The sequence below is a fragment of the Gulosibacter sediminis genome (assembly GCF_030011715.1).
GTDB lineage: Bacteria > Actinomycetota > Actinomycetes > Actinomycetales > Microbacteriaceae > Gulosibacter > Gulosibacter sediminis.
Genome location: NZ_JASCYH010000008.1, coordinates 1 through 56,071 on the forward strand (window position 1 = coordinate 1; position 56,071 = coordinate 56,071).

At 68.4% G+C, this 56,071-nt stretch carries 54 protein-coding genes, 1 tRNA gene and 1 pseudogene (1 of these 56 cut by a window edge); 16 read left to right on the plus strand and 40 right to left on the minus strand.

Annotated elements, in window-relative coordinates:
* From ribD to ribH, 4 genes are all read left to right on the plus strand, one after another.
* Positions 1-945, plus strand: a 945-nt coding sequence (ribD, locus tag QM019_RS04335) for a bifunctional diaminohydroxyphosphoribosylaminopyrimidine deaminase/5-amino-6-(5-phosphoribosylamino)uracil reductase RibD (protein ID WP_282851998.1), incomplete at its 5' end; no start/stop codon positions are given.
* A gap of 1 nt (position 946) precedes the next feature.
* Positions 947-1,558 carry a riboflavin synthase gene (locus tag QM019_RS04340; protein ID WP_282851999.1) on the plus strand — a complete coding sequence of 204 codons (612 nt, stop codon included), beginning with the start codon at positions 947-949 and terminating at the stop codon, positions 1,556-1,558.
* Positions 1,555-2,187 carry a 3,4-dihydroxy-2-butanone-4-phosphate synthase gene (ribB, locus tag QM019_RS04345; RefSeq protein ID WP_345961015.1) on the plus strand — a complete coding sequence of 211 codons (633 nt, stop codon included), beginning with the start codon at positions 1,555-1,557 and terminating at the stop codon, positions 2,185-2,187. Before QM019_RS04340 ends, ribB begins: the two co-directional genes overlap by 4 nt.
* On the plus strand, positions 2,184-2,678 hold the full coding sequence (gene ribH / locus QM019_RS04350) for a 6,7-dimethyl-8-ribityllumazine synthase (RefSeq protein WP_282852000.1): 495 nt from the start codon (positions 2,184-2,186) through the stop codon (positions 2,676-2,678). Before ribB ends, ribH begins: the two co-directional genes overlap by 4 nt.
* A 333-nt stretch (positions 2,679-3,011) precedes the next feature.
* Here ribH and QM019_RS04355 read toward each other — a convergent pair whose 3' ends face one another.
* Together QM019_RS04355 and QM019_RS04360 are read right to left on the minus strand one after the other, a co-directional pair.
* Positions 3,012-4,352, minus strand: coding sequence for an APC family permease (locus QM019_RS04355; RefSeq protein WP_282852001.1), 1,341 nt, complete (start codon positions 4,350-4,352; stop codon positions 3,012-3,014).
* Entirely contained in the window at positions 4,349-5,272 is a 924-nt protein-coding gene (locus QM019_RS04360) for a carbon-nitrogen hydrolase family protein (protein ID WP_282852002.1), read from the minus strand. The genes QM019_RS04355 and QM019_RS04360 overlap by 4 nt, the downstream gene beginning before the upstream one ends.
* A gap of 164 nt (positions 5,273-5,436) precedes the next feature.
* Here QM019_RS04360 and QM019_RS04365 point away from each other — a divergent pair, with 164 nt between their 5' ends.
* On the plus strand, positions 5,437-6,156 hold the full coding sequence (locus QM019_RS04365) for a FadR/GntR family transcriptional regulator (protein ID WP_282852003.1): 720 nt from the start codon (positions 5,437-5,439) through the stop codon (positions 6,154-6,156).
* Between the two features lie 4 nt (positions 6,157-6,160).
* Here QM019_RS04365 and QM019_RS04370 read toward each other — a convergent pair whose 3' ends face one another.
* Genes QM019_RS04370 through smc form a run of 3 tightly spaced genes read right to left on the minus strand, consistent with a single transcriptional unit; the run spans position 6,161 to position 10,570 of the window.
* Positions 6,161-6,472 (minus strand): hypothetical protein, encoded by a 312-nt coding sequence (locus QM019_RS04370; protein ID WP_193128450.1) that lies wholly within the window; start codon positions 6,470-6,472, stop codon positions 6,161-6,163.
* A gap of 35 nt (positions 6,473-6,507) precedes the next feature.
* Complete coding sequence (locus tag QM019_RS04375) at positions 6,508-6,999, minus strand: GyrI-like domain-containing protein (RefSeq protein ID WP_282852004.1); 492 nt, start codon at positions 6,997-6,999, stop codon at positions 6,508-6,510.
* 34 nt (positions 7,000-7,033) lie between these two features.
* Complete coding sequence (smc, locus tag QM019_RS04380; protein ID WP_282852005.1) at positions 7,034-10,570, minus strand: chromosome segregation protein SMC; 3,537 nt, start codon at positions 10,568-10,570, stop codon at positions 7,034-7,036.
* 78 nt (positions 10,571-10,648) lie between these two features.
* Here smc and QM019_RS04385 point away from each other — a divergent pair, with 78 nt between their 5' ends.
* Complete coding sequence (locus tag QM019_RS04385; RefSeq protein ID WP_282852006.1) at positions 10,649-10,828, plus strand: hypothetical protein; 180 nt, start codon at positions 10,649-10,651, stop codon at positions 10,826-10,828.
* Between the two features lie 11 nt (positions 10,829-10,839).
* Positions 10,840-11,505 (plus strand): amidohydrolase family protein, encoded by a 666-nt coding sequence (locus tag QM019_RS04390; RefSeq protein ID WP_282852007.1) that lies wholly within the window; start codon positions 10,840-10,842, stop codon positions 11,503-11,505.
* Positions 11,506-11,646: 141 nt separating this feature from the next.
* Here QM019_RS04390 and QM019_RS04395 read toward each other — a convergent pair whose 3' ends face one another.
* From QM019_RS04395 to QM019_RS04465, 15 genes and pseudogenes are all read right to left on the minus strand, one after another.
* Positions 11,647-14,334, minus strand: a complete 2,688-nt coding sequence (locus tag QM019_RS04395) for an excinuclease ABC subunit UvrA (RefSeq protein WP_282852008.1) — start codon at positions 14,332-14,334, stop codon at positions 11,647-11,649.
* A 104-nt stretch (positions 14,335-14,438) separates the two neighbouring features.
* A complete protein-coding gene (locus QM019_RS12900; RefSeq protein WP_282852009.1) occupies positions 14,439-15,425 on the minus strand; it encodes a DsbA family protein in 987 nt (328 codons plus the stop codon).
* Positions 15,328-16,128 (minus strand): annotated as a pseudogene (locus QM019_RS12905) (Na+/H+ antiporter NhaA); the annotation flags it as partial. The pseudogene QM019_RS12905 and the gene QM019_RS12900, both read right to left, overlap by 98 nt.
* Positions 16,129-16,580: 452 nt before the next feature.
* Positions 16,581-16,727, minus strand: coding sequence for a hypothetical protein (locus tag QM019_RS12910; RefSeq protein ID WP_282852010.1), 147 nt, complete (start codon positions 16,725-16,727; stop codon positions 16,581-16,583).
* A gap of 136 nt (positions 16,728-16,863) precedes the next feature.
* Positions 16,864-17,421: a type 1 glutamine amidotransferase domain-containing protein gene (locus tag QM019_RS04415; protein WP_282826331.1), complete on the minus strand. Its 558-nt coding sequence runs from the start codon at positions 17,419-17,421 to the stop codon at positions 16,864-16,866.
* Positions 17,422-17,846: 425 nt separating this feature from the next.
* Positions 17,847-18,707, minus strand: coding sequence for a bifunctional DNA-formamidopyrimidine glycosylase/DNA-(apurinic or apyrimidinic site) lyase (mutM, locus tag QM019_RS04420; RefSeq protein ID WP_282852011.1), 861 nt, complete (start codon positions 18,705-18,707; stop codon positions 17,847-17,849).
* A gap of 10 nt (positions 18,708-18,717) precedes the next feature.
* Entirely contained in the window at positions 18,718-19,458 is a 741-nt protein-coding gene (rnc, locus tag QM019_RS04425; RefSeq protein WP_282852012.1) for a ribonuclease III, read from the minus strand.
* Positions 19,459-19,481: 23 nt separating this feature from the next.
* The gene (gene rpmF, locus QM019_RS04430; protein ID WP_282852013.1) at positions 19,482-19,685 is read right to left on the minus strand and encodes a 50S ribosomal protein L32; all 204 of its coding nucleotides are present in this window, start codon (positions 19,683-19,685) and stop codon (positions 19,482-19,484) included.
* 198 nt (positions 19,686-19,883) lie between these two features.
* The gene (locus QM019_RS04435; RefSeq protein ID WP_282826325.1) at positions 19,884-20,447 is read right to left on the minus strand and encodes a YceD family protein; all 564 of its coding nucleotides are present in this window, start codon (positions 20,445-20,447) and stop codon (positions 19,884-19,886) included.
* Positions 20,448-20,470: 23 nt separating this feature from the next.
* Positions 20,471-20,974 (minus strand): pantetheine-phosphate adenylyltransferase, encoded by a 504-nt coding sequence (coaD, locus tag QM019_RS04440; protein WP_125107859.1) that lies wholly within the window; start codon positions 20,972-20,974, stop codon positions 20,471-20,473.
* A gap of 62 nt (positions 20,975-21,036) precedes the next feature.
* Complete coding sequence (locus QM019_RS04445; protein WP_282852014.1) at positions 21,037-21,750, minus strand: copper resistance CopC family protein; 714 nt, start codon at positions 21,748-21,750, stop codon at positions 21,037-21,039.
* A 34-nt stretch (positions 21,751-21,784) separates the two neighbouring features.
* Positions 21,785-23,914 (minus strand): ATP-dependent DNA helicase RecG, encoded by a 2,130-nt coding sequence (locus QM019_RS04450; RefSeq protein ID WP_282852052.1) that lies wholly within the window; start codon positions 23,912-23,914, stop codon positions 21,785-21,787.
* A gap of 26 nt (positions 23,915-23,940) precedes the next feature.
* Entirely contained in the window at positions 23,941-26,379 is a 2,439-nt protein-coding gene (locus tag QM019_RS04455; RefSeq protein ID WP_282852015.1) for a transglutaminase TgpA family protein, read from the minus strand.
* Positions 26,376-27,638, minus strand: coding sequence for a DUF58 domain-containing protein (locus QM019_RS04460; protein ID WP_282852016.1), 1,263 nt, complete (start codon positions 27,636-27,638; stop codon positions 26,376-26,378). Before QM019_RS04460 ends, QM019_RS04455 begins: the two co-directional genes overlap by 4 nt.
* 6 nt (positions 27,639-27,644) lie before the next feature.
* Complete coding sequence (locus QM019_RS04465; protein ID WP_125107855.1) at positions 27,645-28,613, minus strand: AAA family ATPase; 969 nt, start codon at positions 28,611-28,613, stop codon at positions 27,645-27,647.
* Positions 28,614-28,684: 71 nt separating this feature from the next.
* On the opposite strand from QM019_RS04465, the gene rsmD reads away from it, so the two are divergent.
* A complete protein-coding gene (rsmD, locus tag QM019_RS04470) occupies positions 28,685-29,248 on the plus strand; it encodes a 16S rRNA (guanine(966)-N(2))-methyltransferase RsmD (protein WP_282852017.1) in 564 nt (187 codons plus the stop codon).
* Here the strand turns inward: rsmD and thiL are convergent.
* The gene (gene thiL / locus QM019_RS04475) at positions 29,224-30,246 is read right to left on the minus strand and encodes a thiamine-phosphate kinase (protein ID WP_282852018.1); all 1,023 of its coding nucleotides are present in this window, start codon (positions 30,244-30,246) and stop codon (positions 29,224-29,226) included. The two genes, rsmD and thiL, sit on opposite strands and share 25 nt — an antisense overlap.
* 58 nt (positions 30,247-30,304) lie before the next feature.
* Here thiL and QM019_RS04480 point away from each other — a divergent pair, with 58 nt between their 5' ends.
* Positions 30,305-30,793, plus strand: a complete 489-nt coding sequence (locus QM019_RS04480; protein WP_125107852.1) for a DUF3515 domain-containing protein — start codon at positions 30,305-30,307, stop codon at positions 30,791-30,793.
* A gap of 35 nt (positions 30,794-30,828) precedes the next feature.
* On the opposite strand, the gene QM019_RS04485 is transcribed toward QM019_RS04480, so the two are convergent.
* From QM019_RS04485 to QM019_RS04520, 8 genes are all read right to left on the minus strand, one after another.
* Positions 30,829-31,938: a D-alanine--D-alanine ligase family protein gene (locus QM019_RS04485; protein ID WP_282852019.1), complete on the minus strand. Its 1,110-nt coding sequence runs from the start codon at positions 31,936-31,938 to the stop codon at positions 30,829-30,831.
* Positions 31,935-33,020: an NAD(P)H-dependent glycerol-3-phosphate dehydrogenase gene (locus tag QM019_RS04490; RefSeq protein ID WP_125107850.1), complete on the minus strand. Its 1,086-nt coding sequence runs from the start codon at positions 33,018-33,020 to the stop codon at positions 31,935-31,937. The genes QM019_RS04485 and QM019_RS04490 overlap by 4 nt, the downstream gene beginning before the upstream one ends.
* Positions 33,017-33,832 carry a lysophospholipid acyltransferase family protein gene (locus tag QM019_RS04495; protein WP_282852020.1) on the minus strand — a complete coding sequence of 272 codons (816 nt, stop codon included), beginning with the start codon at positions 33,830-33,832 and terminating at the stop codon, positions 33,017-33,019. The genes QM019_RS04490 and QM019_RS04495 overlap by 4 nt, the downstream gene beginning before the upstream one ends.
* Before the next feature lie 3 nt (positions 33,833-33,835).
* Positions 33,836-35,212, minus strand: coding sequence for a UDP-N-acetylglucosamine 1-carboxyvinyltransferase (murA, locus tag QM019_RS04500; protein WP_282852021.1), 1,377 nt, complete (start codon positions 35,210-35,212; stop codon positions 33,836-33,838).
* Positions 35,209-35,862, minus strand: a complete 654-nt coding sequence (gene leuD / locus QM019_RS04505) for a 3-isopropylmalate dehydratase small subunit (protein ID WP_193128310.1) — start codon at positions 35,860-35,862, stop codon at positions 35,209-35,211. The genes murA and leuD overlap by 4 nt, the downstream gene beginning before the upstream one ends.
* Positions 35,862-37,322, minus strand: coding sequence for a 3-isopropylmalate dehydratase large subunit (gene leuC, locus QM019_RS04510; protein WP_125107847.1), 1,461 nt, complete (start codon positions 37,320-37,322; stop codon positions 35,862-35,864). Before leuC ends, leuD begins: the two co-directional genes overlap by 1 nt.
* A gap of 177 nt (positions 37,323-37,499) precedes the next feature.
* Positions 37,500-38,354 (minus strand): PP2C family protein-serine/threonine phosphatase, encoded by an 855-nt coding sequence (locus QM019_RS04515; RefSeq protein WP_282826305.1) that lies wholly within the window; start codon positions 38,352-38,354, stop codon positions 37,500-37,502.
* A gap of 102 nt (positions 38,355-38,456) precedes the next feature.
* Positions 38,457-38,532 (minus strand) — tRNA-Glu (locus QM019_RS04520).
* A 127-nt stretch (positions 38,533-38,659) separates the two neighbouring features.
* On the opposite strand from QM019_RS04520, the gene QM019_RS04525 reads away from it, so the two are divergent.
* Positions 38,660-39,313, plus strand: coding sequence for an MBL fold metallo-hydrolase (locus QM019_RS04525; RefSeq protein WP_282852022.1), 654 nt, complete (start codon positions 38,660-38,662; stop codon positions 39,311-39,313).
* 129 nt (positions 39,314-39,442) lie between these two features.
* On the opposite strand, the gene QM019_RS04530 is transcribed toward QM019_RS04525, so the two are convergent.
* Positions 39,443-40,243, minus strand: coding sequence for an aldo/keto reductase (locus tag QM019_RS04530; RefSeq protein ID WP_282852023.1), 801 nt, complete (start codon positions 40,241-40,243; stop codon positions 39,443-39,445).
* Positions 40,244-40,323: 80 nt separating this feature from the next.
* Positions 40,324-41,154, minus strand: a complete 831-nt coding sequence (locus QM019_RS04535) for a siderophore-interacting protein (protein WP_282852024.1) — start codon at positions 41,152-41,154, stop codon at positions 40,324-40,326.
* A gap of 127 nt (positions 41,155-41,281) precedes the next feature.
* On the opposite strand from QM019_RS04535, the gene QM019_RS04540 reads away from it, so the two are divergent.
* Positions 41,282-42,163 carry an alcohol dehydrogenase catalytic domain-containing protein gene (locus QM019_RS04540; RefSeq protein ID WP_282852025.1) on the plus strand — a complete coding sequence of 294 codons (882 nt, stop codon included), beginning with the start codon at positions 41,282-41,284 and terminating at the stop codon, positions 42,161-42,163.
* Positions 42,164-42,171: 8 nt separating this feature from the next.
* Here the strand turns inward: QM019_RS04540 and treS are convergent, their stop codons facing one another.
* Positions 42,172-44,418: a maltose alpha-D-glucosyltransferase gene (gene treS, locus QM019_RS04545; RefSeq protein ID WP_282852026.1), complete on the minus strand. Its 2,247-nt coding sequence runs from the start codon at positions 44,416-44,418 to the stop codon at positions 42,172-42,174.
* A 61-nt stretch (positions 44,419-44,479) separates the two neighbouring features.
* On the minus strand, positions 44,480-45,424 hold the full coding sequence (locus tag QM019_RS04550) for a ribokinase (protein WP_282852027.1): 945 nt from the start codon (positions 45,422-45,424) through the stop codon (positions 44,480-44,482).
* Positions 45,425-45,578: 154 nt separating this feature from the next.
* Between QM019_RS04550 and QM019_RS04555 the strand changes: the two genes are divergently transcribed.
* Entirely contained in the window at positions 45,579-46,544 is a 966-nt protein-coding gene (locus QM019_RS04555) for an MsnO8 family LLM class oxidoreductase (RefSeq protein ID WP_282852028.1), read from the plus strand.
* 3 nt (positions 46,545-46,547) lie between these two features.
* Here the strand turns inward: QM019_RS04555 and QM019_RS04560 are convergent, their stop codons facing one another.
* Entirely contained in the window at positions 46,548-46,715 is a 168-nt protein-coding gene (locus tag QM019_RS04560) for a hypothetical protein (RefSeq protein ID WP_282852029.1), read from the minus strand.
* 120 nt (positions 46,716-46,835) lie between these two features.
* Between QM019_RS04560 and QM019_RS04565 the strand changes: the two genes are divergently transcribed.
* Positions 46,836-48,038: an MFS transporter gene (locus QM019_RS04565; protein WP_282852030.1), complete on the plus strand. Its 1,203-nt coding sequence runs from the start codon at positions 46,836-46,838 to the stop codon at positions 48,036-48,038.
* A gap of 4 nt (positions 48,039-48,042) precedes the next feature.
* Here QM019_RS04565 and QM019_RS04570 read toward each other — a convergent pair whose 3' ends face one another.
* The 4 genes from QM019_RS04570 to QM019_RS04585 all read right to left on the minus strand — a co-directional run bounded on the left by QM019_RS04570 (position 48,043) and on the right by QM019_RS04585 (position 52,454).
* Positions 48,043-48,945 (minus strand): TIGR01777 family oxidoreductase, encoded by a 903-nt coding sequence (locus QM019_RS04570; RefSeq protein WP_282852031.1) that lies wholly within the window; start codon positions 48,943-48,945, stop codon positions 48,043-48,045.
* Positions 48,942-51,128, minus strand: coding sequence for an MMPL family transporter (locus QM019_RS04575; RefSeq protein ID WP_282852032.1), 2,187 nt, complete (start codon positions 51,126-51,128; stop codon positions 48,942-48,944). The genes QM019_RS04570 and QM019_RS04575 overlap by 4 nt, the downstream gene beginning before the upstream one ends.
* Before the next feature lie 119 nt (positions 51,129-51,247).
* Entirely contained in the window at positions 51,248-51,805 is a 558-nt protein-coding gene (locus QM019_RS04580; RefSeq protein ID WP_282852033.1) for an NADPH-dependent FMN reductase, read from the minus strand.
* Positions 51,806-51,932: 127 nt separating this feature from the next.
* Positions 51,933-52,454 carry a TetR/AcrR family transcriptional regulator gene (locus tag QM019_RS04585; RefSeq protein WP_282852034.1) on the minus strand — a complete coding sequence of 174 codons (522 nt, stop codon included), beginning with the start codon at positions 52,452-52,454 and terminating at the stop codon, positions 51,933-51,935.
* A 34-nt stretch (positions 52,455-52,488) separates the two neighbouring features.
* Here QM019_RS04585 and QM019_RS04590 point away from each other — a divergent pair, with 34 nt between their 5' ends.
* Positions 52,489-53,328, plus strand: coding sequence for a hypothetical protein (locus QM019_RS04590; RefSeq protein ID WP_282852035.1), 840 nt, complete (start codon positions 52,489-52,491; stop codon positions 53,326-53,328).
* A gap of 50 nt (positions 53,329-53,378) precedes the next feature.
* Here the strand turns inward: QM019_RS04590 and QM019_RS04595 are convergent, their stop codons facing one another.
* Entirely contained in the window at positions 53,379-54,194 is an 816-nt protein-coding gene (locus QM019_RS04595; RefSeq protein ID WP_282852036.1) for a DUF1206 domain-containing protein, read from the minus strand.
* Positions 54,195-54,322: 128 nt separating this feature from the next.
* Between QM019_RS04595 and QM019_RS04600 the strand changes: the two genes are divergently transcribed.
* Both QM019_RS04600 and QM019_RS04605 read left to right on the plus strand, forming a co-directional pair.
* On the plus strand, positions 54,323-55,366 hold the full coding sequence (locus QM019_RS04600) for a YeiH family protein (RefSeq protein ID WP_282852037.1): 1,044 nt from the start codon (positions 54,323-54,325) through the stop codon (positions 55,364-55,366).
* Between the two features lie 16 nt (positions 55,367-55,382).
* The gene (locus QM019_RS04605; RefSeq protein ID WP_282852038.1) at positions 55,383-55,940 is read left to right on the plus strand and encodes a 4'-phosphopantetheinyl transferase family protein; all 558 of its coding nucleotides are present in this window, start codon (positions 55,383-55,385) and stop codon (positions 55,938-55,940) included.
* On the opposite strand, the gene QM019_RS04610 is transcribed toward QM019_RS04605, so the two are convergent.
* Positions 55,927-56,071: the 3' portion of a M1 family metallopeptidase gene (locus QM019_RS04610; protein WP_282852039.1), read on the minus strand. Its footprint extends 1,220 nt past the window's final position; only the last 145 of its 1,365 coding nucleotides appear in the window; its start codon lies off the right edge, out of view; the stop codon is at positions 55,927-55,929. The genes QM019_RS04605 and QM019_RS04610 overlap by 14 nt on opposite strands.

Below are 56,071 nucleotides of genomic sequence, written 5' to 3' on the forward strand. Positions count from 1 at the left end.
GCGTCGGCGCCGCGCGAGGTGCTCGGCGAGGGCTGGCATCGCGGCGCGGGCACGGCCCACGCCGAGGTCGCGGCGCTCGCGGATGCGCGGGCTCGCGGCATCGACGTGCGCGGCGCGACCGCCGTGGTCACCCTCGAACCCTGCAATCACACCGGCCGCACCGGGCCGTGTGTCGACGCGCTGCTCGACGCAGGCGTCGCCGAGGTCATCTATGCCGTCGACGATCCGAACCCCGCCGCGGCCGGTGGCGCCGTGCGCCTGCAGGCCGCCGGCGTCACCGTGCACTCGGGTCTCGAGGAGGCGGCGGCCGGCGAGCTCATCCGCGCCTGGGCCACGCCCGCCCGGCTCGGGCGCCCCTTCGTCACGCTCAAGCTCGCGCTGACGCTCGACGGCAAGATCGCCGCGGCCGACGGTACGAGCCAGTGGATCACCTCCCCCACCGCCCGGGCCCACGCGCACGGCGTCCGCGCCCGGGTCGACGCGATCGCTGTCGGCACCGGCACCGCCCTCGCCGACGACCCGGCGCTCACCGCCCGCACGCCCGATGGCGCGCTGCTGCCCGAGCAGCCGCTGCGAGTCGTGCTCGGCAACCGTGAGCTGCCCGCCTCCGCCCAGCTCCGCGACGACCGCGCGCCGCTGCTGCAGCTGCGCACCGACGACGTCACCGCCGCCCTCAGCGAGTTGGCCGCGCGGAACATCCATCACGTGCTCGTCGAGGGCGGCGCGACCGTCGCCGCCGCGCTGCTGCGCGCCGACGTCGTCGACGAGCTCCACGTCTACCTCGCGCCGCTGCTCCTCGGCGAGGGCACGGCCGCCGTCGCACCCTTCGGCGTCGGCACGCTCGCCGAGGCCCGCCGCTGGCGCTTCGACGCACCCGAGCCCCTCGCCCCCGATGTCTTCCTGCGCGCCCGCCGCACCACCAACCCCACCCCAGAAGGAGCCTGAAGTGTTTACCGGACTCATCGAAGCGCGCGGCGAAGTGCTGCGCCTCGAGCATGAGCCGGGGCAGGCGGATGCTCGCCTCGAGATCCGCGCACCCCGCGTCACCGACGACGCTGCGCCCGGCGACTCGATCGCCGTGAACGGCGTCTGCCTCACCGTCGTCACGATCGCCGACGACGGCTTCACCGCCGATGTGCTGCCCGAGACCCTGCGCCGCACCTCGCTCGGCGAGCTCGCGCCGGGTTCGCCCGTGAACCTCGAGCGTGCGCTCGCCACATCGGCCCGCCTCGGGGGCCACATCGTGCAGGGCCACGTCGACGGCGTGGCGACCCTGGCCTCGCGCACCGCGGGCGAGCGCTGGGACGACCTCGTGTTCGAGGCGCCCCGCGAGCTGCTGCGCTACGTCGCCGAGAAGGGCTCGGTCGCGGTCGACGGCATCTCGCTCACCGTCACCGGTGTCACGGCGCGCGGCTTTGGCGTGTCGATCATTCCGACGACCTCGCGCGAGACGACGCTCGGCGCCCTCGAGGTCGGCACCAGCGTGAACCTCGAGGTCGACGTGCTCGCGAAATACGTCGAGCGCATGCTGCAGTGGCGTGAGGAGGAGGCACGATGAGCACCCCCGACTCCCCCGCCATCGGCCCGGCGCTCAACGCGCTCCGCGCGGGCCTCCCCGTACTCGTCGCCGACGCGGCCGACCGCGAGAACGAAGTGGACGCGATCTTTGCCGCCGATCGCGCGAGCGCAAAGTGGGTCGCCTGGGTCGTGCGCCATTCTTCCGGCTACCTCTGCGCGCCGCTGCCCGCCGCTCGCGCCGACGCCCTCGAACTGCCGCTCATGGTCGAGCAGACCCAGGACTCGCTGCGCACCGCCTACGCCGTCTCGGTCGATGCCGCCGTCGGCGTCACCACGGGCATCTCGGCCGCCGACCGCGCGACGACGCTTCGCGCGCTCGCGAACCCTGACGCGAAGCCGGGCGACCTCATCCGCCCCGGTCACGTGCTGCCGCTGCGCGCCGTGCCCGGCGGCGTGCTCGCCCGCGCCGGCCACACCGAGGCCGCCGTCGACCTCATGCGCCTCGCGGGCACCGGAGACGTCGGCGCGATCGCCGAGCTCGTGCACGACTCCGGCGAGGTCATGCGCTACCCCGAGGCCGCCGCGCTCGCCGAACGCGAGGGCCTGCCCCTCATCACCATTGCTGAGTTGCGGGCCTACCGCCGCTCCCACGAAAGGACCGTTGCATGAGCCGCGAAGGCGCCCCCACCATTGACCTCTCGAGCTTCGGCTCGCAGGCGGGCGCGCTGCGCGTCGCCATCGTCGTCGCGAGCTGGCACCGCGACATTACCGACGCGATGCTCGCGGACGCGGTCGCCGTCGTCGAGGCGGCCGGCGGCACCGCCGAGGTGATCCGCGTGCCCGGCACCTTCGAGCTCACCGTCGCGGCGATGCGCATTGCCCGAAGCCCGCAGGCGCCTGACGCGATCGTCACCCTCGGTGTGGTCGTGCGCGGCGGTACCCCGCACTTCGACTACGTCTGCCAGGCGGCGACGGATGGGCTCGGTCGCGTCGCGCTCGACACCGGCATTCCCGTCGGCTTCGGCGTCCTCACCTGCGACACCGTCGAGCAGGCGCTTGAGCGCTCGGGGCTACCTGGTTCACTCGAGCGCAAGGGTGCCGAGGCGGCGCAGGCCGCGATCGCGACCGTCGCGGCACTCGCCGAGTACCCGCGAGGCTGAGCCCAGCGAGCCGGATGATGCCGTCCAGCAGGCGGGCATCCAACGCTTCTCCGCGATCCTCTGGGCGCTGCCCCCGGTCAGTGCCGGATTCCGGCGGAGTCGCCCGCCGAGTGGCGCTCACCGGCGCAGGCGCATCCTCAAGGCCGTGAAGCAGGCCGACCTCGGCGCCCGCAAGATGCTCCGCAAGGCCGGCGTCTAGGTGGTTGCCTGGCACGTCGTGAACGTCTGGGTCCGGCGAAGGCATTTCCGCTCCCCGAGGCCGTCAGCGCCACTTCCACTCAGCCGCATCGCTGACAGCGCCACTGTCATTCGCGCCGCGGCGCGGCGCTCGCGCTATCCGGCGAACGCCTCGCCCTCGACGTGCGGCGGCTGCCGGCGGAAGCCACCCGTGAGCGACGCAAGAATGACGATGCCGATCACGAGCCAGACGGCACCAATGATGAGCGCGTTCGAGTCGAGCTGCGTAAGCAGCCCGATGATGACGATCGCGCCGATCGAGGGCGCGACGTAGTCGAGCAGCACGTTGACGCGCTTGCCCTCGCGCCGCGCCTTCACGGCGAGCACGACGACCGAGATGTTCACCATCGCGAAGGCGATGAACGCGCCGAAGTTCACGAACGAGGTCGACGTGGCGACGTCGAGGAACATCGCGATGAGGCCCACGACGCCGACGACGACGATCGAGCCCCACGGGGTCTGGAAGCCGCGGTGCAGCACGCCGAAGATGCGCTTCGGCAGCACGCCGTCGCGGCCCATCGCGTAAAGCAGGCGCGAGCCCGAGGCCTGCGCGGCGAGGCCCGAGGTGAACTGGGCGATGATGAGACCCGCGACGAAGACTGCCGAGAACACGTTGCCGCCGATCGTCTGCGCGATCTCGAACGCGGCCGATGACTCGTCGGTGAAGCTACCGCCGGGGTGCACGAGCTGCGTGAAGTAGGTGACGACGATGAAGATGCCGCCGCCGATGAGCGCGATGAGCAGGATCGCGCGCGGCATGACCTTCTGCGGGTTTTTCGTCTCTTCGGTCAGCGTCGTGACCGCGTCGAAGCCGAGGAACGAGTAGGCCGCGACCGCCGCCGCCGCGATGACGTTCGAGAATTGGGCGTCCTCGCCCACGAACGGCGAGGAGCTCACGAGCGCGCCCGCACCATCCGTGCCGACGACGCTCGCGATGCTGAGCACGACGAAGATCGCGATGACGAGGAACTGGAACGCCATGAGCACGAAGTTCACGCGGTCGGCCACCTTGATGCCGATGATGTTCAGCGCGGTCGTGATGAGAATGAACGCGACGATCCACACCCAGCTCGGCACGCCCGGCACCGCGGTCGAGAGGTACGAGGCGCCGATGAGCCAGATCACCATCGGCAAGAACAGGTAGTCGAGCAGCACGGCCCAGCCAACGAGGAACCCGGCGCGGCCGTCGATCGAGCGGCCGACGTAGGTATAGGCCGAGCCGGCAACCGGGAAGCGGGCGGCGAGGCGGCCGTAGCTCGCGGCGGTAAAGAGCATCGCGATGAGCGCGATGAGGTAGGCCGACGCGCTCGCCCCGGCGCTCGCGCTGGCGATGACGCCGAAAATGCCGAGCACGATCATCGGGGTGAGGTAGGCGAGCCCGAACAGCACGAGCGAGCGCAGGCCGAGCGTGCGGTTGAGGTGGGTGGTATCGGTCATTGCTGGTCCATTCGAGCGATGAGGTGGATGTGGTTGAGCGGCCGGATGCGCGGCCATGCGCCGGCGCCGGGTCGCCAAGTCGAGGGGTCGAGCCGGCCGTGGTAGAGCGGCAGCGGCACCGCTGCGTCGTCGTCGGCGAACTGGCGCCAGGGCACGACCGAGCCCTCGGTGCCATCGCGGCGCACGCGCGCGACCGCGTCGAGGTCGAGCTCGACGACGAGCAGTTCGGGCGCCTCGCCGGCGCTCGCGATTGGGGTGCCCTCGGGGTCGACGACGATGCTGCGGCCACGGCCAATCGGCCCGGCCGTGTTCACGCTCACGGTGAAGTTCTGGTTCACAATGGCGTTCGCCTGCGCGAGCACGAGCTCCTGCTTGCGGTCGGGCGTCGTCGTCTTGACGATGTTGAGCACGACCTCGGCGCCCATCCAGGCGAGGTGCCGGGTGACTTCGGGCCACCAGGCGTCGTAGCAAATCGAGATGCCGACGCGGCCGAGGCGGGGAAGGTCGACGACCTCGAAGCGCTCGCCCGAGGCGTACGGCTCGGAGGGGCGCCAGGGAAACACCTTGCGGTAGCGACCGGCGATCTCGCCGCTCGGGGCGAGCAACACGGCCGTATTAAATGGGTCGCCGTCGGCGCGCTCGACGAGCGAGCCGGGCAGCAGCCAGATGCCGAGCTCCCGCGCGAGGGCCTGCAGCGGCGCGACGAACTCGTCGACGTCGACGGCGCCCTCGCGCAGGCGCGCGTTCTGCGCATCGGGGTCGGCATTGTCAGCGCCGAACAGGTGGAGCTCAGGGTAGACGACGAGGTCGGGTCGATGCTCGGCGACGAGCTCGCGAACCTCCCGCTCGAACGCGTCGAGCGGGGTGCCGATCGGATGCGGTGCGGCCTGCACCGCGGCGATGCGGATGTGACGTGGCACGGTCCCTCCTTCGGGCGCCGCACGGTGACTCGAGTGCCAGCCGCGCGAATTGATCATACTGATCACTTATACGAGTCAGTATGCACCCCACCCGCCGCGAGCGCAATTGCGTGCGCGCCCACGCGATTGCCGCCGCGCTTGGCTGGCATCGCTACGCTGAGGCCATGCCCCGTCCGACCCCCGCCGCGCCAGAGCCGGCGCCCGCCGTAGCGAGCCTGCGCCCGGTGAGCGCGCTCGAGTCGGTGCGCGCGCGCATCCTCGTGGCGCTGCGGCTCGGCACGCTGCGGCCGGGCGACCGCATCCGCTCAGCCCACGTCGTCGCCGCGGGGCTCGACGCGAGCGAGATCACCACCCGGCGCGCGCTCGAATCCCTCGTCGCCGACGGCACGCTCGTGCGCCGACGCGGCGCGGGCGGCGGCACCTTCGTCGCTGAATCCCCGACGATCCCGGCGGATGCGGCGGTCGAGGCACTCTTCGCCGCCGGCTCAACCGCGCGCGAACTCGTCGACAGCCGCGTGCTCATGGAGTCGGCGCTCGCCGGTTTCGCGGCGCAGGCGGCCGACGACGCGGCGATCGCAAGCATCCGCGACGCCGTCGACCGCGGCGAGGCCGCCGCCGACTGGGCCGAGTTCCACGCGGCCGACCGCGCATTCCATCACGCCGTCGCCCACGCCTCCGGTGTCGAACGCCTCGACACCTACTTCGCGGCGCTCGAGTCGCTCTACGCGTACTTCATTCCCTACCCGATCGAGCACCTGCACGCGTCGAACGACGCGCACCGGCGCATCCTCGGGGCCATCGTCGCGGGCGACCGCGCGCTCGCGGCCGATGTGGCCCGCGCGCATGTCGCCGCGCTGTACAACGAGATGTTCTTCGCGCTCTAGGCGCCTAGATGTCGTCCTCGCCGGGCATGCCGCCTTCGTCTTCCCAGTTCTCAACACGGGTAGAGCTCGTCACGCCGAACTTGCGACGCACGCCGTAGCCGCCGTGCTCGTCGTCAGGGAAGAACTCGACGCCATACCGCTCAAGCGCGCGGCGCAGCGACAGGTTCTCGTCGGCGGTGACCGACACCTCGCTGAGCTCGAACTGGCGAAGCTGCTCGACGGTAAGGCCGGTAGCCGAGGCGATGGTCTCGCGCGACACCTGGGCGAGGGCTCGGCCCGCCCGGGCGAGGTCAGGTGGTAGCTGCTGCGTGCTCATGAGTGCTCCTTCGCGTGCGGGTGATGTGGGATAGGTCAGTCGATGACGGCGACGAGCTCGGTGCGAAGTGCCTGCGGGTCGGAGCCGGGGCCTGGGGTGACGTGGTACGACTCCCAGTATGGCTTGCGGGGTGTGCGGCCCTCCGCCCGCAGTTCGGCAAGGAACCCTTGCCAGACGTCAGCGAGCTCGGAGTACGGGCCGACGTGCATCGCCTGCGCGAGCTCGCCGCCCGGCAGCTCCCCCGGCACGATTGTCAGGCCGTTGAATTCGAGCGGCGACTCGAGCTGCGCGAGCAGTGGCATGCCCGCCTCGACGGTGACGTTGCCGACGAGCTCGGTGTCGTAGCGGCTGAACGCGAAGCCATCGGGCGCGATCGCCGCAGCGTCGACGGCGGCGCGCAGCACAGTGAAGGCATCGTCGAGAAAGGCGATCATTTGCTCGACGGGCACGCCCTCGCCGCGCACCACGGCCGTGTGCTGCGGCTTGCGGTGAACGAACTCGGGGGTCAGCTTGGGGGCGTCAGACATGGCGACTCCTGTGTCGAGAACATGTCGTCTCATCTTACGTCTCGGCGAGTTCGCGAACCCTCTGACCAACCACCGTCGAGATGCCGTCGCGGTGCATCGAGACGCCGTAGAGCGCGTCGGCGATCTCCATCGTGCGCTTCTGGTGCGTGATGACGATGAGCTGGCTCGACTCGCGCAGGCTCTCGAACACCTCGAGCAGGCGGCCGAGGTTCGCGTCGTCGAGGGCGGCCTCAACCTCATCCATGATGTAGAACGGGCTCGGCCGCGCCTTGAAGATGGCGACGAGTAGGGCGACCGCCGCGAGCGAGCGCTCGCCACCCGAGAGCAGCGAGAGCTTGTCGATCTTCTTGCCCGCCGGCTTCACCGCAACCTCGATGCCGGTCGTGAGCAGGTCGTCGGGGTTCGTGAGCGAGATGTCGCCGCTGCCGCCCGGGAACAGCACGGGGAACACCTCGTGGAATGCCGTGCGGGTGTCTTCGAACGCGGCCGCGAACACCTCGCGCATGCGCACGTCGATGTCGTCGACGATCTTGAGCAGGTCGGCGCGCGTGCGCACGAGGTCTTCGAGCTGTTCACCGAGGTAGGTGTGGCGCTGCTCGAGCGCCGCGAACTCCTCGAGGGCGAGCGGGTTGATGCGCCCGAGCTGCGACATTTCGCGCTCGGCGCGGGCGAGCCGCTGCTTCTGGCGGTCGCGGTCGTAGGGCTCCTGCTCGTCGTCGCCGTTCGGCACCGGCTGATCGGGGCCGTATTCGGCGACGAGCACCGCCTCGGCGAGCGACAGCTCGCTCGCCGCGCGCTCAAGCAGGTTCGAGAGTTGCAGCTTGCGCTCATAGATCTGCAGTTCGAGCGCGTGCACGTCCTCGGTGATTTGGTTGAGTCGCGCGCGCAGCTTCGCCTCCTGCTCGCGCAGTTGGACGAGCTCGCGATCCTGCTCGGCGCGCTCGCGCTCGCGCTCGACGAGCTCTGCGCGGGCCTGCTCGAGCGAGGCATCGACCTGCCGCTCGAGGGCGGGGATGCGCGCGTGCACCGCCGCGGTGCGCTCGAGTTCGGCTCGTCGCAGCACCGTCTCGCGCGCCGCCTTCTCGGCGGCCTCGCGCTCGGCGTCGCGCTGCTTGACGAGTTCGGCGGCGCGGAGCTGCTCGCTGCGCAGGCGCTCGCGGAGTGTCTCGAGGCCGAGCCGCGCCTCGACCTCGGCTTCGCGGGCCGACTCGACCGCATCCGCGAGCTCGTGTCGCTTCGACGCGTCGAAGACGGGCCGCGGCTGCGACTCGTGGGTTTCGAGCTCGCGCTTCGCCGCCTCGACCTTCGCGACCGCCTCGTCGACGTGCTGGCTCGCGAGTTGGTGCGACTTCTCGGCGCGGGCGAGCTCGGCGGTGGCCGATTCGACGCGCGCCTTCGCCCTGTTCAGCGCCTCACGGCGGGCCGCAAGCTCGGCGTCGAAGCCGCGGAGCTTCGCGAGGGCCGACGCGGCGATGTCCGTCGCCGATTTCAAGGTCGCGCGGTGCTCAGCAAGCTGGAGGGAGGCAGTGTCGATCGCCTGCTGCACGCGCTCGAGGCTCGCGGCCGCGCGGTCGCGCTCGGCGACGAGCTCGAGGCGGCTCGCGCCCGAGTCGGCGTCGCCGCCAGGAGCGATGAGCGTGGAGGCATCGATCGCGGCACCCGCGCGGCTCACGAGTCGCGTGCCGGCGGGCAGTTCGGCGAGGAGGCCGGCCGCGGTGGCCGCGTCGGGCAGCTCGTCGACGATGAGCGTGCGGGTGAGCAGCCGGGCGATGGTCGCGTCACCCGAGACGGATGCGGTGGCCGGGCGCAGCACGAGACCCGCGTCGGCGCCGAGTCGCGCGGCGACTTCCGCGAGATCGCCTTCGGCCGGTGGCTCAGCGAGTTCGGCGACGAGGTGGACACTGCCGAACGCCTTCGCCGCCGCCGCGAGGTCGAGCGCGGCGCCGCCGCTGTCGGCGACGATCGCATCCGCAAAGGCCCCGAGCGCGGCGGTGATCGCGCGCTCGTCGCCCGGCTCGACGCGCAGCAGGTCACTGACGCGGCCGCGCACACCGTCGGGATTGCTCGCGAGCAGGGCCTGGGCGCCGTCGTTCACCTCGGCCGCGAGCGCGAGGGCCTTGCGGCGTGCGTCGAGCGCATCCCGCTCGCGCTCAAGACCGTGCACCTCGTCGCGCAATTCGTCGACGGAGGTCTGCGCCGCGGTGACCCGCTGCTGGGCGGTCGCGTAGTCGGCGTCGAGCCCGCTCGAGTCGGCCTCGCCGGCCTCGGCCTGTGATTCAACCTCGGTGAGCTCGCGTTCGGCGGCGGCAAGTCGGTCCGCCGCCGAGCGGCGCGAGTTCTCGCCGCGGAGCACCTCCCCGCGCACGGCGGCAAGCCGGCCAGCCGCCGCATCCGCTTTGCCTTGCAGCGCGGTCGTGCGAAGCTCGTGCTGCGAGAGCAGCGCCGACTGGGCCGCGAGTTCGCGGTCGAGCGCATCGAGGTCGGCGCGCGCCCGCGCCGTCGTCTGTTGCGCCGCGTGCCAGGCCGACTCGGCTTCGGCTGCGCGCTCCTCGAGCGACTCGGCCTCGGTGCGCGCATCGGCCACTGCCTGCTGCGAGACCGAGACCGTGAGCGCCGGCTCGTCGAGGCGGGCCTGCAGCATCGATTCGCGCTGGCCGACGAGCATGAGGAAGTTACGGAGGCGCTCACGCACGCTCTCGAGGTCGAAGGCGACGCGGCGGGCCCGGTCGACGGCGTCGCCGCGCTGCGCCTCCTGGAGGTTCTGGATGCCCAGCACCGCCCGGTCAAGCTGCTCTTTGAGCACCATGCGCTCGGTCGTGCGCTCCTGCTCGGTGCTGCCGGCGTCGCGGAGTTGCTCGCGCAGCGTGACGGCGTCGTCAGCCATGATGCGGGCCTTCGCGTCGCGCACGACCGCGGCGATGCCCTGGGCGCGGCGGGCAACCTCGGCCTGCTTGCCGAGCGGTTTGAGCTGGCGGCGCACCTCGGCGACGAGATCGCGCAGTCGCTGGAGGTTCTGCTCCATGCCCTCGAGCTTGCGCACCGTCTTTTCCTTGCGTCGGCGGTGCTTGAGCACGCCCGCCGCCTCCTCGATGAAGCCGCGGCGGTCTTCGGGAGTCGCGCGCAGCACGGTGTCGAGTCGACCCTGGCCGACGATGACGTGCATCTCTCGGCCGAGACCCGAGTCACTGAGCAGCTCCTGTACGTCGAGCAGGCGCACGCCCTCGCCGTTGATCGCATACTCGCTGCCGCCGGTGCGGAACAGGGTGCGTTGAATCGTCACTTCGCTGTACTCGATCGGCAGCGCGCCGTCGGCGTTGTCGATCGTCAGCGTCACCTCGGCGCGGCCGAGGGGGCCGCGGGTGGCGGTGCCGGCGAAGATCACATCCTCCATCTTGCCGCCACGCAGCGACTTCGCGCCCTGCTCACCCATGACCCAGGCGAGCGCGTCAACGACGTTCGATTTGCCCGAGCCGTTCGGCCCGACGACACAGGTGACGCCGGGTTCAAATTCAAGGGTGGTGGGCTTCGCGAACGACTTGAAGCCCTTGAGGGTGAGGCGCTTCAGGTGCATGCGGCGGCTTTCGATCGGGGCGTGGTGGCCCTTAGTTTAGGTGGCAGCAGGCTGCCAGATGCGCTTAGGCTCGGGGGTATGCGCAATTCCCGTCGACTGTTTGCGGCCTCTGCCGCCCTCGTCGGCGTGCTGATATTGTCGGGCTGCATCTTCACGCCCTTCTTCTCGGAGATTTTCTACGAAGGTCCCACTTCGACCCCCGACCACACCGACCCCAACGATTTCGGTTTCACGGAACCCCCCACCCCCACCCCGTAGTTGGGGGTTGAGTGGTCGCCGACTACCAGCGGCGCATCGAGGGCCTCGGCATCGCCGGCGGCGCGGTCGTGTCGGGGTCGTTTCAGGCGTTCGACCAGGGTTATCTCATCGACGCGCTCGCCGCCCTCGGCCCCACCTACGTCGGCGTCACCCAGATCCCAAGCGACACGAGCGACGAGCGCATCCGAGAGCTCAACGCGGCCGGCGTGCGCGCCGTGCGCTTTAACGTCGCGCGCGGCGGCTCGGCCGACCTCGATGAACTCGAGCTGCTCGCCCGCCGCGTGTACGACCTTGCCGGCTGGCACGCCGAGCTCTACATCGACGCCCGCACGATCGACGACGAGCTCTCGCGCCGCATCGCCTCGCTGCCCGCGGCGAGTATCGACCACCTCGGAATGCACGGGGACGGCCTCGCGAACCTCCTGCGCCTCGTCGAGCAGGGCGTCAAAGTGAAGGCGACCGGCTTCGGCCGAGTCGAGCTCGACCCGGCCGCGACGATCAAGGCAATCATGTCGGTCGACCCGACCGCCCTCATGGTCGGCACCGATCTGCCCTCGACCCGCGCGCACCGCCCGTTCGAGAACGGCGACTTCAACACGGTCGCGGATGCACTCTCACCCGAGCAGCTCGACGCCGTGTTTTGGGGCAACGCGGCGCTGTTCTATCTGGGCCGCTGATCGCTTGACGCACTGATTGGTGCGAGCCAGACGCGATGCGCCCATCAATCTGTGGGCGGTGAACGACGCCGCGTTGACGCCTGAGTGTCGCTAGCTGTGATCACACGCTCAGCTGCCTCAGGAAACGACTGTTTCCACCCCCTACACGGCAGCAGCCTCTTCGAGCGCAGTTGCCAGATACGGTGCCGACGCGCTCTTGGATGATGTCGCGACCTCTGCTGGAGTGCCGGTCGCGACGACGTGTCCACCGTTGTCCCCAGCACCGGGCCCGAGATCGATGACGTGATCGGCCTGTGCGATGACTCGCATGTCGAGCTCGACTATGACCACGGTATTCCCCGCGTCGACGAGCGTTTGTAAGTGCGTAAGGAGTTGGTCTGCGTCGGCGCAGTGCAATCCGGAAGTCGGTTCATCGAGCACGTAGAGTGTGTCGCCGCTTTGGGCGCGCTGCAGCTCGCTGGCAAGCTTGACTCGCTGGGCCTCACCACCGGACAGCTCAGTTGCGGGTTGCCCCAGACGCAGGTAACCGAGTCCAACGTCGACCAGCGCGGTGAGTGAGCGCATGATGTCAAACTCTCCCTCGAAGAATTCGTGCGCCTCCGCGACGCTCATTGCGAGGATCTCCGCGATATTGCGTCCGTGCCACAGGATCTCGAGTGTGCTCGACTGGTAGCGGGTGCCGTGACAGTCAGGGCACTCTGTGTAAACGGAGGGGAGGAAGAGCAGCTCGACCATGACCGATCCCTCTCCCTCACAAGTCGGGCACCGGCCACCAGCGACGTTGAATGAGAATCTTCCGGGCTTGTAGCCGCGTGCACGAGCTTCCGGGGTCTCAGCGAATCGACGTCGCACGTGGTCGAACAGACCTGTGTACGTTGCGACGTTCGACCGAGGTGTTCGTCCGATCGGCTTCTGGTCGATGCTTACTACGCGGCGGATTTCACTGAGGTCTCCCGAGAGAGAACCCTTGAGCTCTTCAGGCTCATCAGAAAGCAGCATTTCATCGCCGTCGAGCACTGGCTCGTCAGTCTTGATGGGGCGTCCGAGATGCTCGCTGACCAAAGTGGGGACAACTTGGCTGACGAGGCTGGATTTGCCCGACCCCGACACACCTGTGACTGCGGTGAATGCGTGTAACGGGATCTCGACTGAGATGTTCCGCAGGTTGTTGCGTCCGATATTCTCAAAACGCAACCATCCTTGTGGCTTCCTTGGCTGATGAGGAGGGAGCCCGCTGCCGCCGAAGAGATAACCTCGAGTGACGGATTCCTCGACTTCGGCCAGACCTTCGGTGGGCCCGCTATAGATGACACGACCTCCACGTTCACCTGCGGCCGGCCCGATGTCGACAAGCCAATCCGCGTGGCGCATCACGTCGACGGAGTGCTCGACGATGAAGAGGCTGTTGCCGCTTTCCTTGAGCCCGTCGAGGATGTCCAACAGTGCACTGACATCTTGCGGGTGGAGCCCGGCAGAGGGTTCGTCCAGCACGTACACGACGCCGAAGAGTTCGGAAGTGAGCTGGGTTGCCAAACGCAGACGCTGAAGTTCTCCACCTGAGAGCGTCGGCGTCGTGCGATCCAAGGACAGGTAGCCCAGACCGAGCTCAATGATCGGACGAATGCGATCGATGAGTCCAGACCCTAAGCGGACGGTTGCCGCAAGTTTTTCGACCGATTGGTTCGGAGTTCGGCGGACATCAGGGGCCGTGGAATGGGCCGACCCTCCGGCTGCCACGCGCTGTTCATCCGCTTCGCGACGCAGGGCCTCGTCGAGGGCCTCACCCGATGAGGAAACCTCATCACGGGCATCAGTAGTTGCGTCTGCGGCCTCAGCGACTGCGGCTTCGATCAACGACATGAGCTCACGCAAGGGCATCTGTGAAAAGTCGGCGATGTCGAGCCCCTCGAATGTCACCGAAAGCGCCTCAGGCTTCAACCGTTTGCCATGGCATGCGGGGCACGGGGCCACTGTGAGGAACTCCGAGACACGGCGTTTCATCGAGCTGCTCTTCGTGTTCGCGAATGTGTCAAGCACATAGCGTCGCACCCCTACGAAGGTTCCCGAGTAGGTGGGCTCGACGCCCGCGGCTATGGCTTCACGTGCTTCAGCGAGGGTGAGTCGTGAGTGAACCGGGACGTAGGGCGTTTCGTCCGTGTACAGGATCCAGTCGCGGTCCTTCTTGGCGAGGTCTTTCCACGGAATGTCGACGTCGTAGCCAAGCGCAACGAGGACGTCCCTCAGCTGGTGACCGTGCCAAGCCGTGGGATATGCGGCGATTGCGCGTTCTCGGATAGTCAGTGTCGGATCGGGGACCATCTTTTCCTCCGGCACGTCATAGACGCGTCCGATCCCGTGGCATTCCGGGCATGCGCCCTGGACCGTGTTGGTCGAGAAGTCCTCCGCATAGAGCATCGGCTGCCCATCTGGGTACTGACCCGCGCGGGAATACAGCATGCGGACCAAGCTGGAGAGCGTCGTGATGCTTCCGACCGTTGACCGAGTGCTGCTCCCGCCGCGTTGTTGTTGCAGTGCCACCGCGGGCGGCATTCCGGTAATGGAATCGACGTCGGGGACTCCCGCCTGGTCGATGAGGCGCCTCGCATACGGTGCCACCGACTCTAAGTAGCGTCGCTGGGACTCCGCATATAGGGTGCCGAACGCCAGCGAGGACTTACCTGAGCCAGAGACACCGGTGAAGACCACCATGGCGTCACGCGGTACCGACAAGTCGATGTCTTTGAGGTTGTGTTCGCGGGCGCCTCGCACTCGAACGTCCGGTTGGATGAAGGCGGAGTTTTCACGAGTCGGTGTGGAGGGCCTGTTCATGAGCGAACGCTATCAACGAGTAGGTTCTGCAACCTGGCCAATCAACAGCAGTGCCGAACGGCCGGCAGGTCACGACAGATTTTCCGCGCCCGACGCCGACGCTCTCAACCCTTTCCGCTGGATGTCTCCCGGGTTCGTGTGCCGCGCCTGCTTGATTCGAGCGCCGCAGTTAACGTCCGGGCGTCATAGTCGCCCAATAGGCGGCGGCCTTCGATGAAAAAGGTTGGGGTGGGGTGAGCTCCGCTGGCCTCGGCACTTTCAAGATCACGCTCGATTCGAGCTGCGACAGCGTCGCTGTCGATGTCTTGTATGAAGCGATCGACGTCCAGCCCCAGCTCGCCCGCATAGCCGATGAGGTCCTCGCGCTCGAGCGCGTCCGGGTGTGTGAATACGAGGTCGAGCCATCGCCAGAACTCGCCTTGGATCGCAGCTGCTTCAGATGCTTTTGCCGCTAGGGGCCCGTGTGGGTGGTGAGGAAGATGTCGCACGACGTAGCGAAGATCGTCACCGAACTGCGCGCTGAGGTCTTCCCAGGAGCCAGTGGCGTGGGCACAGTATTCGCACTCAAAGTCGACATATTCGACCAGCGTCAGATTGGCGTCCTCCGGTCCGCGGATGTGATCAACTTCGGGATCGACCGGAGGGTCAAGCACCATGGGCAGATCTGCGGTCTCCTCGCCCCACCATTTAGCGGCGATCCTGAAAATCGACCAGCCCAGGGCGACGGCGAGCACCATTGACACCAGCACTCCAAGAGTCGCCTGTCGCCCTAAATCAGTTGTCGAGCCGAAGGCAAGACCGATGACGAGCAGGGAGACGGTGAACCCGATGCCGGAGAGCGCTGCACCGCCGAAGACGCTGCCCATTCCCACCCCTTCTGGTGGTCGCCCCAGACCCATCCTGACCGCAAGCAGCGTGGCAACGCCAATTCCGAGAAGCTTGCCGAGTACGAGGCCAAGAATGACTCCCCAGGTCACGGGTGAGCCGAGGGAATCAGCGAGCAGCCCACCTCTGAGGTCGACACCGGCATTGGCGAGAGCGAAGATCGGCACGACAAGCAATGCGGTGGGGCGGCGAAGAACTTCGTGCATTCTCTCGTTTACCGAGATCCCCCCGGGCCAGGCCGCGGGAGACACCACGCGCCGACGCGGCGCTGGGCGACTGCCAGAAGTCACGGAAAAGCTGGCGTGCAGCGACTACCTCGTGTCGCTGCGTGGGGTAGGCGGGAATCAGCAGGCCGGCTATCATGCCCGCGAGCGACGCATGCACCCCAGAAGCGACAGTGGCGAACCACAAAACAATCACAATGAGCACATACGGTGCCGCATTCCATTGTCGTGAGCGGCCAAGTACCCACAAGCCGACGAGGCAGGCGAGAGCGATCAACAAGGGAACAAGCTCGATCTGATCGCTATAGACAACGCCAATGATCGTTACTGCCAAGAAGTCATCGACCACTGTCAGGGTGAGGAGGAAGACACGCAACTGCCCCGAGAGTCGGGGGCCTACTACTGCGAGAGCGCCAAGCATGAACGCTGTATCGGTTCCGACGACAGCGCCCCATCCACCAAGTCCGCTCCCGCCGGACAAGCTGACAACAAGCACGTACACGAGCGCCGGAAGAGCGACACCTGCGACGCCGGCGATCACAGCGAGTTGAGCACGACTGCGATCACGCAAGGACCCGTGCGCGAACTCCTGTCGCACCTCTGGTCCGACGACGAAGAAGAAAATCACCATGAGGCCGTCGTTGATCCAATGATGCAGATCCATATGCATGCTGACGGGACCGACATCGAAACCGACTTCTTGGTGCCAAAGCTCGAAATAGCTTTCAGATAACGGCGAGTTCGCTCACACCAGCGCCAGTACAGTGACGAGCGCCAGAAACATCGCGGATCCGGACTCTGTTCGTAGGCTGCTCGCGAGTCGACCGAGAACTGGCCGAGCGGCCGTCGTGTTTTGCATGCACGAAGCCTAGTCAACCTTTGTCCACCGATGTAGGTCGCCGTTGACGGTGAGCGAGATCGTCCAGCGCTGCGTTAGGTGAGGCCGCAACCTGTTTTTCTGGCGTCTGGCGCCTGGCCGACGGTGGGGTGATCCAGCAGGGTCACTCGGTGAGACCACGCGACTTCAAGGTTGGTGCCGCGGGACGAGCGCCAGGGATCACCGAACGCGGGAACGTATGAACCCTGGCGTTGCCTCCCTGCGAGCTGACTACACCTCGAGTCGCTTACCCCGGGCAACTAGTACGCGAGCACATCGATGCTCTGGATGCTCGGTTCCGTGCTGAACAGCTCTCCTCCGTGTGCGGCGAGAGCCTGGCCCACGCCGCCCGACAGATGTGCCTGGCGGGCTTCGTTGTCGACCACGTCGAGGATTCCGAAGGTCAACTCATCGATCTATTGAGCAAACCAGGCCCGCGTGCTTTGTTCCTGTTCGACGATGGAGCGCGCGCCGCGCAGAAATTCCGCGACGTCTTCTTCCTTGCCGCGCTTGGCCATGAGTACTACCGACAGCGCACCCTAATTATGCTCGCTCACCCTCCTGACCGAGCAGTTCCACGAACGCGGAGGAGAAGGCGGGGAGGTCGTCGGGTGAGCGGCTCGTGATCAGATTCCCGTCGCGCGCCACCTCTTCATCGACGACGTTGGCGCCGGCATTGCGCAGGTCGGTGCGGATGCTCGGGTAGGAGGTCAGCGTTCGGCCCTTTGCGACGCCCGCCTCGATCAGCGTCCACGGTCCGTGACAGATCGAGGCGACCGGCTTACCGGTACCCATGAAATCGCGGACGAAGGCGACCGCGTCGGTGTCCATCCGCAGCTGGTCAGGGTTGACCGTTCCGCCGGGAAGCAGCAGGCCATCGTAGTCGTTGACTGACGCCGACTTCACCAGTGCATCGACGGAAAACGTTCCGGCCGCATCCAGGTCGTTGTTGCGGGCCTGGATCTCTCCCTCATGCAGTGACAACAACTCGGTCGTGGCACCGGCATCTTGAAGCGCCTGTCTCGGCTGTTCCAGTTCCACGCGCTCCACGCCGTCGGCGGCCAGGATCGCGATCCGCTTGCCATTCAATTCGTCTGCCATGTTCTGCTCCGTTCTGTGAGAGGTGGCGGTCTGCCCGTGCGGCAGGCTACCGGCTGTCCCTGGTTCGTGCAGGGAGGGGATGAAAGTGTCAGTGGCTACCGGGCCAGGCCCGCGTGGGTCTGGCGAGGAACCTAACCCAACAGTCTCCGTTCGCGCCGTGAAGTACTGCTCGGCGTTTGGGGCCCGCACAGGGGCAGGTGGTACCTGACCCTTGAATCCGTGCAGGCCGGAGTCGAAGGCACTCGCCCATTGTCTGGTCATCTCGGTGGCGTGATAGCGGGAAGTGCAGACTTCGTCGAGAGCGCCTTCGCCCGCTGCCGCGCGGGCAACGCCGCGACCCAGTCATCACCGCCCATCATCCTTCGGAGACCAGGCGTGAGGTCTGCCGGCGGGTCAAAGTCCTTCGTCAGCCGCAGCCGCTCAAACTAGCGCCCTCGTTGGCAGCGCGGGCAGAAGTAGCTCGAGCGATTCATGAATTTCTCGCGCACGATCGCAGTGCCGCAGCGGTCGCACGGTTCGCCCTGCCGGCCGTACACGTGCAGTGACCGAGAGAAGTACCCCGATTCACCGTTGACATTCACGTACAGCGCGTCGAACGACGTGCCGCCCTCGGCCAGCGCATCCTGAAACACCTGCTCGACGTGGCCGAGCAACGCGCGCAGCTTCGCCACCGAAATCGAACGGCCGGGCCGGCCCCAGTAGAGCCGCGCGCGCCAGAGCGCCTCATCGGCGTAGATGTTGCCGACACCCGACACGAGTTGCTGATCGAGAATGAGCGCCTTGATGTTTCGACCGGATGCGCGTAGTCGCTGGACGACCGCATCGACATCGAACGCGGGGTCGAGCGGATCGCGCGCAATGTGACCGACCTGCGAGGGCAGCAGCTCACCGTCATCGGAGGGCAATAGCCGGTCGACAGCGAGCGAACCGAACAACCGTTGGTCACTGAAGCGTAGTTCGAGCGCTCCACCGCCACGCTCGATGCGCATCCGCACGCGCAGCTGGCGCTCGTCGAGCGAGCCGACGGGCCGCACAAGCAACTGGCCGCTCATACCCAGGTGCGCCATAAGCGCGAAGTCGGCATCGAACGGAATCCAGAGAAACTTGCCGCGCCGCTGCGGCTCGCCGAGCACAGCGCCCTCAATACGGTCGACAAAATCGAGCGCATCACCGGCGTGCCGCTTCAGCGCGCGCCCGTCACGCACCTCCACCGCGCGCACCGTAGCGCCGAACACCGCGGGCTGCAGCCCACGACGCACGACCTCGACTTCAGGGAGCTCGGGCATGGCCGACCGACTAGGCCTGCGGCCGCTCGGTGCCGCTCAGCTCGTACCAGGCCTCGAGTGCCGCGGCCATTTCGGCCTGCTTTTTACTTGGCCCCATGCCGGTGGCCGAGACAAGCTGCTGCCGACCGCGGTGCACCGTGACGGTCGCTTCGTAGCTGCGGTCGTGGTCGGGGCCGGTGCCCTCGACGAGGTACTCGGGGTTCTCGGCCTTGTTCGCGGTGACGACCTCTTGCAGCGCCGTCTTCGGATCCATGGCGGCGCCGAGCCGGTCGACCTGATCGAGGTACGGGTCGAGCAGACGCACGACGAACGCTTCGGCCTCGAGGTAGCCGCGCGAGAGATACGCGGCGCCGATGAGCGCCTCAACGGCGTCGGCAAGAATCGAGTCTTTGTCCCACCCACCCGTCAGCTGCTCCGACCGCCCGAGCCGCAGGTACTCACCGATGCCCTCGCGCCGGCCGATCTCGGCGAGTGTCACCGTCGACACCAGCGCGTGATGGCGCGGCGAGAGCTCGCCCTCGCTGAGGTCGGGATGCTCGCGGTAGAGCAATTGCGCGACCGCCATCCCGAGCACCGAGTCGCCGAGGAACTCGAGGCGCTCGTTATCGGGCGCGCCATCGTGCTCATACCCCCACGACGAATGCGTCAGGGCGAGATCAAGCAGTTCGGGAACGAAGTCGACCCCGAGGGCCTCTGCCAGCGGAGCTGGGTCGGCGACCTCGGGGTCGTGCTTCTTACGTTTGCGAGCCAATTGCCTGCCTGAGACGTTCAGGCTTAGGCGTCAGCGACCTTGCGGCCCTTGTACTCGTAGTGCAGCGGGGTGCCCGCGGCGTCCTCAACGAGCTTCGCGCGGTGCGGGAGGCTGTAGGTGACCTTGCCGTTTTCAACGGTCTTGACGAGTGCGGGGGCCGTAGCCTTCCACTGCGTGCGGCGCGAACGGGTGTTGCTGCGGCTCATCTTGCGCTTGGGGAGTGCCATGCGTGCTTTCCTTCTAAGTTGCGATGTCTACACACCACCTGCAGCGAATCACAACGCACTGCGGGGTGAAGCGGTGTTGGGAGTGCGCTGCGGCAATCTTGCCGGCGCTGAGTGCCTGCATCCGATGCGGCATCTAAACCCAACTGGATACTTTACGCGAGAACTGTCGCTCACGCGACCCCCGCGACGTCGAACGGGCTACTTGTTCGGCTCGGATGCGCCGTTCGAGGCGGCTTCGTCGGTCGCGTCGGTGTCGCCTGACTGCAGCAGCTGCTCGAGCTGGGCCCAGCGCGGGTCGACCGCGTCTTCGACCTCGGGCAGGGATTCGGTGAGCTTCTCGCCGGTCTGCGGGTCGAGCCCGAGGCAATCCGGCTCGCACAGTGGCTGGAACGGCAACTCGAGCACGACCGCGTCACGAATCGGCCCCTCGAGGTTGACGACGTCACCGTCGAGCGCGTACTCGAGCGCCTCGTCGGCCTGGTAGCCGAACATCTCGGCGACGTGGCCCGACCAGGCTTCTTCGAGCGGCTTGAGGCACCGGCTGCAATTGCCGGTGAGTGTGCCGCGAACGTCCGCGGTCGCCAGGATGCCGTCGGCCAGCGTTTCGAGCCGAAGGTCGACCTCGAGCTCAGCGCCCTTGTCGAAATAGATCATGCCCTCGCCGATGCGTTCGGGCACCGTGACGTCAAGCTCAAGCTCGCGCATGCTGCCGGGCTTGTGCATGATCGTCGCGACATTGACTTCGTACGGGGATGCTGCCATACCCGTAAGTCTACGGCCGCGCGCTAGTTCGTGATCGAGGTGTCCATATGCCCTTGGAGAAATTCGCGCACAACCGCGGGCACATACGGCGTGACGTCGCCGCCGAGTGAGGCGACCTGGCGCACGAGCGAGCTCGACACGTGCGCGTGCTTGGGGCTCGGCGACATGAACATCGTCTCGAGCTTGCCGAGGTGACGGTTCACAATGGCCATCGGGAGCTCGTAGGTGACGTCGTTCGCGCCCCGCACGCCCTTGACGATGACGTTCGCCCCGACATCGGTGCAATAGTCAACGAGCAGTCCCATGCTCCACGAGCGCACGACGATGTTCGTGGGCGCGCCCGCGTCGACGAGCGCCGACTCGATGAGGTCGACTCGGCGAGAGATGGGGATCATCGCCTGTTTGTCGGGGTTGTGAACGACCACCACGTGAACTTCTTCGAACACGTTGGCGGTACGGATGATGACGTCGAGGTGTCCGAGGGTGACGGGGTCAAACGAGCCCGGCAATACGGCGATTTTGGACATAAGTGGATCCTAGACCTTGCGGTAACGCTGACTGTTGGCTTCTCGGGGATGCGTACGACAGATTACGCGTCGGTGTCGGGCGCTTTGTGCGCATCAGACGAAGCCTCGCCCGCGGCGGGAGCCTGTCCGCCCGGGGTGTTGCCGCGGCGCATCCGCATGAACACGATCACCGCGGCGCCACCGATGACGAGCACGCCGACGAAGCTCATGATGCCGGCGAGCCAGGGGTTCGTGCCCGAGTCGCTGCTCGCGCTGACGTCGACGTCGTTCGGGTCGACCGGCTGGTTCTGGAACTGGCCCGCGTCGGCGGTCGAGGCGCCGCCGCCGAGGCTGGAGCCAACACCGAAGCCGATGGTGCCCGAGATGGGGTGTCCGTCCTCAGAGACGACGCGCCAGTTGAGCGAGTACTCGCCGTGCTCAAGCTCAGGAAGTGGCTGGCTGATCGAGGTGCCCGAGATCGTGTAGGCCTCCGGCAGTTCGACCGTGGCACCTGAGGCGTCCTGCAGCGCGAACTCGGTGCCGACCTCCTGCACATTGCCCGAGAACTCAAGCACGGCCTCGGTGGGCGCACTTTCGAGCGAGTCACCGTCGGCCGGGGTCGAGCTCACGAGCTCATCATGGGCCGAGGCCGCCGTCGCGGCGCCCCACACGGCAGCCGCAACCGCGAGCACGAGGGCAGCGAGCATAACGAGCACACGACGTGCGGCGTCGTTGGCGCTCGCCTGTCGGGCGATAGCGATCGGGCGGTGGCGGGTGTCGGGGCGCTGTTCAGTCACCCCACTATTTCAACATGAACGCCGTGGCGAACGCTTAGCCCATCTCCAGATGCGCGACGGTCGACCCACCGAGCCGCTCGATCGCGGCTCGTAGCTCGGGGAAATCGGTGAGGTTCGGGTCGCTCTCGAGCAGTTGGGTGGCCACCTCGCGCGCCGCATCGATGATGTCGATGTCCTGCGTCACCCGCAGCACCTTGAGCGACGAGCGGCTGCCCGATTGCGCGGCGCCAAGTACGTCGCCCTCGCGCCGCAGCTCGAGGTCTTGCTCGGCCAGTTCGAAGCCGTCGAGCGTCGCCGCGACGGCCGCCACCCGCGTGTGCGCGAGCGAGGCGGGCGGCGCCGAGGTGACGAGCAGACAAACACCCGGCCACTGCCCTCGACCGACGCGGCCTCGCAGCTGGTGCAGCTGCGACATACCGAAGCGGTCGGCGTCGAGCACGACCATCACCGAGGCGTTCGGCACGTCGACGCCAACCTCGATCACGGTCGTCGACACGACGATGTCGATCTCACCGGCCGCGAACTGCACCATGACGCGGTCTTTTTCGTCGGCGTGCATGCGCCCGTGGAGCGACTCGATGCGCCGGCCCGCAAACTCGGGCAGCTGCCGCAGCTGCGTCGTCACCTCAAGCACATTCGCGATCGGCCGCGCGTCGTCGTCCCCTGCGGGCTGCGTGCCCTCTTCCTCGCCCGGCTCGATCGCGGCGCAGACGATGAACGCCTGCCGCCCCCGCTCGAGTTCCTCGGCCGTGCGTTGCCAGACGCGGGCGATCCACTGCGGATGCTCGGAGAGGCCGACCATGAACGATTCGATGCCCGCGCGCCCCGACGGCAGCGTACGCAGCGTCGACACCTCGAGGTCGCCGAACACGGTCATGGCGACGGTGCGTGGAATCGGCGTCGCCGTGAGCACAAGCTGGTGGGGCGGGTGGAGGCCTCGCCGGCGCAGGCGCTCACGCTGCTCGACGCCGAAGCGATGCTGCTCGTCGATCACGAGCAGCCCGAGATCCTCGAATTCGACGCCCTCGGTGAGCAGGGCGTGCGTGCCGACGACGATCTTCGCGTCGCCCGTGACCATGCGCAGCAGTGCCCGCTGCCGCTCCCCCTTGATCAGCGAGCCCGTGAGCAGGGTCGGCATGAGTTCGCCGGCGAGCTCGGGGCCGAGCGAGCGTGTGATCGAGCGCAGGTGCTGCGTCGCGAGCACCTCGGTGGGTGCCAGGAGCACCGATTGGCCGCCCGTTTCGGCGACCTGCAGCATCGCCCGCACCGCGACGAGCGTCTTGCCCGAGCCGACCTCGCCCTGCAGCAGCCGGTACATCGGCGTCGTCGTCGCGAGCTCGGCCTCGAACTGCTTGCCCACCTCAGCCTGGTCGGCCGTGAGTTCGAACGGCAGGGTCGCGTCGAAGCGCTCCCGCAGGCCACCGGGATGCAGGGGTCGCGCGAGCGCCCCAACCAGCGTCGCGCGCGCCCGCTTCTGCGCGAGCGCGGCCTGAAGTTCGAACGCCTCGGTGAACTTCAGGGCCTCGCGCGCCGCATCGAGATCGGTGTCGATCTCCGCGAGGTGAAAGGCACGGATCGCCTCATCGAAGCTCAGCTCGCCACGCTCGGCGCGAATCACCCCGGGCACCGGGTCGGGCAACTCGGGCAACTCCGGCAGCGTCGACTGCATGAGCCGAGCGAACCGCCAGCTCTGGTAACTCGCGGTCGCGGGATAAATCGGGATGGGCCGACTCGACCAGTCGTCGGCCGCACTCGCCGCGTCGTGGGCGTCGCCGAACAGCTGATACTCGGGGTGCGAGAGCTGTGGCGTGCCGTTGTAGAACGTCACCTTGCCCGAGAAGAGCCCGGTCGTACCGACGTGCAGTTGCCCCTCGCGGTAGTGCTGGTTGAACCAGAGCATGTCGATGCTGCCGTGGCCGTCGGTGATCGTAACGGTGAGAATGCTGCCGTTGCGGTTCTGCATGCGCCGCAGGTTCACCTTCGTCACCTGCGCGACGAGCGTGACGTACTCGTCGCGCTCAAGGTTGGCGATGCGCGTGAGTTCGCCCCGGCGGGCGTGGCGCCGCGGCAGGTGGCCGACGAAGTCGCCGACCGTCTCCATCTCGAAGGCCTTCTTCAGCGCCTTCGCTTCCTTCGCCTCGACGATCGACGTCAGCGGCGCCATGAGCGGTGACGGTGGGGTCGCGGTCACTACGACTCCTTTCGGCGCTGCCGCGCTGCCCTCGCCCGGCGACGGCGCAGCAGCCAGCCGCGCATCCTGGTCGGCAGCGCTGAGAGGGGCAGGGTGCGGGCCGCGCGGCGCGCATCCTTGCCGGCGCGCTCGTGCAGCGCGGCGCGGATCGTCGCGACGTCGTCCCACGCCGCAACCCGGAAGTCGGGGCGCTCGGGGTCGGCGAAGTGCGCGGCATTGTGCGCGTCGGTGAGGCGGCCTGCCGCCGCGAGCGCCGCGTCGTGGCCGCGCAGTTCGCGCGCGAGCCGCGAGCGCTGCGCGCCCGTGGTGGCGGAGCGAGAAATCTCGACACCATAGTCGCGTGCCGTGTCGAGCACTTCTTGCCACGCGGCCTCGCTCACCGCGATCGGAGTCGAACCCTCAGCGCGCACCTGGCGGCGTCGTGTGGCGGTGCGCTGCTGCCGCAGCAGCTTCGGCAGCAGGAGCAGGAGCGCGATGAGCGCGAGCGGCACAAGCACCGCGAGTGCGATACCGACCCAGCGGAACACCGCCTCGAGGTCGAGCCCGCCCGTGTCGCGCTCGTTGTCGGCGCTGCTGCCGCCACCGTTGTCGTCGGTCGCGTCGGGCGTCGCCTCGGCGTCGGTCGGGGTCGGGGTGGGCGTGGGCGCCTCGGTCGTTGGCGTCGGCACTTCGGTCGGGGCCGCCGTCTGCTCGGGCGCCTGCTCGTCGAGCGTCGGCTGGTTGAGGCCGTCGGACGGCGTCGTCTCGAACGGCACCCATCCGTAGCCCGGCAGCCAGAACTCGGCCCAGGCGTGGAGGTCGTCGGTCGTGACGACGTACACCGACTGGCCGATCGCGTTGACGCTCTCTTCGGTGCCAGGCGTGAAGCCGACCTGGATGCGCGTGGGGATGCCGAGGAGGCGGCCCATGACCGCCATGGCACTCGAGAAGTGCACGCAGTAGCCGCTACGCACCTGCAAAAACTCGGTGATGACGTCGAGGCTCGTGCCGTCGTAGTCGTTCTCGACGGGCGCCTGCTCGGAGTAGTCGAAGGCACCGCCCGTGAACCATGCCTGCAGCTGCAGTGCCTGCTCGTACGGCGTCGCGTTCGCGTCGACGACCTGCTCGAGCTGCGCGCGGATCTCGTCGAGCGCCGCGCTGTCGTCGGGCAGCTGGGTGTACGACTCGAGCTGCGACGACACGTTGAGGGGCGCCGTCGAGATCTGCTCCTCGGTCGGCCGCGGCACGGTGCTGTTGCCCTGGTAGCTCTGCGCGAGTGGTTCGTCGTCGGCCTCGCGCAGGTCGCCCGTTTCTTCGTCGCGCAGGTAATCGCCTTCGAGATCGCTGATCTCGTTGAGGGTGCCGATGTGCGGCAGGTAGGCGCTCACGCCCTGCTCGAGCACGATGTTCGAGTTCACCTGCAGCACGTTCGCGCCGGAGGCGAGGGCGTCGGCGGCGGGCTGTTCGCCGTTGGTCACCTCGCTCGTCTGGTCGAACTCGCCGGGCACCCATTCGGTGTCGCTGCTGAGCTGCGTCAGCGTCGTCAGCGAGAGGTACGGCAGCTGCCCCTCCGACTGCGAGGTGGCGTAGCGGAGAATGTCGACGGGGTCGTCTCGGCGCAGGTCGTCACCGAGGTCGATGATCGGGTTGACGCGGTTCGTCGCGAGCGAGGCGTTGCCGTTGAAGATGCCCCACCAGGCGCCGCTCGTCGGCGGCAGCAGCACGGCGATGAGTGCGGCAACCGCGATGGCCGCGACCCCACCGACGAGCGCGCTGACAATGCCGCCGCCGCCCCGACCATCTGCGGTAAACCCGACCGCGGCGCGGGCCTCGTCGTCGCCCTGCTGCAACCAGCGGTGGCCCACGTAGAAGAACAACACGAGCGCGAGCAGCGTGAGCGCCCAGAAGTACCAGGCCGCCGGCTCGACGCCGACCGTGACGGGCACGATGATGAGCGGCAGCAGCGTGATCGGCGCGAACGCCGGAGCCCGCAGCGACTGCGCGATGATGTCGGCGAGCGCTGAGAGCGCGACGGCGACGGTGCCAATCATCAGCGTGACCGGCTGGCTCTCGCGGATCGGCGGGGTGTCGCTCGCGACCTGCTCGGAGAACTCGCGGAAGCGCTGGAACGGAGCCGACAGGATGCTCACCGGGTCGCCCGGTGCCGAGAGCACGACGATGGTGAGCAGCACGAGCGAGAACGCGACGACCGCGCTCACCCACATCTGCCCTGTGAATTGTCGAGCCGCCTGCACTGCCACGAGCGAGACGACCACGGCGATCGACACCGGCAGGAACCAGCCGAAGCCGTTCACGATCGGCGCGACGAGCGTCAACGCCGCGAGCATGAGCAGCACGAGCCCGGTCGTAACAAACCACGAACCGCGCTGCGTCGCCTCAGCCGCGCGTTCGCGCATCGCCGAGTTGCGGCGGGGGTTCAGGGTCGATTGCACGCTCATGCGGCGTCTCCCAGCACTCGAACGCTCTGCCACGGGTCGCGTGCGCCCGCCTGCATGAGCGCGACGCGCCAGCCGGCGCGTAAGAACTCGGCGACCCCCTCGGGGCGTTCGCCTGGGCCGTTCACGAGAATCGCGATGGCCGGGTCGCCGACCTCACACAGCGGCACCGCAGCCGTGTCGTTCACCTTGCCAACGTAGATGAGCGGCCCACTGCCGACCCGGGCGATGACATCGGCGAGCGCCTCGACCTCGGCCGGGGTGCCCAAGGGCGCGGGCTGGATGAGCATGAGGCGGCGCATGAGGGGATGCAGGGCGTCGCTCGCCGCAGTCTGCAGCCGGTCGAGTTCGACGCCCTCAACGTCGGGGGCGGGATGCGTCGCCGACGTCTCGGTGTCAAAGCCAAGTTCGTGCAGGCGCACGACGACCGACGCTGCGATCGACACCGCGAGGTCGAAGGAGTCGTCGAACCACTCGTCTTTCGACGGCGCCGTGCCGAGCACGACCATGCCGACCGCCTCGGAGTGGTGCTCTTCCTGCCGCACGCGCAATTCGCCCGCACGGGCGCTCGCCTTCCAGTGCACTCGGCGCAGCGGGTCGCCACGTCGGTACTCGCGAGTGATCACGTCGTCGGCCTCGCCGCCGCGGCCGAGGCTCACCTCCACCTCGTCGCCGCTGCGCAGCACGGGCATGTCCAACTGCGAGACGTCGTGGATGTGCGGCCACACCTCGATCTCCTGCACGTCGCCGATGCGCACGACGCGACGCGTCAGCCCGAGACCGTCGGTGTTCTCGAGCAGCAGAGGCCCGACTTGGCGAATGCCGCGGCGCATCCGGTCGAGGCCATAGGCGATGCGACGCCGCCGGCGGCCCTCGCGCGGATGCAGTCGGCTCGCGATCGCGGGCAGCACCCCGCCGACGTGGGCGCGGTCGGCCCCCGTGACGACGTCGAGGTACGAGCCCGGCTCGACCCCGAAGACCGAGCGGTTCTGTACCTCGGCCACGACGCGCAGGCGATCGCCCGCGGCAACCGTGGTCGGGTAGACCGTGCGCTCAACCTCAAGACGGGGGCGCACGATGAGCCGCGCGAGCAGCATGAGCACCGGCAGCAACGCAAGCGCGATGCCCGACCAGCGCATCGGCGGCACGTCGAGTAGATCGCCGAGCACCGCGAGCACGATGCCGGCACCGAGCAACCACCACGCCCGTGCGGTGGGGCGCAGCGGGGTTGCGCGGATGCCGGAGTTCTCGAGGACCGACACTGGTCGCTACGCTCCGGTCGGCGCGGGGATGTGGTCGACGATCTCGGCGAGGACGCGCTCGGCCTCGGCGTAGGACGACGCCTGACGGCCGCGGGCACCGAGCACGAGCCGGTGGCCGAAAACGGGGCCGACGAGCCCGCGCACGTCATCGGGAATCACGTAGCCGCGGCCGGCCACCGCGGCGGCGGCCTTTGCCGCGCGCAACAGGTGCAGCGAAGCACGCGGGCTCACGCCGACGCGCACCGCCTGGTGCTCGCGGGTCGCACGCGACAGCTCGACAACGTACGCCTTGATGCTCTGGGCGACGTAGATCTCCTGCACCTGGGCGATCATCTCGCGCATCTGCGCGGCGGTCACCTGCGGCGCGAGCTGCGTCAGCGGGTCGCTGCGATCGCGCGACTCGAGCATCGAGAGCTCGGCCGCGCGGTCGGGGTAGCCCATCGAGATGCGGGCCATGAAGCGGTCGCGCTGCGCCTCGGGCAGCGGGTAGGTGCCCTCCATCTCGGAGGGGTTCTGCGTGGCGACGACGGTGAAGGGGTCGGGCAGGCGGTGCGTCTCGCCGTCGACCGACACCTGGCGCTCCTCCATGCACTCGAGCAGCGCCGACTGCGTCTTCGGCGAGGCGCGGTTGATTTCGTCGCCGATGACAATGTTCGCGAAGATCGGGCCCGGCTGAAACTCGAACTGCGAGGTGTGCTGGTCGTACACCGCAACGCCGGTCACGTCGCTCGGCAGCATGTCGGGCGTGAACTGAATGCGGCTCGCCTTCGAGTCCATCGCCCGCGCGATGGTCTTCGCGAGCACGGTCTTGCCGACGCCCGGCACATCTTCCATCAGCAGGTGGCCGCCGGCGAGCAGCACGGTGACGGCGAGGCGCACCTGCTCGGACTTGCCGACGATGACGCTGCTCACGGCGTCGCGCAGATTGCTCGTAAGTTGGAACAGATGCGCGGCCGAATCCTGGTGCTGGCTCATGCGCGCTATCTTTCCACGACCCGGCGACAAATCCCGCATCGACCGGGCCATCCGGGGCCTAGGATCGGTGCGTGACTCGGATTATTGGTGGCCAGGCGGCAGCGGTGCGCCTCGAGGTGCCACCACGCGGCACCCGGCCGACGAGCGACAAGGTGCGCGAGGCGATGTTCTCAACGCTCGACTCGGCCTTCGAACTCGACGGTGCTCGGGTGCTCGACCTCTATGCCGGCACCGGCGCGCTCGGGCTCGAGGCGCTCTCGCGAGGCGCCGAGTCGGTCGTACTCGTCGAGAAGTTCGAGCAGGCGGCGCGGCTGCTGCGCACGAATGCGCGGGCCGTCTCCCGCCAGCTCCCCCGGGCCTCGGCCTCGGTCGAGAACTCGCCCGTCGCCCGCTGGCTCGCCCGCGGCCTTGGCGAATTCGACCTCGTGTTCATCGACCCGCCGTACGACGTTGCCACCGCGACCGTGTACGGCGAGCTCGAGCTGCTGCTCCCCCTTCTCTCCCCCGACGCCCTCGTGGTCGTTGAGCGGTCGAGTCGCAGCGACGCCATCGAGGCGCCCGAGGGGTACGTCCTGTGGCGACAGAAGGACTACGGCGAGACGGTGGTGCGCTACTTCGAACTCGCGTCGCGGTAGGGGTCCCACCCCTTCGCGGCCGCCGGCCGACCGCCGACCGTCACGCCCGGCGTGCCCTCGTGCACCGTGCCGATGCGGGTAAAGCCGGCGGGCAGGGCGACCCCCTCGGGGAACGTCGCGAGCATGGTGTGCTCCTCGCCGCCCGTGAGCTGCAGTTCGAGGGCGAGCTCCGCGCTCGCCAGCGGTTTGAGGCCGAGCAGCCGCGCGAGGTGCGAGGCGAGGCGGTCACTCAGGTGCGCGAAGCGGCCAGGTTCGAGATCGATGCGCACGCGCGAGGCCGTCGCCAAGCGGTCGGCGTCGAGCAGCGGACCGTCCGAGAGGTCCATCATCGCGGATGCGCCGGCCCTGGCCGCGCGCAGGCCCGCCGTGAGATCTGGCTCGGGCGCGAGCTGCGCGTTCATGAGCCGCTGGGCCTCGGCGTCGCGGCTCTTGCGGAGCCCGGCGAAGAGCAGCTTCAGGCCAGCAGCCGACTGGCCGAGCGCCCCCGAGACCGCCAGGGCATCCCCCGGTCGCGCGCCCGAACGGAGCACCGGCGCCCGACCGTCGAGCGAGCCGAAGGCAGTGACGGCGATGAGCACCTGCGGCGCGGTCGCGAGGTCGCCACCGGCGATGCCGTAGCCGGGCGCGTGCCGGCGCAGCGCCCCCGCCATACCCTCAGCGAGGCCTTCGACGAACGCGGCGCTCGTCGTGCCCGGCACCGCGAGGGCCACGACGAGCCCGGTCGGCCGGGCACCCATCGCGGCGATGTCCGACAGGTTCGACACCATGGCTTTGTGGCCGAGCTGCTGGGGCGACGACCACTCGAGCCGAAAGTCGGGCCCCTCGATCATCGTGTCGCTCGTCACGACCACCTGGCCGTCGGGGGCGGGGAGGATCGCCGAGTCGTCGCCCGGTCCGAGCGGCAGTTCGACGTCGGGCAGGCGGCGCAGGATGCGCGCGAGCACCTCGCGCTCGCCGAGCTCGGCAACGGTCTCGGCGGCAGCCATGGGTTCGGTCACCGCGCCACCATACCGCGCCCTGCCACCGCGGCCGCGGTCCGATAAGCTTGTGAGCACAATGTCTCGCTTCTCGCTGCGCCCCCTGGCGGCGCTCACCATCGCCGCATCCGCCGTGTTGTTGTCGGGCTGCAGCGGCCCATCGGTCGCGATGCAACCCGCCGAGTCGGCCGCCGCGCCCGAGTGCGCCGACGTCACGGTGCGTCTGCCCGACACCGTCGACGGCCTCGAGAAGCGCGAAACGAACGCGCAGGCCACGGGTGCATGGGGCAATCCCGCGTCGGTGCTGCTGCGCTGCGGCGTGCCCTCGCCGGGGCCGACGAGCGACCGGTGCATCTCGCTCAACGGCATCGACTGGATCGAGGACGCCTCCGAGGCACCGACCTACCGGTACACGAGCTACGGGCGCACGCCAGCCGTCGAGGTCGCGATTGACTCGAGCACCGGCGTCTCGGGCACGAACGCCCTCATCGACCTGCAGGATGCGGTCGGCATGCTGCCGCAGACCGGCGCGTGCGTCGGCCCAGACGACCTGCTCAACACCCCGTAGCCGGGCCCGCCACACCTCGGGCGAGCGCGGGATCACTACTTCGCGTGGCGCGAGAGCGCGACCTCGATGAGCTCGGTGATGAGCTCGGGGTAGCTCACGCCCGTCTCCTGCCAGCAGCGCGGGAACATCGAGATCGGCGTGAAGCCGGGCAGCGTGTTCACCTCGTTGATGAGGAAGCCCTCGTCGTCGAGGAAGAAGTCGACGCGGGCGAGCCCGTCACAGCCGAGCGCCTCGAAGGCGCGCACCGCGAGGTCCTGCGCGGCCGCGAGCTGTGCATCGGTCAGTTCGGCCGGGCACACGAGCTGCGCCGCGGAGTCGTCGAGGTACTTCGACGCGAAGTCGTAGAAGCCGCCGTTGGAGATGACGATCTCACCAGCAACCGACGCCCGGGGGCGCTCCCCCGGGCGCGACGCGAGCACCGCGATTTCAACCTCACGCCCCGAGATGCCGCGCTCGATGAGCACGTGGTCGTCTTCGGCGAGCGCGACGCGCATTGCCTCGGCAAGTGCCTCAGGCGCATCCACCTTCGACACACCCACCGACGACCCGGCGCGGGCGGGCTTCACGAAGGCCGGGTAGCCGAGCTCATCGGCGACGCGCGAGGTAACGATGTCGCCGGCCTGTGCCCACTCCTGCGCGTTCACCGTGATGCCGGGCGCGGTGCGAATGCCCGCGGCCTCGAGCACGAGCTTCGTGTAATGCTTGTCCATGCCCACGGCGCTCGCGAGCACCGACGAGCCGACGAACGGCAGGCCGACGAGCTCGAGCGCGCCCTGCAGGGTGCCGTCCTCGCCGAACGGGCCGTGCAGCACCGGGAACACGAGGTCGATGTCGCCGAGCGACTCGATGACGCCGTCGCGCAGCACGCGCAGCTCGCGGGTGTCGGCCGAGTCGGGCAGCAGGATGCGGGTGCCGTTGTCGACGATCTCGGGCAGATGCTCGGGGTCGAGGCGGAACTTCTCGGCGTCGTCGTCCTCGAGCACCCACGCGCCCTGACGTGTGATGCCGACGGGAATCACGCGGTAGCGGTCGCGATCGATCGCTCCGAGCACGCCCGACGCCGTGGCGCACGAGATCTGGTGCTCGCTCGAACGGCCACCGAAGACGAGCATCACGGTCGTGAGCGGTGCGGTGGTGTCGGTCATGCGGTTTCTCCCTGCGGTTCTTCGTCGTGTTCGGTGGCGAGGTGCGGCGCGAGGTCGGAGGGATGCATTTTGCCCTGCAGCACATCGGCGATCTGCTGCACGATTGGCATCGGCACGCGGCGCGAATTCGCAATCTGGAGAATCGACGATACCGAGCGCAGGCCCTCGGCCGTCTGTTCCATGCGCGAGTTGACGTCTTGGTAGCTGTAGCCCTGGCCGAGCAGGCGGCCGGCGGTGAAGTTGCGCGAGAGCGGCGACATGCACGTCGCGATGAGGTCGCCCATGCCCGCGAGGCCCATCATGGTGTCGCGCGAGGCGCCGAGGGCCACCGCGAAATCGGTGATCTCGGCGAGACCGCGGGTCATGATCGACGCCTTGGTGTTCTCGCCGAAGCCGACGCCGTCACAAATGCCGATCGCGATGGCGATGAGGTTCTTGAGCACGCCGCCGAACTCGGTGCCGATGACGTCCTCGTTGACGTAGCTGCGGAGGTAGCTGTTGCGTGCGACCTGCGCGACGCGCACGGCGAGTTCGCGCGACTGGCTCGCGACCACGATCGCCGTCGGCTGCTCGCGGGCAATCTCGAGCGCAATGTTCGGGCCACTCGCGGCCGCGACTCGGTCGCCGTGGAGGTGCGCCACCTCGGAGATGACCTCACTCATGCGCTTGCCGGTCGAGCGTTCGACGCCCTTCATGAGGCTCACGATCGCCGCGTTAGGCGACAGCGCCGACGAGAACTCCTCGAGGTTCTCTCGGGCCGACTGCGCGGGCACCGAAAGGAAGATAATCGAGCCGTCAGCGACGGCCGAGCGGGTGTCGCAGGTGGCGCGGATGCGCGCGGGCAGGTTCACGCCCGGCAGGTAGAGGGTGTTGCGGTGCGCCTCGTTGATCTCGGCGGCGAGTTCGGGGCGCCGCACGACGAGCGTGACATCGCGGCCTCCGTCGGCGACAACCTTTGCGAAGGTCGTGCCCCAGTTACCGCCGCCAACCACGACCACGCGCTCCTGCTCGGCGGGCTGCCGCTCGTTTTCCGCGAACGCGGGCAGCGTCAGCGGTTGGGTGAGCGGGTACCACTCGCTCATTTCGCCGACCCCTCGTTCTTGCCGCGCCGACGACGCAGCTTCGCTGAGGCGCGTTCCTCCTGCACCTTCGTCGGCAGCCCGAACTCGGTCTCGCCATGGTTCGCGGGGTCATAGACCTCGGCGGGCGCCTCGCCCTCGCGAATCTCTTCGAGCAGACGCGTGATCTCGGCCATGAGGCGACGCGTCGCCTCCTCGACCGCGCTGCGCGAGGTCTGCTTGCCGGCAAACTCGGTCAGGTCGATTGGCTCGCCAACGTTGACGATGATCGGCGTGCGCCACCGAAACTTGAATTTCTTCTCGAAGCGCGGCATGAGTGCCTGCGCACCCCACGAAGCCATGGGGATCAGCGGCACATTCGATTCCAGGGCAAGGCGCACCGCGCCCGACTTACCGCGCATCGGCCACGAGTCGGGCTCGCGGGTGAGCGTGCCCTCTGGATACACGATGACGATGCCCTGCTGGCTCACGAGCTCGCGGGCGGCCGACATGCTGCCGCTGAGGTTCGCGGCGCGGGCACGCTCGACCGGGATCTGCCCGGACTTGCGCAGCAACCAGCCGAGGACGGGCACCTTGAACAACGAGGCCTTCGCCATGTAGCGCGGCTTTCGGCCGAGCTTCCATACCGCGACGCCGTTCGAGACGGGGTCGATGTCGGAGTAGTGATTCGGCGCGAGCACCGCCGCCCCGGTGGGCGGGAGGCTCCCGCGAATCTCGTACTTCGTTAGCAGCGACCATGGCGGCACCGCGATGCCCGCCATCACCCAGAACAGCGACGGTTTGCGCCGTTCCGGGTAGCGTCCACCTCGCGCCATCGTCTAGTTCTCGATCTCGAAGTCGGCGCCGAGGCCGCGCAGCTTCGAGAGGAAATTCTCGTAGCCACGCGCGATGATGCCAACGTTCGAGACGCGCGATTCGCCCTCCGCCATGAGCGCGGCGATGAGATGGCTGAAGCCACCGCGCAGGTCGGGCACCTGAATGTCGGCGCCGTGCAGCTGCGACGGGCCCGAGATGACGGCCGAGTGCACGAAGTTGCGCTGGCCAAAGCGACACTTCTGGCCACCGAGGCACTCTCGGTGCAGTTCGATGGTCGCACCCATGGCCGAGAGCGCTTCGGTGAAGCCAAAGCGCTGCTCGTACACGGTCTCGTGCACGATCGAGACGCCGGGGGCCTGCGTGAGCGCGACCACGAGCGGCTGCTGCCAGTCAGTCATGAAGCCCGGGTGCACATCCGTCTCGATCACGACGGGACGCAGCTCGTGCGCGTCGCCGGGGTGCGTGAAACGAATGCCGTCGTCCTGCACCTCGAAGCGCCCGCCCGCCTTGCGGAAGACGTTGAGGAAGGTGAGCATCTCGCTCTGGGTCGCTCCCTCGACGAAGATGTCACCGCGGGTCGCGAGTGCGGCGGCAGCCCAACTCGCGGCCTCGTTGCGATCAAACAGCGACTTGTGGTCGTAGCCGTGCATCGACGACACACCTTCGATGCGGATCACGCGGTCGGCGTCCACCGAAATGACGGCGCCCATCTTCTGGAGCAGGTTGATGAGATCCATGATCTCGGGCTCGATGGCGGCGTTCGACAGCTCGGTGAGGCCCTGCGCGCGCACGGCGGTGAGCAGCACCTGCTCGGTCGCGCCAACCGACGGGTAGTCGAGGTGAATCTTCGCGCCCGTGAGGCCGTTCGGCGCGGTGAGGCGGATGCCCTCGGGCAGCTTGTCGACCGTGGCACCAAACGAGCGCAGTGCCGAGAGGTGGAAGTCGATCGGGCGGTCACCAATGCGGCAGCCACCGAGGTCGGGAATGAAGGCCTCGCCGAGCTGGTGCAGCAGCGGGCCGCAGAACAGAATCGGGATGCGGCTCGACCCGGCGTGCGCATTGATCTCTGCCGAGTGCGCACGCTTCACGTTCGACGGGTCGAGGCGGATCTCGCCGCCCTCGACATCGCGGTCAATCTCGATGCCGTGCACGCCGAGCAAGCCCGAAACGATGCGAACATCAGAGATGTCGGGCACATTGCGCAGCACGCTCGGCGTATCGGCGAGCAGGGCCGCGACCATGGCCTTGGTTACAAAATTCTTGGCACCACGTACGTGGACACGTCCGTTGAGGGGCTGGCCCCCGTGGAAAGTGATGGTGTCGGCGTCGAGTCCCGAGAACTTTGCGAAACGTGCAGCGTCCTCAGTCAGTGTGCTCACGCGCGATTCCCTCCAGTTGCTTCGGTAATTGCCGGGATTCCCGGCTCAGTTTCGCCCAGTGCGGGCAGGGTCCGCGGCATCCAGCTCGGGCGAGTCTTCTCAAACTCGTCGATTGCCGATTCGTCGCGGAGGGTCAGCCCGATGTCATCGAGCCCCTCGAGGAGGCGCCAGCGCATGTACGGGTCGATCTCGAAACCAAACTCGAGTTCACCCGCGCGCACAAGCTGCGCCTCAAGATCTACCGTCACCGCGGCGCCGGGGTCGCCCTCGAGGTACTCCCAGATCTGCTCGACCTGGGGCTCCTCGATGATGGCGATAAGCAGGCCCTGCTTGCCCGAGTTACCGCGGAAAATTTCGCCGAAGCGCGAGCCGATGACCGCCTGGAAGCCGTAGTCCTTGAGCGCCCACACGGCGTGCTCGCGGCTCGAGCCGGTGCCAAAGTCGGGGCCGACGACGAGCACGCGCGGGCTCGCGTACGCGGGCTGGTTCAGGATGAACTCCGGGTCCTGCCGCCAGTTCGCGAACAGGGCATCGTCAAAGCCGGTTTTCGTGACGCGCTTGAGGAACACCGCCGGGATGATCTGGTCGGTGTCGACGTTCGAACGGCGCAGCGGAACTCCGGTGCCGTCAATCCTTGAAATTTTGTCCATTAGGCGGCCTCTCCCGCGTGTGCCGGTGCCACGACGGGCTCCAGGTCGGATGGGCTTGAGAGCGTTCCGCGCACCGCGGTCGCGCCCGCGACGAGCGGCGAGACGAGGTGGGTGCGGCCACCCTTGCCCTGGCGGCCCTCAAAGTTGCGGTTCGAGGTCGAGGCGCAGCGTTCGCCCGGTTCGAGCTGGTCGGGGTTCATGCCGAGGCACATCGAGCAGCCGGCGAAGCGCCACTCGGCACCGAAGTCCTTCACGATGCGGTCGATGCCCTCGGCCTCGGCCTGCAGGCGCACGCGGGCCGAACCCGGCACGACCATGACGCGAACGTCATCCGCCTTCTGGCGGCCCTCGATGATGCTCGCGAAGGCACGGAGGTCTTCGATGCGCGAGTTCGTGCACGAGCCCATGAACACCGTGTCGACCTTGACGTCCTTGAGCGGCGTGCCGGCCTTGAGGTCCATGTATTCGAGCGCGCGCTCAGCGGCAGTGCGCTCGTTCGGGTCGGCAATGTCGGCCGGGTTCGGCACGACCTCCGACAGCGGCGAACCTTGGCCGGGGTTCGTGCCCCAGGTCACGAAGGGCTCGAGCTCGTTCGCGTCGATGAACACCTCAGCGTCGAACGTCGCTCCCTCGTCGGTGCGCAGGGTGCGCCAGTACTCGACCGCGGCATCCCAGTCAGCGCCCGCAGGCGCGTGCGGGCGGCCCTTGAGGTAGTCGAACGTCGTGTCGTCGGGAGCGACGAGGCCCGCGCGGGCGCCCGCCTCGATCGACATGTTGCAGATCGTCATGCGGCCCTCCATCGAGAGCTCCCGGATCGCCGAACCGCGGTATTCGAGCACGTAGCCCGCGCCGCCGCCGGTGCCGATCTTCGCGATGACCGCGAGGATGATGTCCTTCGCCGTCACGCCGGGGCGCAGCGTGCCCTCGACGTTGATGGCCATGGTCTTGAACGGCTTCAGTGGCAGGGTCTGGGTGGCGAGCACGTGCTCGACCTCCGACGTGCCGATACCGAACGCCATCGCGCCGAACGCGCCGTGCGTCGAGGTGTGCGAGTCGCCGCATACGACCGTGACGCCGGGCATCGTCAGGCCGAGCTGCGGGCCGACGACGTGCACGATGCCCTGCTCGCGGTCGCCGAGCGAGTGGAGACGAATGCCGAACTCCTCGGCGTTGTGGCGCAGGGTGTCGATCTGCGTGCGCGACGTGTCGTCGGCGATGCGGTCGAGGATGTTCACCGTCGGGGTGTTGTGGTCCTCAGTCGCGATCGTGAGGTCGGGGCGGCGCACCGGGCGGCCGGCCTGACGGAGGCCATCGAAGGCCTGCGGGCTCGTGACCTCGTGCATGATGTGCAGGTCGATGTAGATGAGGTCGGGCGCACCGTCCTCGCCGCGCTTCACAATGTGGGCGTCCCACACCTTCTCGGGCAGCGTCTTGGGCGCCTGTGCGGATTCTGTGCTCATGGTTCCAATTTCTCTTGGTTCAGCGGTTCAGGCGATGACTGACTCCGCGACGGGGTCGCCTTTGGCTAAATCCCGTCGCGGCACAGAAAGAGCCGCAGAACACGCATGCACGTCATCGTAGCAACCGGCCCAAATTCGTCAGGTAGGTCGTTTTCGACGTTCGCCGAGAACGTAGTCTCACTGGCCCGGCTCGGCGGAAGCGCTCGGCGGTGCTTCAACACCCTCAGGAGCGACCACGGTCGACTCAACCACCACGACACTGACGTTGTCGCGGCCGCCATGCCGCAGCGCCTCCGCAACGAGCGCCTGCGCGAGCGTGTCCTTGTCGTGGGTGTTCTCGATGTGGTTCCGAATCGTCGCCGAGATCTGCTCGTCCTCGAGCTCTTTCGTGAGCCCGTCGGAGCAGATGATGAAGACTTGGTGGCCCTGCACGGGCATGAGCCAGAGGTCAGTGTCAACGAAGGTATCCGACCCAACGGCGCGGGTAATGACGTTGCGGTCAGGGTGCACGAGGGCTTCCTCCGGCGTGATGACGCCGAGCGCCACAAGCTCATGCACCGCCGAGTGGTCCACTGTGATCTGTACGACCTCGCGGCCATTCCAGCTGTAGACACGCGAGTCGCCGACATTGAAGATCATCCAGTGCGGCAGAATCTCGTCGCCGTCGCCCGCCGCGACCTCGACCAGCGCGACGCCGGTGAGGGTCGTGCCGGCGACCGCCCCTGGGCCGTCGGCCTCGGTGATGAGGTTTTGGATGCGGTCGTTCGCCGCGTCGATGACAGCGAGGATTTCGGCGGGGGTCGACGGCTCACTCGAAGGCAGCAACTCGTCGAAGGCCGCGCCGATAGCCTGGCTCGCGCGATCTCCGTAGTGGTGGCCGCCCATGCCGTCGGCGACAAGGAAGATCGGTGCACGGGTGTAGACGGAGTCCTCGTTGACGGCGCGCACAGCACCGATGTCCGTCGCTGCGACGGCGCGGAGTTCAATGTTGCCGCCGCGGGTCGCGAGCGTAGTGATTAGCTCTTCGGCCACTTCCACCCCTATGCGTTCTGCCTGCCAAAAAACCATAGCGGGTTCGAGGCACGCCGTGGAAACCAACAAAGCCCGGACCTTGCGATCCGGGCTTTGTCAGGTTGGTGACCCCAGCGGGATTTGAACCCGCGCTGCCGCCGTGAGAGGGCGGTGTCCTAGGCCGCTAAACGATGGGGCCGCGCTGACAACTCGTCTATCTTGGCACATGGTTCAGCGCATGGTCAAATCGGCGTGCGAGAATTCTAAGGTTGCCCTTTTTCGGGCCCAAGGTTGGGCCAATCCGAGCGATCCGAAAGGAAGACTCCGTGCGAGTCACCAAGCTTGAGCACGCCTGCATCCTCGTCGAGGAGAGCGGCCGCAAGTGCTTCATCGATCCGGGCAAGTTCACGACCCCGATCACCGAGGCCGCGCTCGTCGACCTCGTCGCCATCACGCACGAGCACGATGACCACTGGACGACCGAGCAGCTCGCGCGGCTTGCCGAGCGCTCCCCCGGCCTGACTGTCGTGACCACCGCGGCGACGGCCGAGCGCATCCGAGACGCCGGCATCGAGGGCCTGCGCAACGTCATCGTCGGCAAGCCGGGCGCGAACTATGAGATCGGCGAATTCAAGATCTCGTGCTTCGGCGGCAAGCACGCCGAGATCCACTCATCGATTCCGATCATCGACAACCTCGGCGTCGTCATCAACCGCAAGCTCGCTTACTGCGGCGACGCCTACGATCTACCGCCGCTGCCCGTCGAGGCGCTGGCCGTGCCGAAGTACGGGCCCTGGATGCGCATGGCCGAGTCGATGGACTACCTCGCGCAGGTGCGCCCCAAGTGGGCCTTCGGCGTGCACGAGATGTTGCTCGCCCTGCCAGGAAAACAGCTCGCGACGGCGCGCTTCAGCGAGATCGCCGAGTCGGTCGGCGCGAAGTATCTCGACCTCGCACCCTACGACTCCTTCGAGCTCTAACGGCAGCCGCGCATCCGCCGCCGTTGTATTGGGTGCAGTTTTCTACGAACGATGCGGCCACAACCGCAGCTCCCGGAGAGAACCGCACCCAATGGCTGGCAAGCGGCGAGGACAGGCGACGCCACGCGGTTAGCGCTCGTCGTGGGTGCGGGGGTCGAAGTCGCCGAGCTCGCGCTGCGGCTGCTTCGCGATCGCGGCGAGTTCGTCGTCGCCGAGGTGGATGCGGACGGCCTCGAGATTCTGCAGTTGGCGGTCGGTGTTCGCCGAGCGCACGATCGGCACGCTGCCGATCGCGGAGTGCCACGCGAGCATGACCTGCGCCGGCGAGAGGCCTCGGGCGCGCGCGATCTCGCTTACCGCATCCTGCCCGACGTCGCCCCGCGCGAGCGGTGACCACGCCTGGATGTTGATGTCTCGGGCCCGCAGTTCGGCGACGAGATCGTCGCGGCGCAGGCCCGGGTCGAGCTGAATCTGGTTCGTCCAGGGTCGCTCGCCCGTGCGCTCCTCGAGCGCGTCGAGGTGCTCCGGTAAGAAATTCGAGACGCCGATGTTCCGCACGAGCCCCTCGTCGCGCGCCTGCAGCATCTGCTCGAACGCGTCGACGTACTTACCGAGCATCGGCAGCGGCCAGTGGATGAGCCACGAGTCGAGGTAGTCGAGCCCGAGGAGCCCGAGGCTCGACTTCAGCGCGTCACCAACGCGGTCATGGTCGTTGCCGCGCAGCTTCGTCTGCACAAACAACTGCTCGCGGGGCACGCCGCTCCTGGCGATGCCGCGCCCGACCGCTGCCTCGTTCTCGTACCGCGACGCCGTGTCGATGAGGCGGTATCCGACGCCGATCGCGCTCGCGACCGCGGTGGTCGCCTCATCGTCCTGGAACGGCCAGGTGCCGAAGCCAATGGTTTGCTGCTGAAGTTCGTTGTCGGTCATGCTCAAACGCTATGCCCGCAGGCTGAGCCGCGCCCGGATGCCCGGCTCCGGGCTCCGGCTGCGCGGCCACCGACTCGTCGCTAATCGATCTCGCCGATCGGCTCGCGCTTCTCGGCCTGGAAGCGATCCTCGGTGCGGCCGAGTGCCCAGTAGCCCGAGATCGAGAGTCGCTCGCGCGGCACCTCGCGCTCGCGGAATACGCGACGCAGCGCCTTGATCGTCTCGCGCTCACCGTGTGCGAAGACCTGCACGTCGCCCTCGGGCCAGTCGCGCGCCGTCACGAGCCCCGCGAGCCGCTCGGTGTCGGCCGCGATGCCTTCCTCGACGTGCCAGAGCAGCTCGACGTCAGCCGGATGCGCGACCTCCTGCCGCTCCTCCTCGTGGTCGAGCGCGACGATCGCCAGGCCCCGGGCGTCGGCGGGCATGCTCTCGAGCGCGGCCGCAATCGCGGGCAGCGCCGACGAGTCGCCGACGAGCAGGTGGAAGTCGGCCGCGGGATCGGGTGCGTAGCCGCCACCCGGGCCGAGGAGCACGAGCTGGTCGCCGGGCTGCGCCGTCGCGGCCCACGGGCCGGCGTAGCCGTCCTCGCCGTGAATGACGAAGTCGATGTCGAGCGTGCCCGCCTCGGCGTCGATCGAGCGGATCGTGTAGGTGCGCGTGAGCGGGCGGTCATCGGGGGCAAGTTCCTCGCGCAGCACCGCCATGTCGTACGGGGGCGTGAGGCCGAGCTCGGGCTTCACGAACACGAGCTTCACGTACGCGTCGGTCGAGTCGTTCGGCACGAAGTCGGCGAAGCCCGGGCCGCCGAGCGTGACCCGCTGCATCCAGTCGTTGAGTCGGGTGGTGCGCACCACCTCGAGCACCGTCTGCGGCTTGGCCTTGCGGGGTTGCTGTGCATTCGCGGTCGTCATATTAGGCAAGCCTAACTTGCAACCCCGACCGGGCGAAATCATTCAGATTCCCAGACCTACACTTGACGTGAACGCCGCGCCCACGCGGTTCCAGGCGGGAACCCGGCGCGGTTTCCAGGTGGAAATCATGAAGGCAGTTCGCTTCACGAACTGGAAGACATTCCCCGAACTCAAGGACATCGAAACGCCGACGCCGGGCCCCGGCGAGGTGCTGCTCAAGGTGGCCGGCGCAGGCGCCTGCCACTCCGACGTCGCGGTCTTCAGCGACTACGACGCCGACTTCCCCGTCGCGCGCGTGATGCAGCCCGAGTTCACGCTCGGCCACGAAAACTCCGGCTGGGTTGAGGAAGTCGGCGAGGGCGTCACCGGGTTCACGAAGGGCGACGCGTACCTCGTCTACGGCCCCATCGGCTGCGGCCGTTGCGCCGCGTGCAGCCGTGGGCAGGACACCTACTGCGACAACGTCGCCACGATGCCGTACCTCGCGTCTGGCCTTGGCCGCGACGGTGGCATGGCCGAATACCTCGTCGTGCCCGCCCGCAACCTCGTGCCGCTCGGCGAAGCCGACCCCATTGACGCCGCGCCACTGTCGGACGCCGGTCTCACGCCGTACCACGCCATCAAGCTCGCGCTGCCGAAGCTCGCAGGTGGCGGCAAGACCGCGCTCGTCATCGGCCTCGGCGGCCTCGGCCAGGTGGCCGTGCAGATCCTCCGCGCCATCACCGGCGCCACCGTGATCGCGACCGACATGAAGCCCGAGGCGATGGCCGAAGCCGAGCGCAACGGCGCCGTCACGGTGCCCGGCGGCGAGGGTCAGGTCGAGCGAATCCGCGAGCTCACGAACACCTACTGGGGCACGATCGAGGAGCTCTACGAGGTCGCCGAGCTCTACCGCAACGGCCAGATCAAGCCCGAGGTGAAGCGCTACGCGATGGCCGACGCACTGCAGGCCTACCACGACCTCCACGACGGCAAGCTCTCGGGCCGCGCCGTCGTCGTGCCGCACTAGGCCTAGCCTCAGCCGGCCTGCCCACCCCGCTCGGCGAGCATCGCCGACGTCACGACCGGAATCGCTGACGTCGGCGTCTCGTCGCCGCCGATGAGCAGGAACAGCCCCTCCATCGGTGCGATCTGTACCGGGAAGCTCTGCAGGTCGTCGACGCGGCCGATGACCTCGCGGCTCACCGCATCGGTCACGAGCCTGCGGGTCGGCAGCTCGTCGGAGCGCACGATGCCGAACACCGGCTCGTGCGAGAAGTTCAGCACCGTCACCTGCATCTGCGCGTCGAGCTGATTTGGATTGCCCTCGTCGAGTCGGTGCACGAGCACGAGCAGACCAGGATGCGACACCTCGGGCACGTCGACCTGGCTCGCCTGGGGCAGGCGGTGCTGCTCGCGCACCTGGATGACCCGCGAAAGTTCGCTGAGGAATGACTCATCGTCGTCAAGCTGCTCGGGAATCGAGTCGTAGAGCGTGCGGGCGCGTGGTAGCCCCGCCTCGGATGCCTCGGCCTCGGGGTTCGCATTCATGATGTCGACCGCGCCGCGCTCGATCCAACGCGTGTCGCCGCCGTCGATCAGTTCGTCGACCGCCTGCTGCGGCACGGTCAGCGCACCGAGCACATCCCACGCCGAGAGCGCGAACGCGCCTGGCTGCCAGGCGTTATATTTCGCCAGGAGCAGGTGGCCCTTGCGGATGCGCGCCGTAAGTTCGTCGTCGATGTCGTTGAGCCGCTGCACACCGAGCGACGCGGCGACGACAGTCGCGCTCGTGCAGGCGATGCCGTTCGTCGTGAACACGAGGTTGTAATCGATCTCACCACCCGTGAGCTTTTCGGTGAGTTCGTGTCGCACGGTCGCCGCGATCGAGGCACCGGCAACCTCCTGGTCGCGGAAGATGTAGGTGTCGGCACCGTGACGTGAGGTCCAATGCACGAGCTCGTAGGTGAGCTCGTCGTGGTTCTGCATTCCGTGAATGAGGCTCGCGGGCTCGACGCCGTACTCGAGCGAGGTGCGCAGCGTCAGCCGCAGAAATTCGGTATCGCCGGTGAGCAGGGCGTGCTGGTACGCCGGACGAGTGATGAAGTCGTACGAGAGGTCAGCGCCGGCTGCGCCCGAGTCGCGGATGTCTTCGACCGCAAGGTTGAGTTCCTGGAACGAGAAGCCGCCGACCTTGCGAATCATGCTGCCGATGAACTGGTTGGCGGCGTGTGACAGCGGGTGCCCCTCCGACCACGCCGGCCGGCCGTCGACTGAGCGCTCGGCGGCAAGGAAACCGTTGGCGTCGAGGCGCAGCGCCGTCGCCCCGAGGTCGCCGAGCGAGTGCAGCGCGTCGCCGATGACGAGGCGCATGCCGGCGAACGTGGGGTCAAGCCAGTTGATGGTGGGCTGCCCCGCCTTGAAGTAGTGCAGGTAGACCCAGCGGCGCGTGACGCCGTCGACGCCGAGCACCTCACCCGTCGCGCTCCAGTTCGTCTCTTTCACGCCGGGCTGGTAGAAGATGACGCGCTGCAGCGAGCCAATGATGAGCCCCTCGCGGGCGAGCGCCGCCTCGGCCGAGGGGCTGAGGTTCGCCGAGTCCTCACCCTCGGGCAACTCGGGCAACAGGTGCCAGAATTCCTCGGGGATGTTCACCATGTGGAAAATGCCGGGATACTCCTTGTACCCCATCTCGGCGAGGCGGAAGTCGGCGCCCTTGCCGGTGTGGCCAGGCACGATGTCGTCGATGACGATGCCGCCGAACTCCTCGGCCCGGTCGGTGAGCCGCTGGAATTCCTCTTCGGTGCCGAACGCGCCGTCGACGCGCGTTGAAATGCGGTCGAACTGGCCGTCGACGCTCGGGCTCGTCTGCCAGCCGACGATGCCGCCGGCGATCTTCGTCGGCCCCGTGTGAATCGCACCGATGCCGACGCGAGCGAACGCGCGCCAGAGTTCCTCGTTGCCGAGGGTCGCGAGGAACGACTCCCCCGGCTCCGTGATCATCGCGCTCGGGTAGGTCGTGAACCACACGGAGGCCTGGTCGAGCGCGCGGCGCGCGTCGGGCACGGCGTACGCGTTGCGCCACATGCTCGCCTGACCCGACAACCCCCGCGCCATAACATTCGCGTCGCCAAGCATCGAGTGCCGCTTGAGCCACTCGACGTACGAGGGATTCGACGCGTCGGCCCGGCGCGGGTCGGCGAACGTGCGCTGAATGCGGCTGATGCCGAGGCTCAGGCGCGGGCGTCCGCGCCCTTTGGGCTCATTAGTATTCTGCTCGACCATGCGGCCTCCCATCGCTCGGGGCCAGTGTAGGAGTGGCGAGTACGCGCAGCCTGGATGGCCGCTAGCGTCGCGCCGCGAGCGCGCGGTCGACCTCGTCGCGCGTCGGGATCGACTCGGATGCGCCGACTCGCGTCGCCGCGAGCGAGCCGGCCGCAAGTGCCCGCGTGACCGCCTCGCGCAGTTCCCCACCCGCCGCGAGCGCGGCGCCAAGGTGGCCCGCGAACGAGTCACCTGCCGCGGTCGTGTCGACGGCGTCGACGGCGACCGTGGCGAGGTGCTCGGCTCCGGCGCTGGTAACGAGGCTCGCCCCGGCCGCGCCGCGGGTGATGAGGACCACGCGCACGCCGCGCTCGAGGAACCAGCGCCCGGCTCGCTCGGCGGAGGCGTCGTCGGTGACCTCAATGCCCGAGAGCAGCCCGGCCTCGTGCTCGTTCGGGGTGACCACCTCGACGTCGCGCCACAGCGACGCCGGCAGCTCGCGGGCGGGGGCCGGGTCGAGCACGACGGTCAGGCCAAGCTCGGTGGCCTCGGCCGCGACGGCAACCACCGTCTCGAGCGGCACCTCGAGCTGCAGCAGCACGACGCCGGCGCCGGGCGCGATCGCCCGCAGGCTCGCGACCGCGCGCTCGGGGGTGAGGGCCGCGTTGCCGCCGGGAATCACGAAGATCGAGTTGTCGCCGCTCGCCGCGTCAACGCGAATGTGCGCGACGCCGGTCGTGCCGTCGACCTCGTGCAGTTCACCGAGGACGACCCCGGCCTCGCGCAGCGCGTGCATCGCGACGATGCCGAAGGTGTCGTCACCGACACAGCCGACGAGCCGCGTGGTGGCGCCCGCCCGAGCCGCGGCGACGGCCTGATTTGCACCCTTGCCGCCGAGGCCCAGGGTGAAGCGGTCGCCGGTGCGAGTCTCCCCCGCGCTCGGCACCGGCGTGCCCGCTGCGGTGAGGTCGACGTTGATGCTGCCGACGACGATGACCGCAGAGCTTGCCGTTTTGGCGTTCGACATGCGCACCTGCCTTCTCGACTCCACTGGATGATGCCGTGCCAACATACGACGAACATCCGACACCGACTCTTGGCGTCGGCCTCGGCGCGTCGCCTCGCGGAATTTCACCGCGCAAACTCCGTTGCCCTCTGGGAAGCCCGGCGAAAGGAACCTCATGCAGATCTCGTTGCTCGATCGCACTCGAACGCGCGTCGGCGACACGGATGCGCAGACCGTCGCGGCCACGGTCGACCGCGCTGTGCGCGCCGACGAGCTCGGGTTTCACGGCTTCTGGGTCGCCGAACACCACAGCGTGCCCGGCATCGCGAGCGCGACACCGGGCCTGCTGCTCGCCTCCATCGGCGCGCGCACGCGGCGCATCCGCCTCGGCACCGGCGGCATCATGGTGCCGAATCACCGCCCGCTCGTCATTGCCGAGCAGGCGGCGCTGCTTGAGGCACTGCATCCGGGTCGCGTGGACCTTGGGCTCGGTGGTTCGCTCGGCTTCATCCCCGCGGTGCGCGAGGCACTCGGCCGGATGCGCGTGACCGACGAGGAGTACCGCAACGAGATTGCCCAGGTGCGCGCGCTCGTCCGCGGCGAGGGACCGGTGCGCACGATGCCACGGGTCGCGGCGCCGCCGATCTATCTGCTCGCGATTCGGGGTGGCCTCACGCTCGCGGCCGAACTCGGGTTGCCGGTGATCGTCGGCGGCTCGCTACTCGACAATGCCGAGGCGCTCGAGGCCTACCGCAGCAACTACGTGCCGAGCGAGGACGCCCCCGAGCCTCGCCTCATTGCCAACGTCGATGTCATGATCGCGTCGACGCGCGAGCGCGCCCGTGAACTGCTCCTCCCCGAGGCATGGGCGCTCGCCGACTCGCGCAATGTCGGCGAGTTTCGCGCACTGCAGCCGGTCGAGGAGGTGCACCGCCTGCGTGCCGCCGCCGGTGCGAAGCTGCAGCAGGAACTCGCGCGACAGGTACGCCGCGGCATCGCGGGCACGGCCGACGACGTCGCCGAACGGCTCGAGCAACTCGTCGCCCGCACCGGCGCCGAGGGGCTGCTCGTGAGTTCGAGTACCTTCGACCGCGAGGCAATTGCTGCTACCGATGAGGCGCTCGCGGCGCTGCTCACCTAACGCTCATTCGCAGCGGGCTCGGTCGCCGTCGTGGCCCTTCTCGACGGCGCCGCCCTCGTCGGCCCAGTCGGAACCGGGCTCAATGTTTTCGGCGGGGTCGCTGACGACATCGGGCACGTGCGGTGGCGCGTCGACGTTCGGCAGTGGCTCGGAGATGGGGTCGATAGACATGGTTGCACCTTGCTCTCGTTGGGAACTTGGGTGCCAAGCTACGCCCGATCGGTCGACGTTCCCTCAATGTTCCTGGGTCCACCCCGTGTGCCGAAACACCCGGAAGATACGATCGCGGGCATGACGCCGAATCCCGCCATCCCGCTCCCCGAGGATGCGCGGGCTCGCCGCGCGGTCGGCGCCCTGTTCCTCACGAACGGCGCGATTTTCGCGAACATCGTGCCGCGCTTCCCCGAGATTAAGGCGCAGCTCGGCCTCGACAACGCCGTCTACGGGCTCGCGGTCATCGCGTATCCCGTCGGCGCAATTCTTGCGGGGCTCGCGGCCGGGGCGCTGATCCGCCGCTTCGGCTCGGGCAAGGTCGCGGTTGCCGGAACCATCGCCACCGGCGTTGGCGTCCTCGCCGCCGGCGCGTCGCCGACGCTCGCGCTGTTCGTCGCGGCACTCGCCTTCGGCGGGGCGATGGATGCGGTCACCGACGTCGCGCAGAACACGCACGGCCTGCGGGTGCAGCGCCGCTACGGCAAGTCGATCATCAATGGCTTCCACGCGATCTGGTCGATCGGATCGGTGATCGGCGGCGCGATGTCTGCGGCCGCGATCGCGCTGCGCATGCCGCTCGCGCTGCACCTCGGCATATCGGTGGCGTTGTTCGCCACCGTCGCGCTCGTCGCCTACCGCTATCTCTTGCCGGGGCGCGACACGGAGGTTGAGTTGGATACGCAGGGCATTGAGGTGGTGCGCTCACTCGCGACCCGCCCATCGCCACGCATCTACGTGACGGTGTTCATGCTCGTGCTCATCGCAATCGCCGGCGCGATGGTCGAGGATGCGGGCTCGGCCTGGGCCGCCCTCTATCTCTCTGACTCGCTGGGGGCACCTGAGTCACTGGCCGCGCTCGGCTTCATCGCGCTGGTCGGCGCGCAGTTCGTCGGGCGCATCCTCGGCGACCCGCTCACCGACCGCTTCGGTCAACGCGCCGTCGCCTTCGCCGGTGGGGCGTTCACCTTCACCGGCATGGGCCTCGCGCTCTGGTTCCCGACCGTGCCCGGCACGATCGCGGGCTTCGCGGCCGCGGGCTTCGGCGCCGCAACGCTCATCCCGGCGGCGATGCACCGGGCGGATGAGCTGCCCGGCTTCCGCCCCGGCACCGGCCTCACGCTCGTGTCGTGGCTCCTACGCCTCGGCTTCCTGCTCTCGCCGCCGCTCGTCGGCTTCGTCGCCGATCACGCCTCGCTTCGGCTCGCCCTGCTCGTCGTGCCGCTCGCGGGGCTCATCGTCATGGCGACGGCGTGGGCGCTCGACGGCCGCAAGCGCGAGTAGCGGCCTAGCCGCGCGCGGGCACCGCCGCGGCTACCGCATCCGCCACCGTCGGATGCTCGAACTCGAACGCGCTCTCGACAAGCCGGGTTGGCTGCACGGCCGCGTCGGCAAGCAGCAGCGAGTCCGCGGCGCGACGCCCGAGTGCCGTCCGCAGGCCCCACTTCGGCACCGGCAGCACGTAGGGGCGCCGCAGCCGTTGCGCGAGGGCGCGCCCGAGGTCGTTCGAAGTCGCCAGGGTCGGGCCGGTGAGATTCACGGGTCCGGTGAGCCCCTTGTCGATGATGTGGCGAATAGCCCGCACCTCGTCCTCGAGCGAAATCCACGGCATGACCTGGTTCCCGCTGCCGAGCGGTCCGCTCACCCCGAGTTTCGTCAGCGTGAGCAGCGGCTTGAGCACTCCGTCAGCGTGCACGAGCGGCGCCGTACGGAGCAGCGCCACCCGCGCATCCGGCCCCGCAAGCAGGGCCGCCGCCTCCCACTGCGCGCAGAGCCGAGCGAGGTACGTGTCACCGGGCGCGCCCCGTTCGTCGAGGGTGGCACCCGGCTGGTCGCCGTAGAAGCCGACGGCCGAGGAAGAAATGAACGCCGGAGCCTCCTTGCCGAGGGCGCGCAGTGCGTCGGCAAGCACGCGGGTCGGGCGCAGCCGCGAGCGCCGCAGTTCGGTCGCGTACCCGGGTGTCCACGGCAGGCGGCCAATGCTCGCGCCGTAGAAGTTCATGACGGCCTTGCTGCCGACAAGGATGCTCGGGTCGAGCGGCTCGAAGTTCGCGAGCCACTGCACCTCGTCGGGCGACTCGGCGGGCCGGCGCACGAGCCGAATGACGGTCGCGCCGTCATGCTGCAGCGACTCGGTGAGCGCCCGCCCGATCAGGCCGGATGCACCCGCGATTACGTATCGATCCGTCATTGAATATCCTTGCGAGCGAGTTTCGACGGCCACCAGACGGCACGTCCGACGTCAGTGAAGAGCGCAGGCACGAGCACAGCGCGTACTAAGAAGGTATCCAGCAGAACGCCAAACGCCACGATGAACGCGATTTGGGCGAGGAAGAGGATGGGGATGACGGCGAGCGCCGCGAACGTTGCGGCGAGCACGAGGCCCGCCGAGGTGATGACACCGCCCGTGGCGGCAAGCCCCCGCAGGATGCCCTCACGGGTACCGAACCTGAGCGCCTCCTCGCGCACTCTCGTCATGAGGAAGATGTTGTAGTCGATGCCGAGCGCGACGAGGAACACGAAGCCATAGAGCGGCACGGCCGCGTCGGCGCCAGGGAAGTGGAACACCTCGTTGAACACGAGCGCCGCGACACCGAGCGCGGCGAAGAACGACAGCACGGTCGTGAGCACGAGCAGGACTGGCGCGAGCACTGACCGCAGCAGCAGCATGAGGATGAGCAGGATCACCAAGAGCACTGCGGGAATGATGAGGTTGCGGTCGTGAATCGACGCCGCGTTCGTGTCGATGGCCGTCGCGGTGACGCCGCCTACGAGCGCGTCAAGGCCGGCGTCGGCGTAGGCGGCCCGAATTTCGGTCACGGTTGCCTCGGCGGCGGCTGAGTCGGCCGCGTCCGTGAGCGTGCCCTGCAGCAACACTTGGCCGTCGACGACGGTCGGCTCGGGCGTCGGTGTGCCGGGCGGACCCGCCGCCGAGATACCGTCGGCCGTGACCAGCGCGGAGCCGGATACGCTGTCGCCGCTGGCGACGCTGACGCTCGCGATGCCGTCGTGAGCGAGCAGCACGTCGGCCGCCTGCTGCAGCGAGTCGGCCTCGACGATGACGTTCACCGGGCTCCCCGAGCCGCCCGGGAAGTGCTCGCCGAGCGCCGCTTGGCCGTCGCGCGCATCCGAGCTCGCAAGCACGAGGTCGGACTGGGGCACGCCGTGCGCCTGCAGCTGGGTCACGCCGAGCGCGCCGGCGAGCAGCACGAGCGAGGAGACAACCCAAACCGCCCGCGGGCGGCGCTGGATGCGGCGGCCGAGGCCAGCCCAGCCGCCAGTCACGGCCTCGACCGCCGCGGCGTCGGCACCGGTGGCGTGCTCCGGCTCGTACTTCGGGCGGCGCGGCCAGAACGCTGCTCGCCCGAACGCATAGAGCAAGGCTGGCAACAGCGTAAGCGCGGCGAGTATCGCGAAGGCGATGCCGATCGCCGCTACGGGGCCGAGGGCGCTGTTCGACTTGAGGTCGCTGAGCAACAGGCACAGCAGGCCCGCGATGACGGTGCCTCCCGAGGCCAGGATCGGCTCGAAGGCACCGCGGAGCGAGTTCTTGGTGGCCCGCCATTTGTCGTTCGTGTGGCGCAGTTCTTCGCGGAAACGCGAGACATAGAGCAGGGAGTAGTCGGTCGCGGCGCCGATGACGAGAATGAACAGGATGCCCTGGGTCTGGCCGCTCAACATCAGCACGCCTGCCTTCGCGAGCCACCAGACGGTGAGCAGGGCGACCGTGAGCGCAAACACGCTCGTCGCAAGCACCGCGATCGGCAGCAGGAGCGAGCGGTAGACGACGATGAGGATGACGAAGACAGCGAGGAGCGCCACGAGCAGCAGCACGCCGTCGATGCCCGAGAACGCCGCGCTGAGGTCGGCTGTGAACCCGGCCGGGCCGGTGACGTAGGCCGTGACTCCCGCGGGCGCGGCGGCCTCGAGCCGCTCGGAGAGTTCGGCCACGACGTCACCGACCTCGGCGTCGGCCGAGATCGGTACGAATGCCTGCGCCGCGAGGCCGTCGTCGGAGGGCATCAGCGGCGAAATGTCGTCGGGCACCGCGTCGAGCTGCGACAAGTCGGCCACCGCGGCCTGAAGAGTGTCGAGCTGCTGCGCATCCAACTCGGTGGACGACGTGAACACGACCACCGCCGGCAGCACGTCGTCGTCGGTGAAGCCGCTCGCAAGCTCCTGCACCCGCGTTGCGTCCGCTGAGTCGGGTAGGTAGGCGGTTTGGTCGTTCGACGAGACCTCGCTCACTTTGCCGAAGTACGGGCCTCCGATGCTCGCCCCGAGTAACCAGAGCAGGATGATCGAGGCGGGAAGGATCACCCTCAGCCAGCGCGGGATGGCGGCGGTCGTCGCAGACGAATTCGCGTGGCTCATGGGGCTCCTGTCGACTCCGACCAGTATTCCCGTCGTGCGCCCACAAGTCCAACCAGAATGCACCGAAAACGGCGACGGCCCGCGAGTCACCGCGGGCCGTCGCCGCGTCGAGGAGGCGCCTAGGCGTTCGCCTTTTGCCCGCGCTCAATGAGTGAGATGAATGCGCCGAGGTAGGCGGTCAGGAACTCCTTGGTGCCGCCGGTCGTGATCTCACCGTGCTCGTCGATGAGGCCCGGCGTCATCTGGATCATGCCCTCGGGCTGGCCCATGACGATCGCGTTGAAATGACCCATGATTGCCCGGAGGTGCTGCTGCGCAGCGGCGGTCGAGATCGGGCCGCCCGAGGCACCGATGACGGCGACGGGGCGACCGCTGAACGACATGTTGCCGTAGGGGCGGGTCGACCAGTCGAACGCGTTCTTCAGCACGCCGGGGATCGAGCGGCTGTACTCGGGCGTCGCGATGAGCACGCCGTCGACGTCGCCAATCGCCTGCTTGAAGTCGGTCGCGACCTGGGGGAACTCGGCCTCGAGGTCCTGTGAGTAGAACGGCAGGTTCTTGATCTCGATCTCGCGGAACTCGACGCCCTCCGGCGCGAGCTTCGCGATCGCCTCGACGAGCGCGCGGTTAATAGACGTGCTCGAGAGGCTGCCGACGATGTAACCGATGGTGGTCACGAATGTGCTCCTAAAAGTCAGGGGGAAGGGGCGGGCCGACAGCGCGGCCCGAGAGAATGCAATCCACGACGGCGCGCATCTACTCCCACGACTTCGGGCGCCCGCGCCTCGCCGGAGACTGCCCCGCTTACTCGGCGTCGAATCTCGGCGCGAGCCGCTGGTGGAGGGCGCCGACGTCGGCGCTCGGCAGCAAGGCCGAACGCACGATGATGCCCTGCGCAGTCGTCAGCAACGCCTCGATCTCGACCGCGACGCGTTGCGGAGCCTCTTCGCCATACTTTGCCTCGCCCCAGGGCAGCAGCAATTCGGTGAGGTGCTGCTCGAGCAGCGCGAGGTTACCGGCCATCAGTTGCCGCAGATCGGGGTCGTTGAGCACCTCTGCCCACACCTGGAGCAACACTTGCGGCACGTTCATGATCGGCAGTTTCGATGCGTAGTTGAGGAAGATCTCGCGCGGGGTCACCATGCGCCCGGCGGTTCTCGCCGCGTCTCCGATCGAGGTCGCTCGATCTTCGAGGAGCTCAGCTGCCACGTGCCGAAACAGTTCGGCCTTGCTCGAGAAGTGCGAGTAGATCGACCCGGCCGAGAGCCCCGACGAGGCCGTCTCCGCGATCGAAGACGCAGTCGCAACCCAGGCCGACGGTGCCATCGACTTCGTCCGCGCCGGCGACCGCGACGAGGCCGTGGCCCAGGTCGAGGGCCGCGACACTTACGGCGCGATTGTGATCAGCGCATCCGGCGCGCCCGAGGTGCTCACTGCATCCGCCGGCAGCGCCGTCGCCACCCAGCTGCTCAACGGCGTCGCGACCCAGCTGCAGGCCCAGCTCACCGAGCAGGTGACCGCCGCCGGCGGCGATGCGAGCATGGCGCCGCAGGTCGTCGTGACCGAGCTTGTGCCGCTCGCGGCATCAGATGCGGCGGGCTCCGGCCTCGCCGCGTCGGCATTCCCCCTTACGATGGGCGGCATGCTTGGCGGCGTGCTCACGGCGCTGTCGATCAAGGGCCTGTGGCGGCGCCTCGCCACCGTCTCCCTGTTCAGCGCGAGCGCCGCGCTCATCATTACCTTCGTGCTGCAGACCTGGTTCGAGTATCTTCAGGGCAACTTCGGGGTGAACTCGCTTGCGATCGGCCTGTCGATTCTCGCGTCGTCGACGTTCATCGTTGGTGCCGCGACGCTCCTCGGCACGCCAGGCATCGGCGCCGGCGCGCTCGTGACGTTCCTCATTGGCAACCCGCTCTCGGCCGCCGCGATGCCGTGGCAGTTCCTCGTCGAGCCATGGGGTGCCAACGGTCAGTTCCTCGTGCCCGGCGCCTCGAACTGGCTGCTGCGTTCACTGAGCTACTTCCCCTCGGCAGACACCTCGCAGCAATGGTGGGCCCTGGCGGGCTGGGTCGCGTTCGGACTCGCACTTGCTTTCATCGGCACGGCCGTTCGCGGCCGACGCGGCATCGCACCCGCCGTGGTCGAGCCCGCCGAGGCAGCGACGGCAGAGGCGACGACGCGCGCACCGGTCACCGCCTAGCGCCCGCTCCGCCCCAAACGCCCGCGCCCAACTCAGTCTGGCGCGGGGGTTCACGCGTGTTTCGCGTGGCGCAAGAGGTACCAGCACCACAGCGCGAAGCAGCCGATACCGACCGCGAGCGCGACGAGCAGGGCGACGCCGAACGGCTGCTGCGTGAGCGCGGTGAGCGCCTCGTCCATGCCGCCAGCCTCCTCGGGATCGTGGGCGATCGCGGCAGCGACGAACAGGCCGCCGATGAGTGAAATGGCGATGCCCTTCGCGATCCAGCCCGCGCCAGCGAGCCAGCGGGCGGTGCCGGTGAGCTCGGTCTCGAGCTCTTCGTTGAACTTGCCCGAAGTGCCCTTCACGATCTGAGCGACGCCAACCGCGACAACGCCGAGGCCGACCGCCGCGACGAGCCAGGGACCAAACTGCATCGACATGAGCCGCGACGTGAGTGACTCCTCGCCGCTACCGCCACCCGAGCCGCCGCCGAGCGCGGCAGCGATCGACGAGGCCGCGAGCACCGCGTAGAGCACGGCGCGGGCGAACGCGCCGAGTCGCTTGCGAAGGCGTTTGCCGCCATCGAACTCGCGGTAGCCCACGAACCCGGCGACGAGCTGCCACACGACGAGCGCGATGAAGCCGATGCCCACGACCCAGAGCAACACACCACCGAGGGGCGTCTTCGCAAGTTCTTTGAGCGCGCCGGTGTTGGAGGCATCCGCGCTGTTGTCGCCGAACGCGACCCGCAGCGCCAGCCACGCGATAACGAGGTGCATGAGGCCGTAGGCGAACACCCCGATCTTGACGAGGGCGCGATAGGCAGGCTGCCGCTGCACCTGATGTGCGGCATCTTTGGCGGTGGACTTGGCGACGTTCGACATGTCTCGACGCTAGCGAATCCGCTCGGCAATCCACAGGGCGCCCGCGAAAGCCCGTTACAAGACGCACCGGTACCCCTGCCGAAAGGTGCCTCTACCGTGCGGGCACACGGCGCGGAAACATCGACGACATGGCCTCCACCACCGTCGACGCACCAGCCCAGTCCGCCCTCGCCCCTCGCATCCGCTCAGCGGCGCCCGGCACGGTCATCGCGGTCGCGGCCGCGATGGTGTCGATGGCGGTGGGGATGCTCGTACCCGGGCTGAGCGCGATGCTGCTCGCGATCATCCTCGGCGTCGTCGCGGCGAACACGGGCCTCATTCGCGCGCCGCTTGCGCCGGGCATCAGCTTCGCCGCGAAGCACCTGTTGCGGGCGGGCATCGTGCTGCTCGGCCTGCAGCTCATGCTTGGCGACATCGTCGCCCTCGGGGGCCCGATACTGCTCGTGGTGCTCACCATCGTCGGCGGCGGCATCTTCGGCACGCTCGCGCTCGGTCGTCTCTTCGGCGTGCCGCGGCAATTGCGTCTCCTCATCGCCTGCGGCTTCTCCATCTGCGGCGCCGCTGCGGTCGCGGGCACCGCCGGCGTCACCGACCCCGACGACGAGCACGAACAGGACACGGTCACCGCGGTTGCCCTCGTCGTCATCTTCGGCACGATCATGATCTTCGCGGTACCCGGCCTAGCGACCCTGCTCGGCCTGGATGCGCGCATGGGCGGCATGTGGGCCGGCGGTTCGACCCACGAAATCGCGCAGGTCGTGGCGATCGGCGGCATCGTTGGCGGTGGCGCGCTCACGGTCGCCGTGCTCGTGAAGCTCGCGCGCGTGCTGCTGCTCGCGCCGGTCATGGCCGTGCTGAGCATCCGCGCCCGGCGAGAGGCCGCAGCGCACGCCGAGCAGTCGGCGCCGAAACTGCCGCCGATTCTGCCGCTGTTCATCGTCGGGTTTCTCGCCGCCGTGCTGCTGCGCTCGTTCGTGCCACTGCCGACCATGGCCCTCGACCTCGCCGGGCAACTACAGACGGTGCTCCTCGCGGCGGCGATGTTCGGCCTCGGCTGCGGCGTGCGCGTCGCGCAGCTGCGCAAGGTCGGCGCCCGACCGTTCGCCCTCGCCGCTGCAGCTACCGTGCTCGTCGCTGGCATCGCGCTCGGCGGGGTTCTCGTCGCCGCCTGACGCGTACGATGCTCGCGTGGAGACGCAGCAGCTCAAGACGCCCGGCGGCGCGCGCCTCGCCTGGGCGACGGCGGCGGGCGCGCCGCGGCGTGAGATCGCCCGCGGTCTGCTGCGCGGGCTGCTCGCGCCCGACTTCGGCAACATCGCCTTTACGCAGGCGTGCGCCGTCTGTGGCAGCCGCGAGCATGGCCCGCTGCGAGTCATCGCCTCCACACGCGAGCGCATCCCGCGCGTCAGTGTGAGCTATGCCGCCGGCGTGGCGGTCGTCGCGTTGGCGCCCATCGGCGTTGCCGAGTTCGGCATCGACGCCGAGGCCGACTCTCCCCGAACCCGGGCCGCGATTGCCGAGGCCCTGCCCGACTGCCCGGACTCGAGCATCCGGGCCTGGACCGCCCTTGAGTCCGTCGCGAAGGCGAAGGGCACGGGCCTACGCGGTGACTGGCAGCGGGCGGATACGGCGGGCTACGACCTCGAGCACGTCACGCTGCCCACCGTGCCGGACGCGGCCGAAACCGACTCCTGGCCGATCGTCGTGGCGCTCTGCGCGCGGTGGACCGTCGCTACGCGGAGGTAGGGGGCGGCAGAGGGGCTGCCGGGGTCGGAGGCGTCGCTGGCGTCACGGGAGGCAGCGGCGGCAGCGGCTTCTCGTGGAGCCACGCCTTCCATAGGTCGGCCTGCGTCGGAATGCCCGCGACTTCCTCGACC

Excerpts from the sequence above, each read along its gene's own strand:
- ribB (WP_345961015.1), top strand. The coding sequence starts at position 1,555 with ATGAGCACCCCCGACTCCCCCGCCATCGGCCCGGCGCTCAACGCGCTC.
- ribH (WP_282852000.1), top strand. The coding sequence starts at position 2,184 with ATGAGCCGCGAAGGCGCCCCCACCATTGACCTCTCGAGCTTCGGCTCG.
- QM019_RS04355 (WP_282852001.1), bottom strand. The coding sequence starts at position 4,352 with ATGACCGATACCACCCACCTCAACCGCACGCTCGGCCTGCGCTCGCTC.
- QM019_RS04365 (WP_282852003.1), top strand. The coding sequence starts at position 5,437 with ATGCCCCGTCCGACCCCCGCCGCGCCAGAGCCGGCGCCCGCCGTAGCG.
- QM019_RS04370 (WP_193128450.1), bottom strand. The coding sequence starts at position 6,472 with ATGAGCACGCAGCAGCTACCACCTGACCTCGCCCGGGCGGGCCGAGCC.
- QM019_RS04375 (WP_282852004.1), bottom strand. The coding sequence starts at position 6,999 with ATGTCTGACGCCCCCAAGCTGACCCCCGAGTTCGTTCACCGCAAGCCG.
- smc (WP_282852005.1), bottom strand. The coding sequence starts at position 10,570 with ATGCACCTGAAGCGCCTCACCCTCAAGGGCTTCAAGTCGTTCGCGAAG.
- QM019_RS04385 (WP_282852006.1), top strand. The coding sequence starts at position 10,649 with ATGCGCAATTCCCGTCGACTGTTTGCGGCCTCTGCCGCCCTCGTCGGC.
- QM019_RS04395 (WP_282852008.1), bottom strand. The coding sequence starts at position 14,334 with ATGAACAGGCCCTCCACACCGACTCGTGAAAACTCCGCCTTCATCCAA.
- QM019_RS12900 (WP_282852009.1), bottom strand. The coding sequence starts at position 15,425 with ATGCACGAAGTTCTTCGCCGCCCCACCGCATTGCTTGTCGTGCCGATC.
- QM019_RS04415 (WP_282826331.1), bottom strand. The coding sequence starts at position 17,421 with ATGGCAGACGAATTGAATGGCAAGCGGATCGCGATCCTGGCCGCCGAC.
- mutM (WP_282852011.1), bottom strand. The coding sequence starts at position 18,707 with ATGCCCGAGCTCCCTGAAGTCGAGGTCGTGCGTCGTGGGCTGCAGCCC.
- rpmF (WP_282852013.1), bottom strand. The coding sequence starts at position 19,685 with ATGGCACTCCCCAAGCGCAAGATGAGCCGCAGCAACACCCGTTCGCGC.
- QM019_RS04435 (WP_282826325.1), bottom strand. The coding sequence starts at position 20,447 with ATGGCAGCATCCCCGTACGAAGTCAATGTCGCGACGATCATGCACAAG.
- coaD (WP_125107859.1), bottom strand. The coding sequence starts at position 20,974 with ATGTCCAAAATCGCCGTATTGCCGGGCTCGTTTGACCCCGTCACCCTC.
- QM019_RS04450 (WP_282852052.1), bottom strand. The coding sequence starts at position 23,914 with ATGGCGCCGCTGACGTCGATCGTCGAGGCGAAGGAAGCGAAGGCGCTG.
- QM019_RS04455 (WP_282852015.1), bottom strand. The coding sequence starts at position 26,379 with ATGAGCGTGCAATCGACCCTGAACCCCCGCCGCAACTCGGCGATGCGC.
- QM019_RS04465 (WP_125107855.1), bottom strand. The coding sequence starts at position 28,613 with ATGAGCCAGCACCAGGATTCGGCCGCGCATCTGTTCCAACTTACGAGC.
- QM019_RS04480 (WP_125107852.1), top strand. The coding sequence starts at position 30,305 with ATGTCTCGCTTCTCGCTGCGCCCCCTGGCGGCGCTCACCATCGCCGCA.
- QM019_RS04485 (WP_282852019.1), bottom strand. The coding sequence starts at position 31,938 with ATGACCGACACCACCGCACCGCTCACGACCGTGATGCTCGTCTTCGGT.
- QM019_RS04490 (WP_125107850.1), bottom strand. The coding sequence starts at position 33,020 with ATGAGCGAGTGGTACCCGCTCACCCAACCGCTGACGCTGCCCGCGTTC.
- QM019_RS04495 (WP_282852020.1), bottom strand. The coding sequence starts at position 33,832 with ATGGCGCGAGGTGGACGCTACCCGGAACGGCGCAAACCGTCGCTGTTC.
- leuD (WP_193128310.1), bottom strand. The coding sequence starts at position 35,862 with ATGGACAAAATTTCAAGGATTGACGGCACCGGAGTTCCGCTGCGCCGT.
- leuC (WP_125107847.1), bottom strand. The coding sequence starts at position 37,322 with ATGAGCACAGAATCCGCACAGGCGCCCAAGACGCTGCCCGAGAAGGTG.
- QM019_RS04530 (WP_282852023.1), bottom strand. The coding sequence starts at position 40,243 with ATGACCGACAACGAACTTCAGCAGCAAACCATTGGCTTCGGCACCTGG.
- QM019_RS04535 (WP_282852024.1), bottom strand. The coding sequence starts at position 41,154 with ATGACGACCGCGAATGCACAGCAACCCCGCAAGGCCAAGCCGCAGACG.
- QM019_RS04540 (WP_282852025.1), top strand. The coding sequence starts at position 41,282 with ATGAAGGCAGTTCGCTTCACGAACTGGAAGACATTCCCCGAACTCAAG.
- treS (WP_282852026.1), bottom strand. The coding sequence starts at position 44,418 with ATGGTCGAGCAGAATACTAATGAGCCCAAAGGGCGCGGACGCCCGCGC.
- QM019_RS04550 (WP_282852027.1), bottom strand. The coding sequence starts at position 45,424 with ATGTCGAACGCCAAAACGGCAAGCTCTGCGGTCATCGTCGTCGGCAGC.
- QM019_RS04555 (WP_282852028.1), top strand. The coding sequence starts at position 45,579 with ATGCAGATCTCGTTGCTCGATCGCACTCGAACGCGCGTCGGCGACACG.
- QM019_RS04560 (WP_282852029.1), bottom strand. The coding sequence starts at position 46,715 with ATGTCTATCGACCCCATCTCCGAGCCACTGCCGAACGTCGACGCGCCA.
- QM019_RS04565 (WP_282852030.1), top strand. The coding sequence starts at position 46,836 with ATGACGCCGAATCCCGCCATCCCGCTCCCCGAGGATGCGCGGGCTCGC.
- QM019_RS04570 (WP_282852031.1), bottom strand. The coding sequence starts at position 48,945 with ATGACGGATCGATACGTAATCGCGGGTGCATCCGGCCTGATCGGGCGG.
- QM019_RS04575 (WP_282852032.1), bottom strand. The coding sequence starts at position 51,128 with ATGAGCCACGCGAATTCGTCTGCGACGACCGCCGCCATCCCGCGCTGG.
- QM019_RS04585 (WP_282852034.1), bottom strand. The coding sequence starts at position 52,454 with ATGGCACCGTCGGCCTGGGTTGCGACTGCGTCTTCGATCGCGGAGACG.
- QM019_RS04595 (WP_282852036.1), bottom strand. The coding sequence starts at position 54,194 with ATGTCGAACGTCGCCAAGTCCACCGCCAAAGATGCCGCACATCAGGTG.
- QM019_RS04600 (WP_282852037.1), top strand. The coding sequence starts at position 54,323 with ATGGCCTCCACCACCGTCGACGCACCAGCCCAGTCCGCCCTCGCCCCT.